The organism is Nocardia sp. NBC_01499 (assembly GCF_045040275.1).
Taxonomy (GTDB): Bacteria; Actinomycetota; Actinomycetes; order Mycobacteriales; family Mycobacteriaceae; genus Nocardia.
Genome location: NZ_CP109426.1, coordinates 5,398,553 through 5,455,906, shown reverse-complemented (window position 1 = coordinate 5,455,906; position 57,354 = coordinate 5,398,553). Strand labels below are relative to the sequence as shown.

General features: G+C 65.7%; 54 protein-coding genes (2 of these 54 only partly in view). 21 read left to right on the top strand and 33 right to left on the bottom strand.

The window, feature by feature from the left end; genetic code table 11:
• Positions 1-1,050 carry the 5' portion of an adenylate/guanylate cyclase domain-containing protein gene (locus OG203_RS24905; RefSeq protein WP_405159689.1) on the bottom strand. It extends 576 nt beyond the left edge of the window, so the window shows 1,050 of its 1,626 coding nt (coding positions 1-1,050); it begins with the start codon at positions 1,048-1,050; its stop codon lies beyond the left edge, outside the window.
• Positions 1,051-1,154: 104 nt separating this feature from the next.
• Entirely contained in the window at positions 1,155-2,873 is a 1,719-nt protein-coding gene (locus OG203_RS24900) for a DUF4407 domain-containing protein (RefSeq protein ID WP_405159688.1), read from the bottom strand.
• A gap of 309 nt (positions 2,874-3,182) precedes the next feature.
• Here OG203_RS24900 and OG203_RS24895 point away from each other — a divergent pair, with 309 nt between their 5' ends.
• The 4 genes from OG203_RS24895 (at position 3,183) to OG203_RS24880 (ending at position 12,408) form a co-directional block, all read left to right on the top strand.
• Complete coding sequence (locus OG203_RS24895) at positions 3,183-3,770, top strand: chorismate mutase (RefSeq protein ID WP_405159687.1); 588 nt, start codon at positions 3,183-3,185, stop codon at positions 3,768-3,770.
• Positions 3,771-4,659: 889 nt separating this feature from the next.
• The gene (gene gltB, locus OG203_RS24890; RefSeq protein WP_405159686.1) at positions 4,660-9,309 is read left to right on the top strand and encodes a glutamate synthase large subunit; all 4,650 of its coding nucleotides are present in this window, start codon (positions 4,660-4,662) and stop codon (positions 9,307-9,309) included.
• 59 nt (positions 9,310-9,368) lie between these two features.
• Positions 9,369-10,838 carry a glutamate synthase subunit beta gene (locus OG203_RS24885; protein ID WP_405159685.1) on the top strand — a complete coding sequence of 490 codons (1,470 nt, stop codon included), beginning with the start codon at positions 9,369-9,371 and terminating at the stop codon, positions 10,836-10,838.
• Positions 10,839-11,508: 670 nt separating this feature from the next.
• The gene (locus OG203_RS24880; protein WP_405159684.1) at positions 11,509-12,408 is read left to right on the top strand and encodes a cutinase family protein; all 900 of its coding nucleotides are present in this window, start codon (positions 11,509-11,511) and stop codon (positions 12,406-12,408) included.
• A 68-nt stretch (positions 12,409-12,476) separates the two neighbouring features.
• Here the strand turns inward: OG203_RS24880 and OG203_RS24875 are convergent, their stop codons facing one another.
• The 4 genes from OG203_RS24875 to lysX all read right to left on the bottom strand — a co-directional run bounded on the left by OG203_RS24875 (position 12,477) and on the right by lysX (position 17,255).
• Positions 12,477-12,779 (bottom strand): hypothetical protein, encoded by a 303-nt coding sequence (locus OG203_RS24875; RefSeq protein ID WP_405159683.1) that lies wholly within the window; start codon positions 12,777-12,779, stop codon positions 12,477-12,479.
• Positions 12,780-12,894: 115 nt separating this feature from the next.
• Positions 12,895-13,506 carry a histidine phosphatase family protein gene (locus OG203_RS24870; protein ID WP_405159682.1) on the bottom strand — a complete coding sequence of 204 codons (612 nt, stop codon included), beginning with the start codon at positions 13,504-13,506 and terminating at the stop codon, positions 12,895-12,897.
• 87 nt (positions 13,507-13,593) lie between these two features.
• Positions 13,594-13,806 (bottom strand): hypothetical protein, encoded by a 213-nt coding sequence (locus OG203_RS24865; protein ID WP_405159681.1) that lies wholly within the window; start codon positions 13,804-13,806, stop codon positions 13,594-13,596.
• Positions 13,807-13,931: 125 nt separating this feature from the next.
• Positions 13,932-17,255 (bottom strand): bifunctional lysylphosphatidylglycerol synthetase/lysine--tRNA ligase LysX, encoded by a 3,324-nt coding sequence (gene lysX, locus OG203_RS24860; RefSeq protein WP_405159680.1) that lies wholly within the window; start codon positions 17,253-17,255, stop codon positions 13,932-13,934.
• 143 nt (positions 17,256-17,398) lie between these two features.
• On the opposite strand from lysX, the gene OG203_RS24855 reads away from it, so the two are divergent.
• Complete coding sequence (locus OG203_RS24855) at positions 17,399-17,617, top strand: RNA-binding S4 domain-containing protein (RefSeq protein ID WP_405159679.1); 219 nt, start codon at positions 17,399-17,401, stop codon at positions 17,615-17,617.
• 10 nt (positions 17,618-17,627) lie between these two features.
• On the opposite strand, the gene rraA is transcribed toward OG203_RS24855, so the two are convergent.
• The 9 genes from rraA to OG203_RS24810 form a co-directional block, all read right to left on the bottom strand.
• Positions 17,628-18,113, bottom strand: coding sequence for a ribonuclease E activity regulator RraA (rraA, locus tag OG203_RS24850; protein ID WP_405159678.1), 486 nt, complete (start codon positions 18,111-18,113; stop codon positions 17,628-17,630).
• A 189-nt stretch (positions 18,114-18,302) separates the two neighbouring features.
• Complete coding sequence (locus tag OG203_RS24845; RefSeq protein ID WP_405159677.1) at positions 18,303-18,668, bottom strand: DUF5313 family protein; 366 nt, start codon at positions 18,666-18,668, stop codon at positions 18,303-18,305.
• A gap of 50 nt (positions 18,669-18,718) precedes the next feature.
• Positions 18,719-19,093 carry a DUF5313 family protein gene (locus OG203_RS24840; protein ID WP_405159676.1) on the bottom strand — a complete coding sequence of 125 codons (375 nt, stop codon included), beginning with the start codon at positions 19,091-19,093 and terminating at the stop codon, positions 18,719-18,721.
• Positions 19,090-19,569, bottom strand: coding sequence for an SRPBCC family protein (locus OG203_RS24835; protein WP_405159675.1), 480 nt, complete (start codon positions 19,567-19,569; stop codon positions 19,090-19,092). Before OG203_RS24835 ends, OG203_RS24840 begins: the two co-directional genes overlap by 4 nt.
• Positions 19,570-19,639: 70 nt before the next feature.
• Complete coding sequence (locus tag OG203_RS24830; protein ID WP_405159674.1) at positions 19,640-20,599, bottom strand: copper resistance D family protein; 960 nt, start codon at positions 20,597-20,599, stop codon at positions 19,640-19,642.
• Positions 20,596-21,141 carry a copper resistance protein CopC gene (locus tag OG203_RS24825; protein WP_405159673.1) on the bottom strand — a complete coding sequence of 182 codons (546 nt, stop codon included), beginning with the start codon at positions 21,139-21,141 and terminating at the stop codon, positions 20,596-20,598. The genes OG203_RS24830 and OG203_RS24825 overlap by 4 nt, the downstream gene beginning before the upstream one ends.
• On the bottom strand, positions 21,138-21,794 hold the full coding sequence (locus OG203_RS24820) for a YcnI family protein (RefSeq protein WP_405159672.1): 657 nt from the start codon (positions 21,792-21,794) through the stop codon (positions 21,138-21,140). Before OG203_RS24820 ends, OG203_RS24825 begins: the two co-directional genes overlap by 4 nt.
• 41 nt (positions 21,795-21,835) lie before the next feature.
• Positions 21,836-22,354 (bottom strand): hypothetical protein, encoded by a 519-nt coding sequence (locus OG203_RS24815; RefSeq protein ID WP_405159671.1) that lies wholly within the window; start codon positions 22,352-22,354, stop codon positions 21,836-21,838.
• A gap of 11 nt (positions 22,355-22,365) precedes the next feature.
• On the bottom strand, positions 22,366-23,004 hold the full coding sequence (locus OG203_RS24810; protein ID WP_405159670.1) for a DUF6474 family protein: 639 nt from the start codon (positions 23,002-23,004) through the stop codon (positions 22,366-22,368).
• A gap of 428 nt (positions 23,005-23,432) precedes the next feature.
• Between OG203_RS24810 and OG203_RS24805 the strand changes: the two genes are divergently transcribed.
• The 4 genes from OG203_RS24805 to OG203_RS24790 all read left to right on the top strand — a co-directional run bounded on the left by OG203_RS24805 (position 23,433) and on the right by OG203_RS24790 (position 28,484).
• Positions 23,433-25,031: a TM0106 family RecB-like putative nuclease gene (locus tag OG203_RS24805; protein ID WP_405167993.1), complete on the top strand. Its 1,599-nt coding sequence runs from the start codon at positions 23,433-23,435 to the stop codon at positions 25,029-25,031.
• Positions 25,028-26,998 carry a molecular chaperone HtpG gene (htpG, locus tag OG203_RS24800; protein WP_405159669.1) on the top strand — a complete coding sequence of 657 codons (1,971 nt, stop codon included), beginning with the start codon at positions 25,028-25,030 and terminating at the stop codon, positions 26,996-26,998. The genes OG203_RS24805 and htpG overlap by 4 nt, the downstream gene beginning before the upstream one ends.
• A 63-nt stretch (positions 26,999-27,061) precedes the next feature.
• Positions 27,062-27,520 carry a GNAT family N-acetyltransferase gene (locus OG203_RS24795; protein ID WP_405159668.1) on the top strand — a complete coding sequence of 153 codons (459 nt, stop codon included), beginning with the start codon at positions 27,062-27,064 and terminating at the stop codon, positions 27,518-27,520.
• 145 nt (positions 27,521-27,665) lie between these two features.
• A complete protein-coding gene (locus OG203_RS24790; protein ID WP_405159667.1) occupies positions 27,666-28,484 on the top strand; it encodes a class I SAM-dependent methyltransferase in 819 nt (272 codons plus the stop codon).
• A 138-nt stretch (positions 28,485-28,622) separates the two neighbouring features.
• Here OG203_RS24790 and OG203_RS24785 read toward each other — a convergent pair whose 3' ends face one another.
• The gene (locus OG203_RS24785; RefSeq protein WP_405159666.1) at positions 28,623-29,390 is read right to left on the bottom strand and encodes an SDR family NAD(P)-dependent oxidoreductase; all 768 of its coding nucleotides are present in this window, start codon (positions 29,388-29,390) and stop codon (positions 28,623-28,625) included.
• A 164-nt stretch (positions 29,391-29,554) separates the two neighbouring features.
• On the opposite strand from OG203_RS24785, the gene OG203_RS24780 reads away from it, so the two are divergent.
• Positions 29,555-30,433 (top strand): SDR family NAD(P)-dependent oxidoreductase, encoded by an 879-nt coding sequence (locus OG203_RS24780; protein ID WP_405159665.1) that lies wholly within the window; start codon positions 29,555-29,557, stop codon positions 30,431-30,433.
• A gap of 25 nt (positions 30,434-30,458) precedes the next feature.
• Positions 30,459-31,139, top strand: coding sequence for a TetR/AcrR family transcriptional regulator (locus OG203_RS24775; RefSeq protein WP_405159664.1), 681 nt, complete (start codon positions 30,459-30,461; stop codon positions 31,137-31,139).
• On the opposite strand, the gene OG203_RS24770 is transcribed toward OG203_RS24775, so the two are convergent.
• The 3 genes from OG203_RS24770 to OG203_RS24760 all read right to left on the bottom strand — a co-directional run bounded on the left by OG203_RS24770 (position 31,114) and on the right by OG203_RS24760 (position 33,583).
• Positions 31,114-31,845 (bottom strand): TMEM165/GDT1 family protein, encoded by a 732-nt coding sequence (locus tag OG203_RS24770; protein WP_405159663.1) that lies wholly within the window; start codon positions 31,843-31,845, stop codon positions 31,114-31,116. The genes OG203_RS24775 and OG203_RS24770 overlap by 26 nt on opposite strands.
• Positions 31,846-32,140: 295 nt before the next feature.
• Positions 32,141-32,668, bottom strand: coding sequence for a peptidase (locus tag OG203_RS24765; protein ID WP_364725872.1), 528 nt, complete (start codon positions 32,666-32,668; stop codon positions 32,141-32,143).
• A 291-nt stretch (positions 32,669-32,959) separates the two neighbouring features.
• Positions 32,960-33,583, bottom strand: a complete 624-nt coding sequence (locus tag OG203_RS24760) for a superoxide dismutase (RefSeq protein WP_405159662.1) — start codon at positions 33,581-33,583, stop codon at positions 32,960-32,962.
• Between the two features lie 175 nt (positions 33,584-33,758).
• Here OG203_RS24760 and msrA point away from each other — a divergent pair, with 175 nt between their 5' ends.
• Positions 33,759-34,439 carry a peptide-methionine (S)-S-oxide reductase MsrA gene (msrA, locus tag OG203_RS24755; RefSeq protein WP_405159661.1) on the top strand — a complete coding sequence of 227 codons (681 nt, stop codon included), beginning with the start codon at positions 33,759-33,761 and terminating at the stop codon, positions 34,437-34,439.
• Positions 34,440-34,496: 57 nt separating this feature from the next.
• On the opposite strand, the gene OG203_RS24750 is transcribed toward msrA, so the two are convergent.
• Positions 34,497-35,108: a hypothetical protein gene (locus OG203_RS24750; protein ID WP_405159660.1), complete on the bottom strand. Its 612-nt coding sequence runs from the start codon at positions 35,106-35,108 to the stop codon at positions 34,497-34,499.
• Positions 35,109-35,640: 532 nt separating this feature from the next.
• Here OG203_RS24750 and OG203_RS24745 point away from each other — a divergent pair.
• The 3 genes from OG203_RS24745 (at position 35,641) to OG203_RS24735 (ending at position 37,937) form a co-directional block, all read left to right on the top strand.
• Positions 35,641-36,012 carry a rhodanese-like domain-containing protein gene (locus tag OG203_RS24745; protein ID WP_405159659.1) on the top strand — a complete coding sequence of 124 codons (372 nt, stop codon included), beginning with the start codon at positions 35,641-35,643 and terminating at the stop codon, positions 36,010-36,012.
• A 93-nt stretch (positions 36,013-36,105) separates the two neighbouring features.
• A complete protein-coding gene (locus OG203_RS24740) occupies positions 36,106-37,173 on the top strand; it encodes a DUF4328 domain-containing protein (protein ID WP_405159658.1) in 1,068 nt (355 codons plus the stop codon).
• Complete coding sequence (locus OG203_RS24735) at positions 37,170-37,937, top strand: glycerophosphodiester phosphodiesterase (RefSeq protein ID WP_405159657.1); 768 nt, start codon at positions 37,170-37,172, stop codon at positions 37,935-37,937. The genes OG203_RS24740 and OG203_RS24735 overlap by 4 nt, the downstream gene beginning before the upstream one ends.
• A 298-nt stretch (positions 37,938-38,235) precedes the next feature.
• Here OG203_RS24735 and OG203_RS24730 read toward each other — a convergent pair whose 3' ends face one another.
• Complete coding sequence (locus OG203_RS24730) at positions 38,236-39,342, bottom strand: tyrosine-type recombinase/integrase (RefSeq protein ID WP_405159656.1); 1,107 nt, start codon at positions 39,340-39,342, stop codon at positions 38,236-38,238.
• A 9-nt stretch (positions 39,343-39,351) separates the two neighbouring features.
• Positions 39,352-39,543, bottom strand: a complete 192-nt coding sequence (locus OG203_RS24725) for a helix-turn-helix transcriptional regulator (RefSeq protein WP_405167992.1) — start codon at positions 39,541-39,543, stop codon at positions 39,352-39,354.
• Between the two features lie 140 nt (positions 39,544-39,683).
• On the opposite strand from OG203_RS24725, the gene OG203_RS24720 reads away from it, so the two are divergent.
• Together OG203_RS24720 and OG203_RS24715 are read left to right on the top strand one after the other, a co-directional pair.
• On the top strand, positions 39,684-40,229 hold the full coding sequence (locus OG203_RS24720) for a hypothetical protein (protein ID WP_405159655.1): 546 nt from the start codon (positions 39,684-39,686) through the stop codon (positions 40,227-40,229).
• Between the two features lie 176 nt (positions 40,230-40,405).
• Positions 40,406-42,007: a helix-turn-helix domain-containing protein gene (locus OG203_RS24715; protein ID WP_405159654.1), complete on the top strand. Its 1,602-nt coding sequence runs from the start codon at positions 40,406-40,408 to the stop codon at positions 42,005-42,007.
• 132 nt (positions 42,008-42,139) lie between these two features.
• Here the strand turns inward: OG203_RS24715 and OG203_RS24710 are convergent, their stop codons facing one another.
• The 7 genes from OG203_RS24710 to OG203_RS24680 form a co-directional block, all read right to left on the bottom strand.
• Positions 42,140-43,000, bottom strand: a complete 861-nt coding sequence (locus tag OG203_RS24710) for a hypothetical protein (protein ID WP_405159653.1) — start codon at positions 42,998-43,000, stop codon at positions 42,140-42,142.
• Between the two features lie 251 nt (positions 43,001-43,251).
• A complete protein-coding gene (locus OG203_RS24705; protein ID WP_405159652.1) occupies positions 43,252-43,440 on the bottom strand; it encodes a hypothetical protein in 189 nt (62 codons plus the stop codon).
• Positions 43,441-43,606: 166 nt separating this feature from the next.
• Positions 43,607-44,560 carry a hypothetical protein gene (locus OG203_RS24700; protein ID WP_405159651.1) on the bottom strand — a complete coding sequence of 318 codons (954 nt, stop codon included), beginning with the start codon at positions 44,558-44,560 and terminating at the stop codon, positions 43,607-43,609.
• On the bottom strand, positions 44,557-44,823 hold the full coding sequence (locus OG203_RS24695) for a hypothetical protein (RefSeq protein ID WP_405159650.1): 267 nt from the start codon (positions 44,821-44,823) through the stop codon (positions 44,557-44,559). The genes OG203_RS24700 and OG203_RS24695 overlap by 4 nt, the downstream gene beginning before the upstream one ends.
• A gap of 237 nt (positions 44,824-45,060) precedes the next feature.
• On the bottom strand, positions 45,061-45,327 hold the full coding sequence (locus OG203_RS24690; RefSeq protein WP_405159649.1) for a hypothetical protein: 267 nt from the start codon (positions 45,325-45,327) through the stop codon (positions 45,061-45,063).
• Between the two features lie 1,063 nt (positions 45,328-46,390).
• On the bottom strand, positions 46,391-47,608 hold the full coding sequence (locus OG203_RS24685) for a hypothetical protein (protein ID WP_405159648.1): 1,218 nt from the start codon (positions 47,606-47,608) through the stop codon (positions 46,391-46,393).
• A 41-nt stretch (positions 47,609-47,649) separates the two neighbouring features.
• The gene (locus OG203_RS24680) at positions 47,650-48,147 is read right to left on the bottom strand and encodes a hypothetical protein (RefSeq protein WP_405159647.1); all 498 of its coding nucleotides are present in this window, start codon (positions 48,145-48,147) and stop codon (positions 47,650-47,652) included.
• 1,549 nt (positions 48,148-49,696) lie between these two features.
• Here OG203_RS24680 and OG203_RS24675 point away from each other — a divergent pair.
• Complete coding sequence (locus tag OG203_RS24675; protein WP_405159646.1) at positions 49,697-51,088, top strand: hypothetical protein; 1,392 nt, start codon at positions 49,697-49,699, stop codon at positions 51,086-51,088.
• 209 nt (positions 51,089-51,297) lie between these two features.
• The gene (locus OG203_RS24670) at positions 51,298-52,218 is read left to right on the top strand and encodes a DUF5926 family protein (RefSeq protein WP_405159645.1); all 921 of its coding nucleotides are present in this window, start codon (positions 51,298-51,300) and stop codon (positions 52,216-52,218) included.
• Positions 52,219-52,478: 260 nt separating this feature from the next.
• On the opposite strand, the gene OG203_RS24665 is transcribed toward OG203_RS24670, so the two are convergent.
• From OG203_RS24665 to OG203_RS24655, 3 genes are all read right to left on the bottom strand, one after another.
• A complete protein-coding gene (locus OG203_RS24665) occupies positions 52,479-53,027 on the bottom strand; it encodes a ferritin (RefSeq protein WP_150400542.1) in 549 nt (182 codons plus the stop codon).
• Positions 53,028-53,099: 72 nt separating this feature from the next.
• A complete protein-coding gene (locus OG203_RS24660) occupies positions 53,100-53,648 on the bottom strand; it encodes a ferritin (RefSeq protein ID WP_405159644.1) in 549 nt (182 codons plus the stop codon).
• Between the two features lie 10 nt (positions 53,649-53,658).
• Positions 53,659-54,978 (bottom strand): LCP family protein, encoded by a 1,320-nt coding sequence (locus OG203_RS24655; protein WP_405159643.1) that lies wholly within the window; start codon positions 54,976-54,978, stop codon positions 53,659-53,661.
• Between the two features lie 398 nt (positions 54,979-55,376).
• Here OG203_RS24655 and OG203_RS24650 point away from each other — a divergent pair, with 398 nt between their 5' ends.
• A complete protein-coding gene (locus tag OG203_RS24650) occupies positions 55,377-56,171 on the top strand; it encodes a CPBP family intramembrane glutamic endopeptidase (protein ID WP_405159642.1) in 795 nt (264 codons plus the stop codon).
• Positions 56,172-56,228: 57 nt separating this feature from the next.
• On the opposite strand, the gene OG203_RS24645 is transcribed toward OG203_RS24650, so the two are convergent.
• Complete coding sequence (locus OG203_RS24645) at positions 56,229-56,996, bottom strand: DUF2470 domain-containing protein (RefSeq protein ID WP_405159641.1); 768 nt, start codon at positions 56,994-56,996, stop codon at positions 56,229-56,231.
• Between the two features lie 197 nt (positions 56,997-57,193).
• Between OG203_RS24645 and OG203_RS24640 the strand changes: the two genes are divergently transcribed.
• Positions 57,194-57,354: the 5' portion of a hypothetical protein gene (locus OG203_RS24640; RefSeq protein WP_405159640.1), read on the top strand. The gene runs 277 nt beyond the window's last position; 161 of the gene's 438 nt are visible here — the first part of the coding sequence; its start codon is at positions 57,194-57,196; the stop codon falls past the right edge of the window.

The following is a 57,354-nucleotide window of genomic DNA, read 5'->3' as shown; positions in this document are numbered from 1 at the left end:
GCCGACGATATCGACGAACAGCGCCGCCGCCTCGGTCTCCACGCCGCCGAGCGACGGATTGCCCGCCAGCGCCGCGTCGGCCACCTCGCGGCCGACGTGCCTGCCGAACAGATCCCTGATCTGCTCCCGCTCGCGCAACCCCTCCACCATGTGGTTGAAACCGCTTTGCAGCTCGCCCAATTCGGTGCCGTCGTACACGGTGATCGTCACCCGGAGATCGCCGTCCTCCACCTGACGCAGGGCGCGCCGCACGCCGCGGATCGGTGCGATGGTCGCCGACACCGTCTGCATCATCAGCACCAGGCCGAACACCAGCGTGGCGCCGCCGAGCGACAGCACACAGACCGCGAGCCGCGCCGTGCTCACCGACGAGTCGACCAGCGCCCACACCGCGACGATCATCGAAAGGGCCACCGGCACACCGGCACCGAGCATCCAGGCGATCAGCGAACGGATGAACACGCCCATCCCGCGCCGACGCCGCGCTGGTGCCGCGTCCAACACCCGCGCGGTGACCGCGCGCAACGCGAATTCGGCGATCAAATAGCTGTTGGCACACACCACGATGGCGCTGAAGCCGATGCCGAGCAGGATCTTCGGGATGAGCGCTGGCTCGACCACGCCGTAGAGCGGCGTCAGCACGGCGGCCCCGGCCAACCACAACACCGCCTGCCGAATCACCAGGCGCCTCGGCACCGCCGCCGCGGCGATCTGCTCGGCCTCGGTGGGCACCTGATCCGGATCGGTCGCCCAGCGCAACGCGCGCAGCCCGCTGACGGTGCCCCACCACATCCCGATCAGCAGCGCCAGCGCCGAGTACCCCGGCGTCGCGATGACGTCGAGCAGCAGCAGCTCCCTGGTGAAGATCGTCGGGCCGGGCAGCACGAACCCGATCAGCGCGAAGGTGACCGCCATTCCGGCCAGGTTCGCGGCAACCAGCGGCACGGTCAGCAGCAGCTGCACCCGGAGCCTGCGCATCCCGGATGACTCGTCCACCGGTCCGAGCAGCCGCGACCCGAACGCGGCTGCCGAACCGTCACTGTGGGCCATGGGAGGAAAGCCTAGGCCGTCAGTGCGGCGGCGCTGGTATGCGTCGCCGACGCCGTGCTGGCCCGCTTCGCTCGAACGCGTCGCATGGCCCGCACGGTAGGCAATCAGTGACCGCGCGGCAGTTCGCGCTGGCCACGGCCGGGAAGCTCGGGGTTTCGGCGGCCGCCGAGTTCGTCGTGCCGCGCGCCGGACAGTCCATACGGCTGGCTCGCCGAGCCCTCCGGCAGCGCCGAGTAGCGCGGATCCTGCTGCCCGTAGTCCGCGTCGACCACGGTGGCCGCGACGCGCTGGGCGTGCAGTGCCTCCGGTGACCCCGGCGCGAGCTGATAACCGCTCGGCGCGTGCGAGTCCTGGGTGTCGACGGTGACCTTGCGGGTGCGCTTGAGCGTGAAGGTGATCTCTTCGACCTCTTCGAACGCCTGTCGCGCGGTGCGCAGCGGGTGGGTGGCGTTGTCGATCGCGTTGGCCACGAACGACGGAACGAGCGGGCGGATCAATCTGGCCGCGGTGTCGGTGAACGGCACCGTGCCGATCAGCGGAAGTTCCAGGCCGCCACCGGTCTTGGGCGCCGGAACCAGCGCGCCCGTGCTCGGCGCGATGGCATGCGCGGTGACGGGGGCTGGCAGGTTCGGCGTCGCGAATCCTTCGGCAGGCACGGAGCTTTCCTTTCGATCGTCAGCCGGTGCGGCTGGTAGTTCGGGGCGGCGCGGCGGTTCGGTGATGCCGATCCGCAACCCGCCGATGGCCGCGACGATGCGGGTGCGCTGCCGCTCCCGGTCGATGGCGGTGTCCGCTTCGACGGCGAGGCGGGCGGCGGTGAGTTCTTGTTCGGCGCGCAGGGCTTCGGCCTTGACCCGCACCTCGGCCTGCTTGACGGCGATGGCGGCGTCGGCCTCGTGCTCGGCCTGATTCTGCACATCGAGGAAGGCGGCGCGGCGGTCGAACGAGGTCTGGCCGCGCCACCAGCGCAGCACCAGCGGCAGCAGTGCGAGCGCGACCAGGGCGATGATCGTCAGGATGCGCAGCGGGAGCGCGCCCGCGTTGTGCGTGGTGTAGTCGTTCATCGCCTGCCAGCGCGCGCCGAGGCCGCGGTCGGCGTCGGTGAAGGCGGTCGATTCGGCTGTGGCCACGGCCTTTTCGTCGTCGGCGATCCTGGTGTCGAGCGGGTCGACCCTGCCCTGGGTCGCGGCAAGCTGCTTGCGGGCGTCGTCGAGCATGTCGTTGGCGGTGTTGGCTTCCGGTCCGCGGCCTGGCACGCGGGTGATCTGCAGCTGCGGGCAGTCCGAGGTCGGGTTCAACTCGCAGCGGGCGATCACCAGCGAACGGTCGACATCGGCCTGCGCCTTGGCGATCGATTGATCCAGCGCGGTCCGGTCGGCCCGCGCCTTGTCGAGTTCGGTGCGCGCGGTGACGACCTGCGGCGCGGAAGCGATTGCGCGCTTGGCTCGTTCGTCGAGCGTCCGGTCGACGCTGCCACCGAAGACGACGACGGCGGCCAGTTCGGCGATCAACCCGCCCGCGAGCACGGCAACGGCGAGGCGGGCGAGCAGGCCGAGTCGATCAGGTCCGCCCTTGGGTCGCGCGGTCGCCAGCGCACGCGCGATCGCGCCCGCGAGCACCGCGACGAGCAGTGCCACCAGGAGGATCGGGAGCAGTGCCCAGGTGTCGGTCGAGGCCAGCGCGAGCGCGGTGATCAAGCCGGACACGAGCGCGAACAGCAGTACAGCCGCGCCGGTAACCGCATAGCCAGTGCGTTCGTGGCGGTAGGCGACTTCGCTGTGCTGGCCCCCGCCGAGCCAAGTGAACAAGCCGGTGAGGGTCATGGGAACTCACATCCTCTTGGTCCCAGTGGGTTCGACTTCGCGGGTACCGCTTGCGACTGCTTGCAGGTCGCTCGAAAAGGTCAGCCGAAACTGTCACGGTTTCGTTGTCATAGCGTGACAGCACCGCACCCGACACACCGAGTGGCGGCGGAGGTATGTGGCCAGGCTCACAAAACCGGCGATGTGGTGCGGGTTCGGGCCAGGCAACCGCCCGTTTTCCGAATCGCGCACGCCCGGAACGCGGGTGCGGTTTCGCATACTCTGACTCGATGATCCGTTTCCGCGCGAACCATCTCGGGAGGTCAGCTCATGCGGCTCGTCGTGCTGATGATCATGTCGGCGGCGCTGATCGTGTCGCCGGTTAGCGCGGGTGCGGATCCGGGCGGCGACCACGACGGGTCGCTGGATCGCCTGGTCGCGCTGGTGCTCGAGCGGCTCGACACCGGCGACGCGGTGGCCGCGGCGAAGTGGGTGAGTGCCGCGCAGACCGGCGCCGAACCCACCATCGACGATCCGGCGCGCGAGGCCGTCGTCTACGACACGATGGCCAGGCTCGGCGCGGGCCGCGAACTGCCGGAGAGCTGGGTCAGGCAGGTGTTCTCCGGTCAGATCGAATCCAACAAGGTCGTGCAGCGCGGCCTGATCACCCGCTGGCGTTTCGATCCGGCCTCGGCACCGGGCGCGGCGCCCGATCTGGCGTCGGTGCGCCCGGTGATCGACCGGGTGAACATCGATATCGTCGACCAACTCGCGGCCCGGCGCGTCGAACTGTCCGCGCCGGATTGTGCGGAAAGAGTGGCTTACAGCGTCTTCGGCGTATTCACCGCCGGTAATACCGACGCGCTGCATCAGGCCGCGCTTGTCCGTGCCGCCGCCGCGCTGTGTGCGCCGCGCTGAACGTGCTCCTCGCTGAACGCTGCGCGCTCCCCGGAGAACGTTCCACCGACCCCGCTTAACCCTTTCTTAAGCGCGGACTTCATGTCGTTGGCTCGATCCGTCGGCGAATGTTCGGTGAAAGCCGTTCCGGTCCGCAATAAGTCGCGTCTATTACCACCTGACGGCGTATAGGTTTCGGCTACCTAAATGTGTCGAATACCACTTCGTCTTGTTTGCTGCATGTGTGCTGATGGCCACAGCGGGCAAAAGAATCCGGACGGTCGGATCTCTGCACGGGCTCGTCAGGACCCTGTCGGAAATATCTCATACAGCCCGCTGCCGAGTTAGCCGCCGCCGAGGGGTTTGCCGGATGCTGAGCGAGGGAAATCATCTTCGATGCAGGTGAGAGCGGTCTTCTGACCTTTTTGTGAGGTTCGGGGCCGCTCTCGCGCGCCAGCGGGAAGCGGCTGGCCTCTGGCACCGCAGGATCGATCACGTGGTGCTTGCTGCTTTACACTGGACGACGCGCACACGTGGAGGACCGAATGAAGAAGCCCAGCTAGACCCGGTTATTAGTGCAACCTAAGTTGGTTGGGCCCCGGACCTGACTTATCGTTTGCTCTTACGCCGAACACAGAATGATCGGCACCCTCGCCCGCTCGGGCAGCTCCTAGCCGGTGCTCAGCGTAGCTGGCGAGAACCCGCACGGAGGTAAGGATCTCGTTAGGGATCTGTTACCGACGAGCACCCACTACGTCACTGAAGCGGGTGAACAACTGGAGACGTGACTGCACGCCGAAGACCATCAGCGCGGCTGGTTTCGGAACGTACGGGCGCAGTCTTGTACGGAGGCATTCAGACGAAATTGCCTATTTCTTTTTCGTCGAACGCCCTTCTTGAAGGCAGAGGCATGATGCAACTTCCTGGCCACAGGTCACCTGGACCCGTCGGGCTCTACGACCCGGCGAACGAACACGACGCCTGCGGTGTCGCGTTCGTCGTCGACATGCACGGCCGGCGCAGCCGCGACATCGTCGACAAGGCTATTACGGCTCTGTTGAACCTGGAGCACCGCGGTGCCGCGGGCGCCGAGCCGAACAGTGGTGATGGCGCAGGCATCCTGATCCAGATTCCGGACAAGTTCTTCCGGGCCATCGTCGACTTCGAGTTGCCGCCGGAGGGCTCCTACGCCTCCGGCATCGCCTTCCTGCCGCAGGCCCGTCGTGAGGCCGCCCGTGCCGCCTACGGCGTGGAGAAGATCGTGCAGGAAGAGGGCCTCGCCGTGCTCGGCTGGCGGGAGGTGCCGATCGACGAGTCGTCGCTCGGCGCGCTCGCTCGCGACGCGATGCCGACGTTCCGGCAGGTTTTCATCGGCTCTCCGAGGGGTGCGGCCGAGCAACTGTCCGGAATGGACCTGGAGCGTCGCGCGTACGTCATCCGCAAGCGGGTCGAGCACGAGCTCGGCAAGGCGGGCCCCGGCGAGGGCACGGTCGGCAAGGAGTCGGTGTACTTCCCGAGCCTGTCCGGCCAGACCTTCGTCTACAAGGGCATGTTCACCACGCCGCAGCTGCGCGCCTTCTACCTCGACCTGCAGGACAGCCGGGTGGAGTCCGCCCTCGGCATCGTGCACTCGCGCTTCTCCACCAACACCTTCCCGTCCTGGCCGCTCGCGCACCCGTTCCGCCGGGTCGCGCACAACGGCGAGATCAACACCGTCACCGGCAACGAGAACTGGATGCGGGCGCGCGAGGCGCTGCTGCGTTCGGACATCTTCGGCACCGACTCCGCAGGCAACAACCGGCTGGAGAAGATCTTCCCGGTCTGTACGCCGGGGGCCAGCGATACCGCGCGCTTCGACGAGGTGCTCGAACTGCTGCACCTCGGCGGCCGCAGCTTGCCCCACGCGGTGCTGATGATGATCCCCGAGGCGTGGGAACGCAATGCGACGATGGATCAGCGGCGTCGCGCGTTCTACGAGTACCACTCGATGCTGATGGAGCCGTGGGACGGCCCGGCGTCGGTGTGCTTCTCCGACGGCACCGTCGTCGGCGCCGTGCTCGACCGCAACGGCCTGCGCCCGAGCCGCATCTGGATCACCGACGACGGCCTCGTCGTGATGGCGTCGGAGGTCGGCGTGCTCGACATCGACCCGTCCAAGGTCGTTCGCAAGGTCCGACTACAACCCGGCCGCATGTTCCTGGTCGACACCTCGTTGGGCCGCATCGTCGGCGATGACGAACTCAAGACCGATCTTGCGGCCGAGCACCCGTACCAGGAATGGCTGGATTCGGGTGTGACCAAGCTCGAGGACCTGCCCGACCGCCCGCACGTGCACATGTCGCACGACCGGGTACTGATCCGGCAGCAGATCTTCGGATACACCAACGAAGAACTGAACCTGCTCATCTCGCCGATGGCCAAGACCGGCGGCGAGGCGCTCGGCTCGATGGGCACCGACACCCCGATCGCGGTGCTGTCGTCGCGGCCCCGGCTGCTGTTCGACTACTTCTCCCAGCTGTTCGCACAGGTCACCAACCCGCCGCTGGACGCGATCCGCGAAGAGGTCGTCACCAGCTTGCGCCGGGCGCTCGGCCCCGAGGCCGACCTGATGCACCCCGGCCCGGAATCCTGCAAGCAGATCGCGATCGAGCAGCCGATCCTCGACAACGATCAGCTGGCCAAGCTGGTGCACATCAACGACGACGGCTCCCAGCCCGAGCTGCGTTCGGTGATCGTGCGCGGTCTGTACCCGGTCGCCAAGGGCGGCAAGGGACTTCGCAAGGCGCTCAAGGCGATCAACACTCAGATCTCGGCCGCCATCGACGGCGGCGCGCGGATCATCGTGCTGTCCGACCGCGAGTCCAACGAGAAGCTTGCGCCGATCCCGTCGCTGCTGCTCACCTCGTCGGTACACCACCACCTGGTGCGCGAGCGGACCCGCACCATGGTCGGCCTGGTCATCGAGGCCGGTGACGCCCGCGAGGTGCACCACATGGCGATGCTGGTCGGCTTCGGCGCGGCCGCGATCAACCCGTACATGGCCTTCGAGACCATCGAGGACATGCTCGAGCGCGGCGCGCTCGACATGCCGGGCAGCACCGGCGATCACGCCGAGGACTTCCGCACGGCGGTCTACAACTACAACAAGGCCGCGAGCAAGGGTGTGCTGAAGGTGATGTCCAAGATGGGCATCTCCACGCTGGCCTCCTACACCGGCGCGCAGCTGTTCCAGGTGATCGGCCTGTCGCAGGAGCTGGCCGACGAGTACTTCACCGGCCTGCGCTCGCACCTGGACGGTATCGGCCTCGAGGACATCGCGGCCGACGTCGCCGAGCGGCACCGGATCGCGTTCCTGGAGAACCGCAACGAGCGCGCGCACCGCGAGCTCGAGGTCGGCGGCGAATACCAATGGCGGCGCGAGGGTGAGTACCACCTGTTCAACCCGGACACCGTGTTCAAGCTGCAGCACGCGACCCGCTCGGGCCAGTACTCGATCTTCAAGGAGTACACCAAGCTGGTCGACGACCAGACCGAGCGGCTCGCCTCGCTGCGCGGCCTGTTCAAGTTCAAGAAGGAGCGCGCGTCGATCTCGATCGATGAGGTCGAGCCCGCCTCGGAGATCGTGAAGCGGTTCTCCACCGGCGCGATGAGCTACGGCTCCATCTCGGCCGAAGCGCACGAGACGCTCGCCATCGCGATGAACCGCCTTGGCGGCCGGTCGAACTCGGGTGAGGGCGGCGAATCCCCGGCCCGCTTCGAGCCGGAGGAGAACGGCGACTGGCGGCGCAGCGCGATCAAGCAGGTCGCCTCCGGGCGCTTCGGCGTGACCGCGCACTACCTGACCAACTGCACCGACATCCAGATCAAGATGGCCCAGGGCGCGAAGCCCGGTGAGGGCGGCCAACTTCCGGCGCACAAGGTGTACCCGTGGGTCGCCGAGGTGCGGCACTCGACGCCGGGTGTCGGCCTGATCTCGCCGCCGCCGCACCACGACATCTACTCGATCGAGGATCTGGCGCAGCTGATCCACGACCTGAAGAACGCGAACCCGCAGGCGCGGATTCACGTGAAACTTGTTGCCGAGCCTGGCGTCGGCACCGTCGCGGCCGGTGTGTCCAAGGCACACGCGGACGTGGTGCTGATCTCCGGCCACGACGGCGGCACCGGTGCCTCGCCGCTGACCTCGCTCAAGCACGCGGGCGGCCCGTGGGAACTCGGCCTGGCCGAGACCCAGCAGACGTTGCTGCTCAACGGACTTCGCGATCGCATCGTCGTGCAGGTGGACGGTCAGATGAAGACCGGCCGCGACGTGATGGTCGCCGCGCTGCTCGGCGCCGAGGAATTCGGTTTCGCCACTGCGCCTTTGGTGGTCTCGGGCTGCATCATGATGCGGGTCTGCCACCTCGACACCTGCCCCGTCGGTGTCGCGACGCAGAACCCGGTGCTGCGCGAACGCTTCACCGGCAAGCCGGAATTCGTTGAGAACTTCATGCTGTTCATCGCCGAAGAGGTCCGGGAACACTTGGCGCTGTTGGGCTTCCGCACGCTGGACGAGGCCATCGGCCGGGTCGACCTGCTCGACACCGCCAAGGCCAAGCAGCACTGGAAGGCCAGCAAGCTCGACCTGTCGCCGATCCTGGACAACGTCGAGACCGCGTTCATGTACCAGGACCGCCGCTGCACCAAGACACAGGACCACGGCCTGGACAAGGCCCTTGACCAGCAGCTGATCACGCAGAGCAGGGACGCGCTGGAGCGCGGCCAGGCGGTGAAGTTCGAAACCAAGATCACGAATGTGAACCGCACCGTCGGCACCATGCTCGGCCACGAGGTGACCAAGCTCTATGGTGGCGCCGGCCTGCCCGACGACACCATCGACATCACCTTCACCGGCTCGGCGGGCAACAGCTTCGGCGCCTTCGTGCCGGCCGGCATCACGCTGCGCGTGCAGGGTGATGCGAACGACTATGTCGGCAAGGGACTTTCAGGTGGCCACCTGGTGGTGCGCCCGTCGCTGAACGCGCCGGCCGAGTTCGTAGCGGAAGAGAACATCATCGCGGGCAACGTGATCCTGTTCGGCGCAACCAACGGCAAGGCGTTCATCCGCGGTGTGGTAGGCGAGCGGTTCGCCGTGCGTAACTCGGGTGCCCTCGCGGTGGTCGAGGGCGTCGGCGACCACGGCCTCGAGTACATGACCGGCGGCCGGGTCGTCATCCTCGGCGAGACCGGACGCAACTTCGGTGCCGGTATGTCGGGCGGTGTCGCGTTCGTCTACAACCCGAACGGCACCTTCGAGGCCAGGCTCAACCCCGAGCAGGCCGACGCCGTCGAGCAGCTCTCCGGTGACGACTTCACCTGGCTGCGCGACATCATCACCCAGCACCGGGATCAGACGGGTTCCGCTGTCGCCGAACGCATTCTGGGCGACTGGTCGCAGCAGGTGAACCACTTCGTCAAGCTCATGCCGCGCGAATACAAGAAGGTGCTGCTTGCCATCTCGGAAGCGGAGAAGGCAGGCAAGGACGTCGACGAGGCGATCATGGAGGCGGCCCGTGGCTAGGACACCCCGCACCCACCAGCTGAGTCCGATGTCCACAGGCAAGATTACGGAGGCCGAACGTGGCTGACGCACAAGGTTTTTTGAAGCACACCTCGCGGGAACTACCCACCCGTCGCCCGGTCGAACTGCGGTTGATGGACTGGAAAGAGGTCTACGAGCAGGGGTATCCGAAGGAGACGCTGCAGCGTCAGGCCAGCCGCTGCATGGACTGCGGTATTCCGTTCTGCCACAACGGCTGCCCGCTTGGCAACCTGATCCCCGAGTGGAACGACCTGGTCTACAAGGGTCAGTGGCGCGAAGGCATCGACCGGCTGCACGCCACCAACAACTTCCCGGAGTTCACCGGGCGGCTGTGCCCCGCGCCGTGCGAGGCGTCCTGTGTCCTCGGCATCAACCAGGACCCGGTGACCATCAAGCAGGTCGAGATCGACCTGATCGAGAACGCCTTCGACGAGGGCTGGGTGACCCCGGTCTACCCGACCCGGTTGACCGGCAAGCGGGTCGCCGTCGTCGGCTCCGGTCCCGCCGGACTCGCCGCCGCACAGCAGCTCACCCGCGCCGGTCACACCGTCACCGTGTTCGAGCGGGCCGACCGCATCGGCGGGCTGCTGCGCTACGGCATTCCGGAATTCAAGATGGAGAAGCGCTTCATCGACCGCCGGATGGCGCAGATGGAGGCCGAGGGCACCATCTTCAAGACCGGCGTCAACGTCGGCGTCGACATCACCGCCGAGCAGCTGCGCGAGCAGTACGACTCGATCGTGCTGTCCGGCGGCGCGACCATCGCGCGCGACCTGCCCATCCCCGGCCGCGAACTCGACGGCATCCACCAGGCCATGGAGTTCCTGCCGTGGGCCAACAAGGTGCAGCTCGGCGACGACGTCACCGATGCCGACGGCCTGCCGCCCATCCACGCCAAGGGCAAGAAGGTGATCATCATCGGCGGCGGCGATACCGGCGCCGACTGCCTCGGCACCTCGCACCGGCAGGGTGCCGCGAGCATCCACCAGTTCGAGATCATGCCGCGCCCGCCCGAGGAGCGTGCCGCCTCCACCCCGTGGCCGACCTACCCGCTGATGTTCCGGGTGTCCTCGGCGCATGAGGAGGGTGGCGAGCGGGTGTTCTCGGTGAACACCGAGCGTTTCGTCGGCACCGACGGCAAGGTCACCGGCCTGCAGGCGCACGAGGTCAAGATGGCCAACGGCCGCTTCGAGAAGGTCGACGGCACCGACTTCACCCTCGAGGCCGACCTCGTCCTGCTCGCCATGGGCTTCACCGGACCCGAAAAGCCCGGCCTGCTCGAAGATCTCGGCGTCGGCTACGACCAGCGCGGCAACGTCCAGCGCGACAAGAACTGGGCGACCAACATCCCCGGCGTCTTCGTCGCGGGCGACATGGGCCGCGGCCAATCCCTCATCGTCTGGGCCATCGCCGAAGGCCGCGCCGCGGCCTCCGCGGTAGACCGCTACCTGGAAGGTGAAACGGCCCTCCCGGCCCCCATCACCCCCACCATGGTCGCCCAACGCTGACCCGAACCCCTCTCTTACCGGAGCGGAAAGGCGCCTGTGGACATTCATGTCCACGGGCGCCTTTGTTCTTCCACCTTCGATGTCTGATCTCAATTGGCAAGGTGCCGAAGGTAATCGAGGCGTCCTTGCCGAGTAGGACATAGCGGGCGAGGTTTCTTGGGGGAGGGGTTCGCGACACTCCCGGAGATGGTTTTGAGTGTCAACGGATTCCGGGCGGGTGAGTGGCACACCGCGGCGGGGCGGTCTCGGTGTTTGCCACAGTCAGGTGTTAGTCCGCGATTTGCCCGTTGTTCGGAGATAGTTCCAGCCTCTGTGGTGGGCGGGTTTCGTTATGAGGCTGAATTTGCTGTGCGATTGCGGGGTGTCGAGCCGTCGAACGGAGTGGTCCGGATGGGGTCGGGCGGTGGGTTGTGGTGGCGTCGTTGGGGTTTGGGCATTCGCCGGAAAACGGACGTGGGCCGGGGTTTTGGATGGCGTTCACGCCTTTGGACCTCTATTGTGATCCCGTCGTGCTGCTGATCTTGGGATGCGGGTTTGGGGTCGCAGCCGTCATGTCGGTGGGTGGCTGGAGTTAACCCAGCGTGCACTGGAAAGTCACTCATCGGGTTCAGAGTTGGTGCGCAACTTGTCGGGGATGCCCACGAGGGGCATTGGTTTGGACTGGAGCGGTATGCAGTTGAAGAAGGTTGTCGCGGCTCTTGGTGCATCCGCGACGGTGTTGTCCGGCATGGTGTTCGGGGCCGGTTCCGCGAGCGCGGATCCCGGCTGTCCGAACCTCTACGTCGTCGCGATCCCCGGTACCTGGGAGACGGGCAAAGACAAGACGCCCCAACCCGGCATGCTGGCGGGCGTTACGAACAATCTGCCTCGGGGCACCGAGGTCGACTATGTGACTTATGCCGCGACCGCGTTCCCCTGGGAAGGCGAGGTCTACGGCAATTCGAAGAAGGAAGCCACCGATCGCGCGCGCGGCCTGATCTCGGACATGGCGCACTCGTGCGGCGCGACGAAGATCGCGCTCGTCGGGTACAGCCAGGGCGCCGACGCCGCCGGTGACCTAGCGGCCGAGATCGGCACCGGGACCAGCGTTGTCGCGCCGGACCGGATCGCCGGTGTCGGCCTGATCTCCGATCCGCGTCGTTCGCCGACCGACGTTCAGGTCGGCGCACCGGCGCCCGGTGCCGGTGCCGGTGGCCCCCGCGTCGGCGGTTTCGGCTGGATCAGCGACCGCTCGCGCACCATCTGCGCGCTCGACGACCTGTACTGCGCGACCGAACCGGACGACTTCGTCACCCGGTTCGCCGGATTCATGGCGCAGGCCTCGGATGCGAACCCGGCCAACATGGGGCGCTACCAGATCGAGGCGAGCAGCATCATGAACGACCTGTTCGCCAATGGTGGCGTGCCAACGCTGCAGGCGCAGCTGACCGAGTCGGCGAACGAGCAGCGGGCCAAGGACCTGGAGCGGTTCTACAAATCGCAGGCGCACACCCTGTACGGCAGCTACCCGGTCGGTGGCGGCCAGACCGCCGTCTCCTGGATGCACAACTGGATCGCGGGCATGGCCTGATCCACCAGTCATAAGCGAAGGCCCACCTCCTGGCACGGGAGGTGGGCCTTCGCTTTGCCGAGCGGGGACTATCCCGAACCGGTCGGCGGCAGCAGCTGCTGGAACTGCTGGAACTGCTGGAACTGCTGGGGCACAGCACCGGGGTGGTGCTGGCGCCACTGTCCGTCGTGCCGGTGCCGGTGATGGGGCCGCGCGATATCGGTGCCCTGCTGGTCCACGTTCGCCGCCTGGACCTGAACCGTGGCATCGGCAGGGGCGGGTGCTTCCGCGGATGCGGTGGCCGCGAACGCGCCGAGCGGCAGGGCGACGAGCGCGCCCGCCGCGGCGATCCCGATGAGGCGACGCCGCATAGATGTTCTGGAGAGCAACACGGAATTCCTTTCTCTCGAACTGTGTGCCACTGGGAGGTGGCTCACCGGGTCCATAGAAGGTTCCGTCGCTGGGACGGCGGTGCGACGTCCCTGCCAATCGTCTGTGAATGGGCGCTCAGGAGTTGATATTGCGCGGCAACAGATCCCAGACGTGCCCGTTCTCGTTGACCGTCGCCGCGGTCCGCCGCCCGGTGCGGGAGAACAGGATTCGGGTGATCGAGCAGTAGTCGATCGGGAAGGTCAGCGGCCGTTCCAGCCCGAGTATTTCCTGCAGAAGCACGTTGACAACGCCGCCGTGCGTGAACGCGACCACCGTGTCCGCCGGATCGGTGCCAGCGGCGATCTCGGTGACGGCGTCGAGCACCCGGGATTTGAACGCCCCGCCGTCGATCTGGTGCGGGAAGTGCCCGGCCTTGATCCGCTCGTAGACCGCACGGAACTCGACCTTGGCATCCTCGATCGGAATGTAGGCGGGCAGGTCGCGATCGTATTCGGCGAGGTCGTCGATGATGTCGACGCCGAAACCGAGCTTGGCGGCGGTCGGTGCCGCGGTCTCCCGGGCCCGGCGCTGCGGGCTGCTCACCACGCGGGTGATCCGATGGTGGCTCAACGCGGCAGGCACCCGCTCGGCCTGCTCGAGACCGACGGGAGCGAGTTCGGGATCGGCGCGGCCGGTCGAGTTCACGATCCGGATCGGTTGGGCATGGCGAACGAGAATCAACTGCACAGGCCCCACTCTGCCGCATCGATGGCGAAGCCTCGATCCGGGCGAACCAGGTCGAGCCTCGGACGCACTCGCTCGGCCCGAACCCCGCTACTGCCTGCGGCGGCGCATCAGCAGATAGATGCCGCCGACGATGGCCACGACCACCAGCAGGCAGCAGAGGCCACCGATGAGCAGGCCGCTGCTGCCGCCACGGCGCCCCCGCCGCCTGGCCGCCAGTTCCATCGCCGAGTTCAAGGTGTCCGGGCTCGCCCAGGCACTGTGGTCGACCAGGGTCATATTGGTCAGCAGGTCAAGGTACATTTCGGCAACCCCATCTCAGGTATCGGGCTCCTCCCGGGACCGAACTTCTCGGCCACCCCGGCCCGAATCTTCCACGGTAGCTGTCCGATTCGGCCCCTGCGCACCCTTCGCCGGCAATGCCTCGTTCAGCGAGGTTTCACCAACGGGAACGGCAATGTCTCGCGAATGCTGCGCCCGGTGATCAACATGACCACCCGGTCCACACCCATGCCGAGCCCGCCGGTCGGCGGCATCGCGTGCTCCAGGGACTGCAGGAAGTCCTCGTCGAGCTCCATCGCCTCCGGGTCGCCGTTGGCCGCGAGCAGCGACTGTTCGGTGAGCCTGCGGCGCTGCTCGACCGGATCGGTGAGTTCGCTGTAGGCGGTGCCGAGTTCGACGCCCCAGGCGACCAGGTCCCAGCGCTCGGTGACGCCGGGAATGGTGCGGTGCGCGCGGGTCAGCGGGGATACCGAGGTGGGGAAGTTGATGTAGAAAGTCGGTTCCTCCGTGTGGGATTCGACCAGATGCTCGTACATCTCCAGCACCACCTGCCCGGCATCCCAGCCGTGCTGATAGGGCACGTCGGCCTTGTCGCACAGCTCGCGCAGCCGCTCCAGCTCGGTCGCCGGGGTGATCTCGCTGCCCAACGCCTCGGACACCGCGCCGTGCACCGTCTTCACCGCCCACTCGCCGGAGATGTCGACCTGCTTGTAGGAGCCGTCGCCCTGCGGCCGCAGAGCGACCATCGCGCCGTTGGCCGCGAGCGCGGCGTCCTGGATGAGCTGACGGCAGACGTGCATCATCCGCTCGTAGTCGCTGTGCGCCTCGTACGCCTCGAGAATGGTGAACTCGGGATTGTGGCTGAAGTCGACGCCCTCGTTGCGGAAGGTCCGGCCGATCTCGAACACCTTCTCCATGCCGCCGACACAGAGCCGCTTGAGGTACAGCTCGGGCGCGATCCGCAGATACAGATCCAGGTCGTAGGCGTTGATATGGGTGAGGAACGGGGTGGCGTTGGCGCCGCCGTGCACCTGCTGCAGGATCGGTGTCTCCACCTCCAGGTATCCCCAGGCGTTGAACGAGTCGCGCAGCGACCGGACCACCGCGCTGCGCTTGGCGAGCACCTCACGGGTCTCCTGATTGATCGCCATGTCGACGTAGCGCTGGCGCACCTTCGCCTCGGGATCGGACAGGCCTTTCCACTTGTCCGGCAACGGATGCAGGCACTTGCCGAGCATCCGCCAGTCCGCCGCGAGCAGCGAGAGCTCGCCGCGACGACTGCTGCCGATCTGACCGCTGACCTCGATCAGGTCGCCGAGGTCGAAGAACTCGGTGAACTCGGCGCTGCGATCGGCGCCGACCCGGTCGCGGTCGATCACCAGCTGGATGTCGTCGGTCCAATCGCGCACCACCGCGAAGATCACGCCGCCGTAGTCACGAATCCGCAGCAGCCTGCCGCAGACCCGGACCGTGGTGCCGCGCGGCGACTGCCGTGCCCCGGCGACGGTGTGCGTCGGCGGGTAGGCGACCGGGTAGGCCTCGACGCCGGACGCGGTGAGCCGGTCCAGCTTGTCCATCCGCACCCGCACCTGCTCGGGACGCCGCGGCCGGTGTTGGATGTCCTCGACGTGACCGTTGTCCGGCGGACTGCCGTCGGCGTGCAGCCCGGTCATGGTCGGCGGCACCGCGCTGTGCATACCGGTGTGCGTGATCGTGTCCGGCTCCTTGCCGAACCGGGGCAGGAAGCCCTCGGCCAGCGCGCTCGCCACCGCGACCCTCGGCAGCTGCCTGCGCTCCTCGAACAGGAAAAACCTTGGCACCCAATGTGGTTGGTACTTCACGTTGGAGCGATACAGCGCCTCCAGCTGCCACCAGCGCGAAAAGAACAGCAGCACACCGCGCCACAGCCGCAGCACCGGACCGGCGCCGATCCGGCCGCCCTCCTCGAACACCGAGCGGAACACCGCGAAGTTCAGCGAGACCTTGGTGACGCCCTGCTGCTCGGAGTTGAGCGCGAGCTGCGAAATCATCAGCTCCATCACGCCATTCGGGCCGTGCGGGTCCCGGCGCATCAGCTCGAGCGAGACGCCGGTGCGGCCCCACGGCACCAGCGACAGCATGCCGAGCACCCGGTCCTGTCCGTTGACCGCCTCCACCAGCAGGCAGTCCGCGTCGAGCGGATCGCCGAGCCTGCCGAGCGCCATCGAGAAGCCGCGCTCGGTCTCGGTGTCGCGCCAGGCGTCCGCGCGGGCGATCACCTGCGGGAATTCCTCGGCCGGGATATCGCGGTGGCGCCGGATCCGGACGGTGATGCCGTGCTTGCGCAACCGGTTCGCGGCCTGGCGGACCGGTTTCATCTCGGGACCGGCCAGCGAGAACGTCCTGGTGTCCAGGATGGCCTCGTCGCCGAGCCGGATCGCCGAAAGTCCCGCCCGGCGGTAGGACGTCGCGCCGAGTTCGCTTGCGCCCATCACCGCGGGCGGCCAGCCGAACTGGTCGGCCAACTGCAACCACGCGTCGATCGCCTGCGGCCACGCCTCACGGATGCCGATCGGGTCACCGCTGGCGAGACAGACGCCCAGTTCAACGCGATAGGTGATCGCCGCCTTGCCGCTCGGCGCGAACACCACCGCCTTGTCCCGCCTTGTCGCGAAGTAGCCGAGCGAATCCTCGATATCGGAACGTTCGAGCAGGCCACGGATGGCGGATTCGTCGGTGCCGGTCATCGCGTTCGCCGCCCGCTGCGAGCGCAGCAGGATGATCACCGCGGCGAGCAGCGCGATGGCGCCGAACAGGCCGAGTAGGAAGTTCACGAACGGGCGCGGGTGGCCGTCGAAGTGTTCGTTGTCCACCAGCACCGCCGCGGTGACCCGATAGATCGCCCAGCCGGGCCGCTGCAGGCCGCGCGGCAGCGAACCGGGGAACAACTCGACCAGGCCCCAGCCGAGCAGGAAACCGACCATCAGGCCGCCGGTGAGCACACCGAGCGCCTTCCAGCCCGCGCCGCGGCGCACCTTCGTGTAGAACTCGCGCCAGGCCGCGACGAGCACCACGACCACGCCGAGGTGCACGATCAACGCGACCAGCGCGGCCATCGAGCCCGTGTCCGCGAAATCAAGGCCGTCGGCAAGCAGCGCGTGGATCAGCACATAGCTGATCAGCAGCCACCAGGCGATGCGCTTGCGGCTGGCCACCGCGCCCGCGAGCAGGCCGACGATCAGCGCCCACATCAGGTTGGTGTCGGGTGCGTCGAAGTAGTACGTGTCGATGTAGCGCCGCGGCACCTGGGTCAGGAAGCGCAGACCCGGCGAAAGGCTCCACAGTAAACACATCACCGCGAAGACCCCGAGCACCAGACCCGCGATATGCGGGACCTCTGCCAGTCGTCCATGTCCCCGATGCGGGACGGGCGGGGTCGGTCTGTCCGCGGGCGGTTCGATCAGTTGTTGCCGGGCTTGCGTGGTGGTCACTGAACCAGTGTGTACGGTGCCGCCGTCGGGGTGCTCGAAGACCACCCGGGCATGTCGGTTATCGGCGCGTCGCACACGCGTGTCTGTGATGTGCGCGGGGGCTGGCGTTTACCGATTTCGGGTGCAAGGTAAGGATGTATCTCATGGCAGAACCAGTCGACGTACCGATCGATGACGACGTCATTCGACTCGGTCAGTTCCTGAAACTGGCCAACCTGATCGAATCCGGCTCGGAGGCGAAGACGGTGATCGCCTCCGGGTTGGTGCGGGTGAACGACGAGGTGGAACTGCGGCGCGGGCGGCAGTTGCAGATCGGCGACGTCGTCACCCTCGCCGGTCATCAGGCGAGGGTGTCGGTCTGACCTGCCTGTTTCAGTCCTCGGCGCGGACTACGACACCGTCGTGGTCGCTGTAGAGCATGTCGCCGGGCACGAAGGTGACGCCACCGAATTCGACGGGGACGTCGCGGTCGCCCGCACCGGTCTGGGTGCTCTTGCGCGGGTTGGTGCCGAGCGCCTTGACGCCGATGTCGAGCGTGCGCAGGATCGCCGAGTCGCGCACCGCGCCGTTGACGATCACCCCGGCCCAGCCGTTGTCGACGCCACGCCCGGCGATGATGTCGCCGACCAGCGCGGTGTGCACGCTCGCTGCGCCGTCGACGACGAGCACCTTGCCGTTGCCGGGTTCGCCGAGCGTCTGCTTGACCAGCAGGTTGTCCTGGAAGCAGCGGATGGTGGTGATGCGGCCGGAGAATGCCGCGCGGCCACCGAACTGGATGAACTGCGTGTCGCAGCTGCGGATCTCTGGGCCGATCTCGTCGGCAAGGTCGGCAGTAGCCACGTCCTGTGATTCGGTCACTGTGTCAATTTTGCCGTGCCTACGGCCCGGCGTGTTCGCGGCCCCCTTGGTCTCGCGTCCGAGCTGTCGAGACTCGCGCCTGCGGCGCATGCGCTTCGACAGCTCGGACGCGAGACGGGCCGCGAACGGCGCTCGCAAAACTCGCGCGTGGTGGTTGCTTTGGGTATGCGGGTCTCGTTCGAGCGCTACCTAACGGTGCCCGTAGTGCAGCTCGTACATCTCCCGATCGTGTTCGGAGAACTTGGCGCGGTCCACCAGATCGGGGTTCAGCCCGTGCTGGACCAGGCGGAAGCGGCGCCATACATAGCTGAGCGCCACGGTGAAGATGATCATCGGGACGATCATCATCACGATCAAGCCGATCTTCAGCGGCATCGGGCCGGGGAACAGCAGTACCAGGGCGAAGAACGGAATGACGGGTCCGAGGAACCGGATGAGATATCGCTCCATGGCCCCGTGTCCGACGAGGTCGCGGATGACCCACTCATGCAGCTCCTCGGGGAGCTCGCGGCCGAGATCGTAGGCGATCCGCTGCCGAATTGTGGGGGTATTCATACCTAAAGGCTATGCCTGTGGTGTTGGTCACCGCTAGGTTGCTGGGGCCCTCAACCTCGGCCGTGCCGACGTTCATAGGCGAGACGTTCCGGCTCGGCGCGCCGTCGGGCGTCCGCGTCGGCCAGCGCCGGATCGAGCCCGTGCTTGATCAGCCGATGCCGGCGATAGACATACATCAACGCCACCGTGAAATACGTCAGCGGCAGATACAGCAGCGCCATCATCGCCAGGCCCATCCACAGTGGGCCCGGCAGCAGCAGGAACAGCATGAGCACCGGAATCAACGGCAGCAGGATGCGCAGCAGATAACGCCGCGTTGCGCCGGGGCCGACCAGATCCTCGCGCACCCATTCGGTCATCGACGCGGGCAGGGTGCGGCCGGCGATGTACCCGATGCGCTGGACGAACGACGGTGTGGCACTCACTGAGTGGATTCGTCAGATTCGGTAGCGCGGCTGGCGTGGAAGGCCTTGATCTGGGTGACCAGGTTGTGCGTGGTGTGCTGCACCGTGATCTTCACGAACGGTTCGATGGTCTTGCCGAGCGCGCGTCCGGCCAGGCCGCCGCCGACCCGGAATTCGACGATCGCGTCGACGGTGCAGAGCTGGTCGCCCTTGGGGTGGAACAGGAAGGTCGACTCGATCTCGAAGCCCTTGATCGACTTCACCGCGATGAGCGCGTTCTCTTCCCAGCCGACGACCTGCATGCGGGACTTGAGCGAGGCGGGCCCGAGCTTGACGTGGCCGTCGAAGGTGGCGCCGACGCCGACCGTCTGCGCGCCGACCGGGGTGAAGGACTCGACACCGTAGAGGAACTTCGGCAGGTTCTGGTAGTCGTTCACGTAGGCGAACGCGGATTCCGCCGACGCGACGCAGTCCTCGACGATTTTCACTTCGGTCATGCGAAAACAGTAACTGGTTTCGATCCGGGTCGCCCCCGGTCGAGGCCGCGAGCGGGGCCGCAGGTGCGCGTCACGCGGTGACCGCGAGGGTGGCGGCGAGCCCGAACGCCAGCGCCATCACCACCACCTCGACCGTCGCCCGGCGCAGCGAGGCCTCGGCGGTCATCCGGTGGTCCGCGGCCCGGTGCACCCAGCTGCGCCGCCACCACCAGCCCAGTGCCAGTAAGCCAACCAGCACAACGGTTTTCGCGAGCAGGATGCGGCCGTAGCCGGTGCTGACGAACGGCGTGATACCGCCGACCCGCACCAGCCCGTTCAACAGCCCGGTCACCCCCACCGCCGCGACCAGCGGCAACGCCACCGCCGAATACCTCGGCAGCACCACGGCCCATTCGCCGCGGCTGCGCACCACCAGCGCCAGCGCGACGAGCAGCCCGAACCAGGCCGCCGCGGCCAGCGCGTGCACCGCGGCGAGCAGCGATCCGAACGACTGCTGCGACATGTGCCCGGTGATCGGGCGCAGCGCGAGCGCGACCGCCGCGAACACCAGGACCAGATCGGTGGACGCGATGTCTTCGCGCCGGAAGGCCACCGCCGAATAGCAGGCGACCGCGCCGACACCGACCAGGATGGCGATGCCGACCTGCCCGCCGCTGATGTCAACCAGATAGGTGCCGACCTGCCCGGCGCTCAACCGGCCCACCGGAACGCCGACCACTTGGGCCGCCTCGAACAGCAGCACCGCGAACTCGGTGCCGCACCAGAATCCGGCAAGCACCGCGAGCAACCGCCACGGCGGCACCAGCCGCGCGTGCACCCTTGGCAGCGCCGCGAGCCCGAGCACCGTCGCGCCGACACCGTCCGCGAGCACCCGGACGATCGCCTCGGCCGGGAAACCCGCGGGAAGCGCGAGCGCCCAGGCGAGGACGACACCGAGCAGCCCGGCCGGGACGATCAGCAGCACCGACCACGGTGCGCGCGCGGTACCCGGCCGCGCACCGCCCCGGCCGCCGATCGTCCTACCCGTCACTGCTGCTTCGGTTTCCGGCTTCTGCCGCCGAACAGGGCGAACGCCAGCCCGCCGCCGAAGAGCACGACGGCGCCGACGATGAAGACCCACAGCGGAATTCCGCCGGAGCCAGCGCTGTCGGAGCTGCCGTTCTTGGCATCGGCCTTCTGGCCGGGAACACCGTTGCCCGCCTTGCTGAGCGTGAAATGCCTAGTGCCGCTGACCGCGTGGCCGTCGGCGGAGGTCACCCGGTAGGCGAGGGTGTACTCGCCGACCGGACCGAGCTCGCCGACCTCGACGCTGACCACGTTGCCGTCGACCGTCGGTGCGCCCTTCGACCACAGATTGCCGTCCGGGCCGACCACGGTCAGCGCGGGGAAGCTGGTCTGCAGCGCCTCGTTGAAGGTGATGCTCGCCCGCGCCGGGCCCGCGTCGATCGTCGCGCCGTCGCCGGGAACGCTGGCGGTCGGGGTGGAATGCGCGGCCGCGATTCCCGTTGCGGCAATACCGAATCCGAGGAGCAACACCCCCGCGACGAGGGCGGTGCGTAGCCGCCGGATCACGACCGCCGCGCCCTGATCACATTGCCGAGGCCGAGCGCGACGCCGAGCAGGCCGAGGGCGAGGCCGATGCCGCCGAGCCAGCGGGCGGTGTTGTCGGTGTCGACCGTGGAGTCGACCGAAGCCTCGGTGTCGACCATGTGGGCGTCGGCGTCGGCCTTGCCCTTGGTCAGGGTGAGCGACGGGGCCGGATGTTCGGGCTCCGCACCGTCTTTGCCCATCGGCTGATCCCAGCTGACGACCTTGCCGTCGCTGTAGGTCTGCTTGGTCGGGAAGCTGACCGTGTCCTGCGCGGGCAGCGGACCGACCGCGATCGCGAAGCGCTGGAACTGGCCGGGCCCGACGCCGGGGTTGCCCGGGTCCGCGGTCCAGGTGATCGCGGTGATCTCCAGCTTCTCGTTCTTGTCGACCTTGGCCGACCAGCCCGGAATCGGTTCGGTCCGTGCGCTTTTCAGGTTCGGCAGGGTGACGGTGAGCGCGGTGGTGCTCGCGGTGTCGGATTCGGTGGGGACCCGGAAGGTGGCCACCCCGTACTTACCCTGCTGGGCGCCTGGCGCGTCGACGGTGACGTGCGCGGCGGCGGTGCCGCAGGCGAGGAAGGCGAGGGTGGCGGCGGCCGCGGCGGTGCCGGCGGCGCGCGAAATCGAGCGGTGCATGAGGGAATTGCTTTCTGTCCGAAGGGGAGTGGTGCGGCGGGTCAGGCCGGCACCGGCGGCGCGCGTGGGCCGATCGCGCCGTTCGGATGGAAGCGATAGTGCGGGAGACCGGGATTGGACCAGTGCGCCGGTCCGGCGATCCGGGGCGAACGCGGCTTGGCGAGCACCGCGCGGACCGCGCAGGAAGCCACCGCGTAGAGCCGTTCGGTGACCGCGATGACCGCGGCACAGCCGAGCGTGGCGACGGCGTGCGCGACGAGCATCCAGCCGGTGGGCAGCGGGCTCGTCGCGGCAGCGGGATGTTCGTGGCCGAGCAGACCCGCCAGCGCGAAGTGGCTGGCCACCTGGCCGACCAGGAGCAGGCCGAGCGCCGAACCACGCCCGCGGGCAAGCACATTCGCGGCGCAGCCGACCAGCGCGGCGATCAGCATGAGCAGCGTCAGCTCGGCCGAGCCGGGAAAACCGCCGCCCGCGACGCCGTGCGCCGCGACGGCGAGCGCCCCCACCAGCACGCCGACCAGGCCACCACGCAGGTGGGCGGTACTCGGTGATGGGGGCATCGCGGGGAAGGTCAGCGCACGCCGAGCTGGGCGAGCACGTCCGCCTCGACCCCGGACAGCTCCTGCGCGATCGAGGTGTGCACGGCGCGGCGGCGCGGCGCGGGCATCTGCTCGGCGGTCTGCACCGCGGCGGCGAGGCTGTCCAGGCGGGCCTGCGTGGTGGCGACGAACTTCTGCGTATCGCCCTTGCCGCTCTGCGCACCGACCTTGCCAAGGGCCGCTTCGGTATTCGCGATCCTGGCCTGCAGCTTGGCGCCGTGGCCGCTGAAATCGCCGAGCTGCTCGACGCCGATGCCGAGCTGCTGGGCCTTGCGGGTGTCCAGCTGCGCGCGCAGGAACGTCGCGGCGCGGTAGGCCAGCGGCGCGAGCACCGGGATGAGCACCCGGGCCACGCCGAGATACTTCCTCATCTGACTCGCGCTGAACAGTTCACGCTCGGCCTTGGCGGCCAGCTTGAGCGAGGCCTTCTCCTCCGCCTGCAGGGCCGAGATCTGCGCCTTGGCGACCTTGCGCTGGGTACGACCCTCCGCGCGGCGGGCCTTGCGGTCGTTCCTGGCGACCAGCTTGGCTTCCAAACCCGCCTTGTGCTTGAGAGCTTTCGCCTCGGCCCTGCGGCTCGGACGCCGCTTGCGCTTCGTGAACAACCCCATCGAAGGCCCTCCGTCATGCTGGTTTGCCATGGCAGTACGACGCCGGGGAAAGCCCGTCCGCCCATGTCACACGGTTTGTCCTTTACCCTAACGGAGCTGTCTTATTTGCCGCGCGGGCGCGGCGTGTTCGCGGCCCCCGGGTGTCTCGCGTCCGAGCGGTCGAGACTCGCGCCTGCGGCGCATGCGCTTCGACCACTCGGACGCGAGACGGGCCGCGAACGGCGCTCGCAGAACTCGCGCTGTGGTGGTCAGGAGTGTGGCCAGGTGCCGTCCCAACCGGGCCATTGCCCACGGGGTTCGTGGGTTTGTCGGGGGTAGGGACCATACTGCATAACGTGGAATCGGGCATCGGTGACCGAGAAGGTCGCAAGCACAACGGCACGGCCGTCGAACGGCCGAGCGGTGGTGTTGGCGCGCCGACCCCGTTCATCGATGCCAGGGCGCTGATCGGTTGTCGGCATCGGCTGCATCTCGACGCGGTACATCCGGGGGCGTTGCTCGGTGTCACCGAGGATCCAGGGGTGCGCCAGCGCAGGGAGGCGGCGACGGCGCATCGGCTGCGGGTGCGCGACGCGCTGATCGCGGCGGACCCGGACGGCTGGGTGGTGATCGATCCGACGTTGCGCGCGTCCGAGCGGGCCGAGGCGACCATGCTGGCGTGCGCGGCTGGCGTGCAACACATCTGGGGCGGGCTGCTGCCGCAGGAGCCGGAAACGGGCCGGCGCGGCGGCTCGGAGATCCTGCTGCGCGACCGCGATCGCGGCGGTTACATCCCGGTGATCGTGGTGAACCACAAGGTGACCGACCCGCGCCACCCCGAGCCCGCCGACTTCCACCCGACCACCTCGGACCCGTTCCACTGGAACCCGCGTCCGGATCGGCACCGCAAGCTGCGCCAGCAGCCGCGCGACCAGCAGCGCCTCGCGCACCTGTACCGCATGCTGCAGCGCCACGGCATGGCGAGCCCGGCCCTGGTCGGCGGCGTGATCGGCTACCACTTCGACTGCATCCTGGTGCACGACCTCGGCCCGGTGCTCGCCGACTACGACCAGCGCTACGCCGATCGGGTCGCGGTGGTGCGCGGCGAACTGCCCACGGTGCCGTCGAAGGTGCCCGAGTGCAGGCAGTGCCCGTGGTGGAGCCGCGGCATCGAGGGGCCGAGCTGCGAAGGCTGGCTCATCGAGCACCGCGACGTCAGCCTGGTCGCGCCGGGTTCACGCGCCGAGGTGCTGCGCAGGCACGGCGTGCAGACGATCGATGATCTGGCCGGGTGGGCGGGCGACGACCCGGACGACTGGCAGCACGGCCCGTTCGACGAGGCCGTTGTCACCGCGCGGGCCTGGATCGCGGGCGCGCCGCTGGTCCGCCGGGTGGAGCCGGTGCGGGTGCAGCGGGCCGACGTTGAGGTCGACGTCGACCTGGAGAGCTTCCAGGAATACGGCGCGTACCTGTGGGGCACGCTGCTCGATGACGTGTACCGCCCGTTCGTCACCTGGGATCCGCTGCCGACCGAGGACGAGGGCCGCTCCTTCGGCGAGTTCTGGACCTGGCTGATGACGATCCGCGCGGAGGCCGCCGCGAACGGGAAAACCTTTGCCGCCTACTGCTATTCGCGCACGGCCGAGGACAAGTGGCTGTATGAGTCGGCGCGCCGATTCGCCGGTCGGCCCGGGGTGCCGACGGTCGATCAGGTGCGCGCGTTCGTGGACGGTCCGGAGTGGGTCGACATGTTCCAGGCCGTCTCCGATCAGTTCATCTGTCCCAACGGCAAGGGCCTCAAGAAGATCGCCCCGGTCGCCGGTTTCGCCTGGCGCGATGCCGAGGCGGGCGGCGAGGCGTCGATGAGCTGGTATCGCCTGGCCGTCGGCTACGAGGGCGACCCCGATATGTCCCAGCGCACCCGTTTGCTGGAGTACAACGAGGACGATGTGCGGGCCACCCAGGTGCTGCGCGATTGGATGTCGAACCGGGCAGACCTCGAGGTTCCTGGCCTAGCCGATTTCGGGCGTCGTAGTATCGCGTCGTGACTGAGCACGTCGAACAACTCGAGTTCCAGGCAGAGACACATCAGCTGCTCGAGCTGATGATCCATTCGGTCTACTCCAACAAGGACACCTTCCTGCGGGAGTTGATCTCGAACTCCTCGGACGCGCTGGACAAGCTGCGCCTGGAGTCCTACCAGGACAAAGATCTGCAGGTCGACACCTCCGACCTGCACATCGAGCTGGCAGTCGACGAGGAGAACCGGACGCTGACCGTCCGGGACAACGGCGTCGGCATGTCCCGCGCCGAGGTGGTCGACCTGATCGGCACCCTCGCCAAGTCCGGCACCGCCGAGCTGCGCAAGAAGCTCAACGACGCCAAGAGCGCCGCCGCGGGCAATATCGACACCGCGGAGCTGATCGGCCAGTTCGGCATCGGCTTCTACTCGACCTTCATGGTCGCCGACAAGGTCACGCTGACCACTCGGCGCGCGGGCGAGTCCGAGGGCACCCGCTGGGAGTCGGCCGCGGGCAGCTCGACCTACACCATCGAAACCCTCGACGAGGCGCCGCAGGGCACCTCGGTCTCGTTGCAGCTCAAGCCCGCCGACGAGGACGACCACCTCTTCGATTACACCAAGGAGTGGAAGCTCCGCGAGATCGTCAAGAAGTACTCCGACTTCATCGCCTGGCCGATCCGCATGCAAGTCGAGCGGACCGTCACCGAGGGTGAGGGCGAGGACAAGACCGAGAAGACGGTCGTCGAGGACCAGACCCTCAACTCCATGAAGGCGCTGTGGACCCGCCCGAAGAGCGAGGTCAGCGACGAGGAGTACAAGGAGTTCTACAAGCACGTCAGCCACGCCTGGGACGATCCGCTGGAGATCATCCCGATGAAGGCCGAGGGCACCTTCGAATACCAGGCGCTGCTGTTCCTGCCCTCGCAGGCGCCGTTCGACCTGTTCACCCGCGAGCACAAGCGCGGCGTGCAGCTCTACGTCAAGCGGGTGTTCATCATGGACAACTGCGAAGAGCTGATGCCGGAGTACCTGCGCTTCGTCAAGGGTGTGGTGGACGCGCAGGACCTCTCGCTCAACGTCTCTCGGGAGATCCTGCAGCAGGACCGCCAGATCCAGATGATCCGCAAGCGGCTGGTCAAGAAGGTGCTGTCCACGGTCAAGGACCTGCAGGGCGCCGAGGATCAGACCAAGTACCAGACGTTCTGGAAGGAATTCGGGCGCGTCCTCAAGGAGGGCCTGCTCGGCGACACCGACAACCGCGAGACCATTCTGCAGGTCTCGTCGTTCGCCTCGACCAACTCCGAGTCCGAGGTGACCACGCTGGCTCAGTACGTCGAGCGGATGCCGGACGGCCAGGACGCCATCTACTACATGACCGGCGAGTCCCGCCAGCAGATCGAAAGCTCCCCGCACATGGAGGCTTTCCGGGCCAAGGGCCGCGAGGTGCTGATCCTCACCGACCCGGTGGACGAGATGTGGGTCGGCTCGGTGCCGGAGTTCGACGGCAAGGCGTTCACCTCCATCGCCAAGGGCGAGGTCGATCTGGAGTCCGAGGAGGAGAAGAAGGCCTCCGAGGCGCTGCGCGAACAGCAGGACAAGGACTTCGCCGAGGTGCTGACCTGGCTCGGCAAGGCCCTGGACGAGAGCGTCAAGGAGGTGCGCCTGACCAGTCGGCTCACCACCTCGCCCGCCTGCCTGGTCGGTGACGTCTTCGACTTCACCCCGATGCTGGAGCGGATGTATCGCGCGTCCGGTCAGCTCATGCCGGAAACCAAGCGGATCCTCGAGCTCAACCCGGCCCACCCGCTGGTCACCGGGCTGCGCGACGCCTACGACACACGCAAGGAAGACGCCGACGCAGGCAAGGTCCCCGAGCTCACCGAGACCGCCGAATTGCTCTACGGCACAGCGGTCCTGGCCGAGGGCGGCGAGCTGAAGGACCCGGCGCGTTTCGCGCACATCCTCACCGATCGCCTCACCCGCACCCTCTGATCCGGTCAGCGGCGAGGACAACCCCTCGGTGGTCCTCGCCGCTGTATCGGCACAATGAGTGCCGTGTCGAATTCGACTGAGCTGGTCATCCGGGCGGCGCGGGCCGCGGACTACGACGCGATCGCGGCGGTGGTCGATGAGTGGTGGGGCCGCGCGATCCTGCCGGTGTTGCCGCGACTGTTCCTCGACCACTTCCATCGAACGAGCCTGGTCGCGGAAACCGAGGGGCGGCTGTCGGGATTCCTGATCGGGTTTCCCTCGCCGTCCGAATCCGACGAGGCCTACATCCATTTCGTCGGGGTGCATCCGGATTCGCGGAAGAGCGGCCTGGCGCGGGCACTCTACGAGCGGTTCTTCGCGACCGCGCGGGCACACGACAGGCGGGTCGTCACCGCGATCACCGCGCCGACGAACGAGACCTCCATCGCCTTCCATCGCCGGATGGGCTTCACCGTCGAGGGGCCGGTGCCCGACTACAACGGCCCAGGACGTCATCTGATGACCTTCCGCCGCACGATCTGACGCCACTCATGTAGTGAAACGGCACGTTTCGCTACCTTCTGGCACGCGATCCGAATTCGTTCGCGCGCAGCGACATTCGCCTGAGTTGATGGTCTATCGGGGTCCGAAGCGGTTAAATTTGGGCGATCGAAAGGATCGTCAGCTTATGTCCGGAAACCCCCTTGCCCTGGCCGAGCCGTGGGATCTCGTCGCCGACGGCTACGCCGAATTCGCGCCCGCGATCATGCAGCCGTTCTCCGATCGCGCGCTCGAATTCGCCTCGCTGGCACCGTCTTCCCAGGTCGTCGACGTCGCGGCGGGGACAGGGATGCTGAGCCTGCTCGCCGCGCCGCACGTCGCGCGGGTGCAGGCTATCGACTTCTCCGGTCCGATGATCGAGCGACTCACCGCCGCGGCGCTGGTCGCGGGGCTGACCAATATCGAGGCGCGGGTGGGGGACGGGCAGGCGTTGCCGTTCGACAGCGACCGCTTCGACGCCGGGTTCTCCATGTTCGGGCTGATGTTCTTCCCGGAGCGCGGCAAGGGTTTCGCCGAACTGTTCCGGGTGCTTCGCCCCGGCGGCACGGCCGTGGTGTCCAGCTGGGCGCCGGTCGCCGAATCCCCGCTGATGCGGCTGATGTTCGGCGCCTTTCGTGCCGCCGACCCGAATGTCGGGGAGCCGCAACCCAACTACCTCAGCCTGGAAAATCCGGAGGTCTTCCAGACCGAGATGCGTCGGGCGGGCTTCGAAGCCGTGTCCATCCAACGGCATTCGACGGCACTGGCCTTCGACAGCGCGGAACAGATGTGGGAAACCATGGTGCGCAGCAGCGCACCGCTCGGCCTGATGCGCCGCAGCGTCGGCGAACAGGTGTGGGCCGAACGCGTCGAGCTGATGAAGTCCTACCTCGCCGAGCACTACCGCCCGCAGCAGCCGCTGTCCACCACCGCGTTCCTCGGCATCGGCCACAAGCCAGCCTCCTGACGGAAGTGCTCAGCCGAGGAATTCGAGGAGCGCCTCGTTCAACGCCGCAGCCTGCTCGACCTCGTCCTGGTCGATCGCCCTAGGAAAACGAAAAGCCGCCACCGACCTTGGTCGGCAGCGGCTTTCGGGGAGCTCGTTTTAGCGCGGCGCCATACGCAGCGCGCCGTCCATGCGGATGGTCTCGCCGTTGAGGTAGTCGTGCTCGACGATGTACTGCGACAGCTGCGCGTACTCGTCCGGGCGGCCGAGGCGCGACGGGAACGGCACACCGGCCTCGAGCCCCTTGCGGTACTCCTCGGTGACACCGGCCAGCATCGGGGTGTCGATGATGCCGGGGGCGATGGTGTTCACCCGGATGCCGAACTGGGCGAGGTCGCGCGCGGCAGGCACGGTCATGCCGTGCACGCCACCCTTGGAGGCCGAGTACGCGATCTGGCCGATCTGGCCCTCGAACGCGGCGACCGACGCGGTGTTGATGATGACGCCGCGCTGGCCGAACTCGTCGACGGTGTCGGTCTTCGAGATCGCGTCGGCGGCAAGGCGCATGACGTTGAAGGTGCCGAGCAGGTTGACGGTGATGACGGTGCGGAACAGCTCCAGATCGTGCGGGCCGTTCTTGGACAGGATGCGCCCGGCCCAGCCGACACCGGCGCAGTTGACCACGATGCGCAGCGGTGCGCCCGACTCGACGACCTGCGCGACCGCGGCGCTGACCTCGTCATTGCTCGTGACATCGGCCGGAATGAGGGTGACCCCGGCGGGCACGTTGTCACCGGCCCGCTCGATCGACTGCGGCACATCCAGCCCGAAGACAGTGGCCCCCAGCTCGGCGAAACGCTTGGCGGTGGCGGCGCCGAGGCCGGATGCGCCTCCGGTGACAATGGCGGCGGAACCCGAAATCTCCACGATGGTCCTCTCGTTCGTGACAGCCAGTTGGCCCTTTGTCAATTGCACCCTAACGGGTGCGACCACTAAGCCCCATGAGGCCTCCCTCTCACCCCGAAACCAGGTGGCGTAATGTGGAACATCCATTTGCGAACAAACATGTTCTTCGGTGGTACGGTCGCTGCATGAAGCTGTTCCAGGGGGCGTCTGTTGCTGGGCGCAAGGTATTGATCACGGGGGCGGCGCGGGGAATCGGGGCCGCGCTGGCTCGGCAGTTGCACGCCGATGGGGCCGCGGTCGCACTGCTCGGCTTGGAGGCGGAACTGCTGGGGGAGGTGGCGCGGGAGTGCGGGGACGCGCCGTGGCGCTACTGCGATGTCGGGGATCGCGCGCAGGTGGACAAGGCGGTGCAGGCGCTGGTCGGCGAGCTCGGCGGGCTCGATGTGGTGGTGGCCAACGCGGGGGTGGCGCGGCAGTTGCCGTTGATCGGGGGCGATCCGGCGGTGATGGAGGAGACGCTCGCGGTCAATGTGCTCGGCGTCTACTACACGCTGCGCGCGGCCGGACCGCATATCAGTCACGCGAACGGCTATGCGCTGGTTGTCTCCTCGCTCGCGGCCGCGGTGAACCTGCCGCTGGTCGGCGCCTACAGTGCGTCGAAGGCGGCGGTGGAGGCGCTCGGCCAGACATTGCGGATCGAGCTGAAACACACTGGTGCGAAGGTAGGCATCGCCTATTTCGCCGAACTCGACACCGACATGACCTCGCGCGGCTTCGGCACCGACGCGGCACGCGCCATCATCGGCCGGTCCACCGTTTCCGGCGTCGCACCGCTCGCCCCCGCCATCGACGCGGTGGCGAAGGCGATCGCGCGGCGGCGGCGTCAAGTGGTCTCGCCCTGGTGGGTCGCGTTCGTGCTGCCGTTCCGGCCGATCGCGCAGCGCGTGATCGCACTGACTTTGCGCCGTGGGGTGCGGCGCGCCTTGGAGATCGCGCGCAGTGAAGAGGCACCCTTTACGACGGACCAACCGAACCGACCCAGCAAAATGGAGCGGCAAGCCTAGTCAGACCCGAATACGGAGCCACCGAATGACCGAATCGGCAACCAGCGCACGCCAACTCCCGCGCGGCAGGCACGGCCTGCCGCGCGAGCAGGTGGTCGCCTCGCAACGCGAGCGCATCCTGATCGCGATGGCCGAGGCGATGGTGCAGAACGGTTATGTCGGCACATCGGTCGCGGCTATCCTGAAACGCGCCGGGGTGTCCAGGGAGACCTTCTACGAGCAATTCCGTTCCAAGGAGGCGTGTTTCGAGGCCGCCTACGAGCGGGCCGTGCAGAACCTGCTCGGCCGCATCGCCGATGCCGCCGGCGACGCCGACGATCCGGCACCCGAGCCGGACGGCATGGCGAGGATCGACCGGATCTTCGCGGCCTACCTGCAGCACCTCGTCGACGATCCGGCCAGCGCGCGGCTGTTCCTCGTCGAGGTCTACGCGGTCGGTTCGGCGGCGCTCACCCGCCGGGCGCAGCTGCAGGAGCTGTTCGTCGGGCTGATCGCCGACGTGCTCGGTGCCGGAACCGATGATCAGCGCTTCGCCTGTCAGACCCTGGCCGCCGCGATCAGTGCGATGGTCACCGGCCGGATCGCGGCCGACGATCCGGAAGGCCTGCTCGCGCTGCGGGTGCCGCTGCTGAATCTGGTGCGTCGCGGCGGGAAGTTGTACGGGGACGCCTTGCTGCCAGCTACCGACGCAGTTCGGGGTCGGTAACCGGCGCCGGCGACTGCTGGTCGGGTACCGAGGGGGCGGGGCGACGCGCGCGGAGGAGCAGCATGGCCGCGCCGCCGAGTGCCGGTGCGATCAGGGCGAGCGCGGCGACGATCGGCCCGCCAACGGTCGGCGCGGCGGTCGAGACCAGCGTTGCCGCGCCGAAGTACAGGAACAGCAGGCCGGAGCCGATGCCGATGGCGCGTTCCGGCACGTGCTTGCCGACCAGGATGCCGATGCCGATGGCGAGCGCGTCGGCGGTGACCATGCCGATCGTCGAGCCGATCCACACGCCGATCCAGTCGTAGTCGGTGGCAAGCGCGGCGGTGGCGAACATGGTCCGGTCGCCGAGTTCGGCGAGCAGGAAGGCCGATAGCACCACGAAGAACGGGGCGGTGCTCGCGCGCAACGACTTCGGTGCCGGGTCTTCGTCGCCGTCGGCGGTGAAGTGTTCGCGCAGCGTCCAGATACCGACCCCGAGGAAGACCAGCGCGGCTACTAGGGAGATGGCCGTGGTCGGCAGTGCCGAACCGAGGAAATAGCCGACGCCGACCGAGAGCAGATGGATGGCGGCCGAGGCGGTCGCGATGCCGCCGAGCACCACCCACCAGCGGTAGCGCAGCGCGAACGTCAGTGCCATCAGCTGGGACTTGTCGCCCAGTTCGGCGAGAAAGACGATGCCGATACTCAGCAAAACGGTGGCGATCATGATGTGTGCGGCTCCCGGGTCTCCGGCCTGCCGGTCGGAGACTGGGTATGCCTCCGGCCGACAACGAATAGTTGTCTCGGCCGAAGGTCTCGCCCACCGGATTGTTCCGGTTCACACAGCCGGACCCGAGCCCTCGTGGGGCTGCGGGTCAGTATGTCGACTATGCGATTGCGGGCTACTCCCCTTCGCTATCACCGACTCTACCCGCACGCGGTCGAGTGTGCCAACATGGTGTTGTCCAAATCGCAATGCGCGCAATAAGTTTGGCGATCCACGCGGAGAGTTTCGGGTTCCCTTACGCGGCGAGCAGCATGGCCAGAACCGCGGTGTCGGGATCGCTGATCGGGTCAAGCCCGACGCGGCTGACCAGTGAGGTGACCGTGCCATCGGATTCGGCCTCGGCCCATGCCGCCCGGTGTTCCAAGCCGAGATGCGGCACGCCGGGCAGCAGCACACAGCCGGATGCCGCGCCCGCGCACTCCGGCAGCGACGGCCGGGTTTCCGAGGGTGGGTGCAGCATGAGCAGGGCGGCTGGCACATGGTCGGCAAACCGGCCGGGCGCCAGCGCCTCCGCGCCGAGCACCGTGCCCTCGGCCAGCACCAGGCCGACCGTGCCTGGCGCCGGGTCGTCCGGCAGCTCCTCGCGTACCCCGAACACTGTCGAGGTGGTCAGCAGCCCTGGCAGCGTGGCCACCCGGACGGCGAGCACGAGTACCTGCGCCCATTCCTTGGTGGTGTCCGGCCAGCGGCCGGAGATGACGAAGCCGCGCAGCGAGCCGCGGGCATGGAAAGGCGTGATGCCGATCGGTCCATTCGTCCGCATGATGCCTCCCGTCGTATAACCGGGGGCGGCTTTGCCCGTCCTCTGTGGATTCCGAGGATGAACTACGAGACACCTGGCACACAAGTACCAAAGAGTGCCAGTTATCCAGCGGAAACAGGCTGAGCAGCGATTGTTCCTGCCCACAGGCCCGCGCCGGCGCGTCGGCCCGAGGTCCGATACCGGTTCGCGTCCCGGGCGTGTCCTGATCGCGTCGAGCGGACACGCCACGGGCCCGCGCCCCGACCGCTGAACTGCGGAAGGAGCGCGGGCCCGTTAGGTGCCTTGCGGCTATCAGCCGAAGATGAGGCCCTTGCCCTGGCCGACGGCGCGCGTGAAGCGATCCTGCACGTCTTCCCAGTTGACGACGTTCCAGAACGCGGTGACGTAGTCCGCCTTGACGTTCTTGTACTGCAGGTAGAAGGCGTGCTCCCACATGTCGACCTGCAGCAGCGGGATGATGCCGAGCGGGACGTTGGCCTGCTGGTCGTACAGCTGGAAGGTCAGCAGCTTCTGGCCGAGGGTGTCGTAGCCGAGCACCGCCCAGCCGGAGCCCTGCAGGCCGTTGGCCGCGGCGGTGAACTGACCGCGGAACTTGTCGAACGAGCCGAACTGGTCATCGATCGCCGCGGCGAGGTCGCCGGTCGGCTTGTCGCCACCGTTGGGGGACAGGTTCTTCCACCAGATGGAGTGGTTGACGTGCCCGCCGAGGTGGAAGGCCAGGTTCTTCTCGTACAGGAAAATGGCGCCGTGATCGCCGCTTTCGCGGGCCGCCGCCAACTTCTCCAGCGCGGTGTTCGCGCCTGCGACGTAAGCGGCGTGGTGCTTGGAATGATGCAGCTCGTTGATCTGCCCGGAGATGTGGGGCTCCAGGGCGCTGTAGTCGTAATCCAGATCTGGCAGCGTGTACTCAGCCACGATGTCCCTTCCTATGTCGGGCTGTGTGCGCCCGTCTCGAGCACACCCAACCATCATTCGTACACCCGCTCGGTTCCAACCGGGCCTGATGCCCCCGCATTCCGGTGTGCGCGTTGGGCTGTGCACCTCGAGTCACATCGGCCCCGGCGCGAAACCTCACGCGTAGCATCGAACCATGTCGTGGTACGACGAACTAGTGGGGCGGCTGCGCCTCCCCGCGTCCGTCATGGTTGCGCGGGATCAAGCACTGCCCGGCCGGGCAGCGCCGATCCTGGTGCCGGATACCCACTACGTCAACGGTCATTCCATTCGCCCGCCGTTTCCGGCGGGCATGCGGGTCGCGGTGCTGGCGATGGGCTGTTTCTGGGGTGCTGAGCAGGAATTCTGGCGGCTCGACGGCGTCTATTCGACCTCGGTCGGGTACGCGGGCGGCTATACGCCGAACCCGACCTACGAAGAGGTGTGCAGCGGGCGGACCGGTCATACCGAGTCCGTGCTGATCGTCTTCGACCCCGCGGTCATCGATTACGCGGGCGTGCTGCGGCGGTTCTGGGAGAACCACGATCCGACCCAGGGCATGCGTCAGGGCAACGATCGCGGCACCCAGTATCGTTCGGCCATCTTCACCTTCGACGCCGACCAGGCCGCGATCGCGCGCGGCACCGCGAGCGCCTTCGGCCAGCGGCTGGCCGAAGCCGGGTACGGCGAGATCAGCACAGAAATCGCCGCGCTGCCCGATCTTTCGGCCTTCTACTACGCCGAGGGTTATCACCAGCAGTATCTGGCCAAGAACCCCGGTGGCTACTGTCCGGTGCATGCGACCGGGGTTAGCTGCCCGGTGGGATCGGGCGCCTGACCCTGAACGAAAACCGCACACCCGGCGCCCGGGTGTGCGGTTTCGGTTTTCGTTCGGTCAGAGCGGCGGCGCGACGCCGGGGCGGGTGGCCCTCGGGTCGCCCGCGTCGTGTGCCTCCCACCAGCGCGCCGCGCCGGCGATGAACTCCGCGAGGGGGATCTCCCGGCCGGTCGTGTCGTGGACGAGCACGTTGTCGAACCAGACGCGGACGTCGAGTTCGCGCGGGTCGATGCCCTCTTCCTGGGAGAATTCCAGCACGTGTGCGGAGACGTGCTCGTCGATCGTGGTGTCGAAGCTGAGCAGTTCGCTCCACAGCGCCCAGCCGCTGTCGTCGAGGTCGATGAACTCCCAGCCGTGCAGCCTGCCGCCGCCGAAGCTGCGGATTGCCTCGTCGAGGCCGTTCAATTGCAAGGGCATGACCTGCGGTTCGAGGTCGTCCCAGTTCTGCATGCGCAGCGATGCCGCGACGCGGCTGACGCCGGTGAAGCTCACCTGAACGCGGTAATCCTCGGTGGGCGTTCCGTTTTCCGGAAGCGTCAGCACCTCTAAGTCGAGTCGTAGTTGCCCGGCTGCGGCATCGATCTCCAGGCCGAGGCATGTCGCCTCGGACAGAGCGACATTGAGCCCAGCCGTGTCTGTTCCGTCGAGTAGCCCCCTGCTCACGTTCATGGCCACAGGCTACCGACAGCTACCGGTGGAGCCCAGTATTTCAGTTTTTCGCTAGTGTTCTCGTTTTTTATGGAACCGAATCGGGACCGACGCCGTCCAAGTAGATATCGGAACCAGCTGCGCCCGGCGAGTTCCGAGGTCGGCGGCGAATGACCGCTCCGGGATTGGATCATGGAGGGGAGTTCCGGATCGGTCGTTCGCGCCGCACGTTCTTGCCGCGAATCTGCTGACGACCGCCGAAGGCCTCGGATCGGGATGTCTGGGCCCGGGGAGTCGGTTAGCCGGTGGGTAGCTTTGATAGCCAAACCCTGAAAGTGGTGCGCTGTCTGATAGCTGCAGCCTGTGGATGAAGTTGTGGATTATGTGGATAACTCTGTCGGAGGTATGCACATGCGGGCCCTGAGCGGGGCATCGATCAGGGTTCCGGGACGCAGAACATACCTGAAGTACCGACTTGATGTCGAGTCGCCGACGGCCGGGACCGCGAGCCGGAACTCCACGTCACCCCGCCACCCATGGCAGGATCGAAACCGTGACGAGTCCCCATGTTCCTTCGGTCCCGGTGGACGCGGTGCCGAGCGAATTCGACAGCAGCCAGCCGAGCACGGCCGACGGCGCGCGGGCGATCCTGCTCGATGTGCGCGAAGACGACGAGTGGCAGCTCGGACACGCGCCGGGCGCCGTGCACATCCCGATGGTCGACGTGCCGACCAGGGTGGACGAGCTTGACTACGACGTCGATCTCTACGTCATCTGCCGGCAAGGTGGCCGATCCCTGCAGGTGGTCGAATACCTCACGCACATCGGCTTCGACGCCATCCAGGTCAACGGTGGCATGGTCGCCTGGCAGCAGGCGGGCCGCCCGCTCGTCGCGGACGGCGACCAGCAGGCGAAGATCTACTAGCGAACGCCGCGAAGGAGGCGTGATGAGACACAATGGCGCAGCGCTCATCAGAGCCGACCGGGTGCGGGTGTCCCGCAAGACACAGGAGGCACGGTGAGCACGGTCGTCCAACCTTGTGCGCGTTGTGGCGCGCGCTGGGCCGTGCAGTCGGCCCCGATGCACTGGTGCCCGCGCTGCCGCGGCGTGCTGCTCTCGCCAGCGCCCATCGACGCGCCCGCCGATCGACGCAACTATCGCTGGGTGGCGCGGCGGCCGGACCATCGCGCGCGCCGGTCCTCGGTCGCCGGGCGGAGCGCCGCGAGCCGGGAAACCCCGCGCTACACCCGGATTCCGCGCTGGGGCCTGCTCGATCCGCCGCCGCGTCCCGCCGCCGCGGCGCCCCGTCCGCTCACCGGGCTCACCAAGTGGGCGTCCGCGCTGCTGATCACCACCGCCGCGTTGTTCGCGGTCGCGGTCGTCGCCGAGCTGCTTCGCTATCTGCTGCTGTTGCGCAATCGCACGCGGCTGATCCATCCCGCGGTGCTGTTCTGTTCCGACGCACTCGTTATCGGCGCCGCGCTGCTCGCCCTGTTGTTCGCGCTGGTGACCGCGGTGGCCGTGGTCGGCTGGTTGGTCGACGCGCGCAGGGCCGCCTTCCGGGAGGCCGGGCTGGCCGATCCGCGCTCGGTGCGGACACTGGTGCTCGGCTGTGTGATTCCGGTGGTCAATCTGCTGTGGCCCGGGGTCTTCCTGACCGAGATCGTCGCGCAACGGTCCGATCCGCGGGCGCTGCGGGCGATCCGGATCTGGTGGGCCGCCTGGGTATTCGGCGGAGTCGTCGCGGTGGCCGCGCTGGTGTGGCGGACCGCGGATTCGTTGCAGGTCAAGGCGGACGGGGTGATGTTCACCGCGTTCACCGATCTGGTCGCCGCCGCGGTCGCGCTGCTCACCCTCGCCATGATGCGCGCGGTCGAGGAACGAGACGTGCTCGGCCGCAGCAGGACCGCGCGGCGCTGGCTGATCGCCGTCGACCCGCCCGTGCCGGTGATCGAGCCGGTGCAGCCCGGTGGCCGCGCGCACAGCGAACCGCCGCTGGACACCGCGGACAGCGCACCGGCGCAGGACACAGATGATGACAACGGTGCAGTGGACCGTGAGCACGAGGAGGTTATGGCCAAGTGAGCCAGGTCAGTCGCGCACCGTTCGTCGTGGCGCACCGAGGTGCTTCGGCGGCACGCCCCGAACACACGCTCGCCGCATACGAATTGGCGCTGGAGGAGGGCGCGGACGGCGTCGAATGCGACGTCCGGCTCACCAGGGACGGGCATCTGGTGTGTGTGCACGACCGCACCGTCGACCGGACCTCCTCCGGCACCGGTCTGGTCAGCGAGATGACCCTCGATGAGCTGAAGGAGCTCGACTTCGGCGCGGACGGCGAAGCGGCGGAGGTGCTCACCCTCAGCGAGCTGATCACGCTGGTGCTCGACTGGCGTAGCAGGCCGACCAAGCTGTTCATCGAGACCAAGCACCCGGTCCGCTACGGCGCGCTGGTGGAGAACAAGCTGCTCGCCGAACTGCAGCGGTTCGGCATCGCCACCCCGGCCTCGGCCGACCATTCCCGCGCGGTGGTCATGTCTTTCGCGGCCACCGCGGTCTGGCGGATCCGCCGCGCCGCGCCACTGCTGCCGACCGTGTTGCTCGGTGAATCGTCGCGCTACCTCGGCGGCGGCGCGGCGACCACGGTCGGTGCCACCGCCGTCGGACCGTCGGTGAAGACCCTGCGCGACCATCCCGAACTGGTCGACAAGGCCGCCGCCGCGGGCCGCGCCACCTACTGCTGGACCGTTGATGATCCCGACGACGTGCGCCTGTGCGCCGACCTCGGCGTCAGCTGGGTCGCCACCAACCACCCCGGCCGCACCAAGACGCTGCTCGAGGCCGCCTGAGACCACCGGACTGTGGCGCGAGCGAACCAGGTTGTGCGCCTGCGCCGTTGGGCAGCCACCGGTCCACATTGCGGCCCGGCGCCGTCTCCGGCCGGGTTAGGTGCCGTGGCGCGCGGGGTGGCGGCGCACACACCATGTAGGTTGACCCCCCGTGGGTAAGAGCAAGCGGGATTGACCCATGGAATCGTTCGCGTGCAGGTCAGGGGCTTGTCAGTTGGGCTGAATGCCCGAATTCGGCTCTCTGTCCCGGAGATTTCCCGGAACTACTGTGCACTCCGAGCCGTCAGAGTGCATACCCCTACGCGGCGTCGAACCAGACGAGTTCGATTGCCTCGCGCGTCTTGTCGTCCTGGTCCGGCCAAACATGGGTGTAGATGTCCAACGTCACCTTTGCGCTGGAGTGCCCCATGCGCCGCTGAACGGTCTTCACGTTGATGCCGTGACGGATCAAGCTGGAGGCGTAGAAGTGCCGGAAGTCCCTCCACGTGTACACGCGGGACAGCTCCGTCCGTCGTGCGACCCGATGCAACCAGTCGCCTAGATCCTTACTGCTGTACGGCTTGTTGTTCAGAGTTTGGAACAGCAAGGAATCCAAGCCCTTGCCCTCTATGAACGGCTTGACCTCCGAGATGAGGGACAGGGGCATCGGTACTGAACGGCGGCTAGCCTTCGTCTTCAGGACGGAGGTAGCGACCCGCTTTCTGCTGATCTGCTGCATCACAGCAAGCGATGCGTTCGCGGTGTCGATATCCCGTACTCGTAGCCCGGCAATTTCGGCGGGCCGCAACCCACACTGCAAGGCGATCAGGATCATGACCCGTATCCGGTCGTCCTTGGCGGCGCTCATCATGGTTCGGCCCTCTTCGAGGGTCATCAGATTCTCCGGCAGGACTTCAGCGTCGATCGGTGGGAGCTTGACCGAGGCAGCCTGGTTCTTCACCAGGACGTCATCCGCTACAAGCTGATTGAGAACCGTCTTCAACATATCCAATCGGCGCTTGACGGTTCCTGGCTGTAGCGGCTTCTCGTCTCGCCATGGGCGGCCCTTGAGGAGCACGTCGACCCAATCGCGGACGTGCGGAGCTCGTAGGTCTGAGATGGGGACGCGCTCTAGGTCTCCAAGGTCGCTGTGCAGCGCCCATCGCTGCTGTTCAGTGCCTTCGTTGTTGGCACGCCCGGCCCACTTGTCCACTGCCTTGCCTAGCAGCTGTTTCGACAGTTTGGGATCTACGTACGTGCCCTTCGCGATCTGTTCTTCCAGCTCCCGCTTGCGATAGCGGGCAGTCCCAGGCTCCTTCGCACTGCCGAGCTTTGAAAACGACTCCGATTTCTCCTCGCTCGGGCTATCGACGTACCAGCGGACCAGGTACTTCCCGCTCTTGTTGCTGATCCAAACACTAGCCATTTTCCCTACTTACGCTGCGGTATTGAACTGGCTGTTCTGCCAATCGATTACGTCAAAGAGCCGGTAGCGACATAGGCCGCCGCCGACCCTCACGAAACGCGGTCCCTTGTTCTCTGCTGCCCAGTTGGCCAGGGTCTTCGGCGAGTAGCCGAGGATCGCGGACACTTCTTTCCGACTGAGCCATTTGGTCGATTCGTGCAGGTGGAGCCTCCTTGCTTCCAGGGCTGCCCGGTCTGTCCGGGGACCTCAGACTATGTATGCCCAACCGGTTTGGCAAGCAGGTTGACCAATGAGGTTCATCTCAACCTGTGTGGCGGAGGGGTTGGGTATGGTTGCGCCCTATGAGCGACGATCGAATCGTCATCCAAGACGTGGGTGAATGGGTGGTGCGGATGGAGTGGCCTGCCGGAGTGGAAAGCGGTGGCCCGGGTGTGCTGTTGATAGAACCCGCTGATCCGGAGTCCTATCCTGCCGGTGGAATCTCCTCAACCATCCTGCGGGAAATCGACTTTCGGGGCGCTCTCGAAACTCTGCGCCGTCAGCTGGACTCCTCCCAGCGGTGGGCGAAGTCCCGCACTAGTAGTGAAAATGAACGAGCCGAACGCTTGAAAGAAGCTCTCGGACAGGGTGTTACGGACGATTACCTGGCCTTGCTGGCCAGTGCCTACGTATCGGCAACCAACCGAGGGCAAACCAAACCCCTTGAATACCTGGCTGAAATGGTCGGCAAGACACCAAGCACTGTGAAGGGGCATATGTGGCAGGCCAGGAAGAGGGAACTTCTCAGTGGCAGTGCTGGCCGCGCTGGCGGGCAGCTCACGAGCAAGGCAAACATGATCCTTGCGCGGATCGTTCCGGGGGCACCTCAAGGACTGTTGCCGGAGTAGTACGGATGCGGCTGTTGCCGTCGGAGGATTACTCGGTGCGGCCCGCGTAGACCGCTCTGGTTAGCTCTGTAAGCGACGAAACGGTGTCGCGGGTATGTAGGCGGGGGTCACCTTTGTGTCATGTCGCGCCGGTACGGTGGCTCTCGCATGTTGATCGTTGGTGAGAGCGGGGGGTTGTGTCGGAATCTGATGTGCTGGCGCTTGCGTTGGCGGTGGTGAAGCCGGGTGGTAATGCTCGGTTGATAGATGAGTGGAACGGTGCCGATCCTGAGGGGTGGGTTTCGATTGAGGCTGCGGTGTCGTCGGGGCGTGCGTTCTTTGTGGATGTGAAACCGACGCTAGCGGCGTTCGACCTGGATACGCCAAAACTGGTAGGGGCCGGTGATTGGCTCAGAGAGTGGGCGGAGGGAGAAGGGTTGCCGACGCTGCTCGTTTCCTCCGGCCGAGAAGGGCACCGGCATTTGTATATCCGCACCGATGATCGAGATGCGGTGAATCGGCGAGCGGTTGCGGTCGGTGTGGTGAAGTCGGCTCACCGGCAAACGATTCGTCCGCCGTTGGCTCCGCATAGGCTAAGGCTGAAAACCGCCCTGATTGCCCCGGAGACGGTAGAAAAAGCGTTGGAGGTACTCGGACCTTCGGAACGTGACGTTTCGAAGTCTACGAATCTTCCCGTTTGGTTGGTGTCGTTGATCAACGACGGTGACACCGAAGCTAAGTACGCGGGGCGTGCGCCGATGGCGTTAGCGGTTGCTTCTGGGCTACGCCGTGCCGGTTATGACTTCACCACTTTTCGGGCTGTGATGACGAATCGAACCAACGGGTGTAGCGCGAAGTATTTCGCACTCTTGGAGGGTGAAGGAAGCGAAGACCCGGACAAGTTCCTGGTTCGTGTATGGGACAAGTCGGCAGAACAACTATCTCCGCAGCGGATCGTTGCCGATATCGAGAAGGTTCGAGCACTGGTCATGGCTGACCAGTGGCAGGGACGGACCGGGAACACCGATCGGTCGGTGATGCTCGCTTTGTGCGAACTGGGTACGACATCGGTAACGACCGTGTTTGCGTTCGGGTCACGGCGTATCGCTGAGGTTGCTCAGGTGCAGGAGAAGACAGCACAGAGGGCACTGCGGCGTCTTGTGGACGCCGGTTGGCTGGAACGAGTGAAAGCGGCCAAAATCGGTGATTCCGATACCTACCGGTTCGGCCCCGATGTGGACAAGATGACTGCACATAGTTCGCCCCCCATAGTTAATGAAAGAACTATGTGGAGTAGTTATGGCCAACTCGATGATGACCGGGTGTTGATGCACCCGGTGTTCAGGAACGGGTCCGGACTCGGTAGGGGCCCGGGTGCGACGTGGTTGACGTTGAGGAATCTTGGCCGTCCGGTGACGGCACAGGAGATTGCCGAAGCGATCGACGGCTCACGTCGGACTATCGACCGACACTTGAAGGCGTTGAGCCGTCACGGTTTGGCCGTGAAGACTGGTAGTCGGTGGGAGGCTGGAGGAGACTCCCGCCGGTTGGATGAGTTGGCGGTCGAACTGGGTTCGGTTGAACGAGCGATTCGACAAGTCGAACAGAACGAACGGAACCGTGAAGGTTTCCGTACTGCACTGCGATTGAAGGGCGCACGCCAACAGGGCGCAGCAGATGAGTTGACCGATGAGGACAAAGCCACGATAGAGGCTCAGGTTAGGGAGGAGATCGATCCGGAGCTTGCCGACGAGGAACGTCGACGCTGGGAGTCCGGGGAGTGGCCCGGCATCGTCTGAATCGTCCAGGGCAGGAAGCCCCTTGGTTCGTGGCTTAGGAGCGAAAATAGACCCCGGTTTGCGCCGGGGCCTTCGTCGTGCCGTAGGTCAGTTCACTGAAAAGTGTCGGAACACTCAGAAGTATCAGATCTATTAGTCGCTACCCCGTGTTAGTTCGCCGTTTGGACCACCGCTATCCAGTTCGCTCGGATTCGCACGCCTCAAGGATGTGGGTACATCTCGCAAAGTCGTTTCGGGTCTGTTCAATATTTCGCTAGACACCATTCGCTCAATATGTGACCGCCGAGTCTCGGCTTCGTCGGAGGAAATTTGCTCCATACGCACCGAATCCAGCGATTCTTCACTTAGCCCAAGAGCCATCGACAACAGATGAGCGGCGGCAACGCCTCGCGCTGACCCATCCAATTGATCGATTATCGTCACTACAGTTTCACATCGATCTCTGACTGCTAGCTCTTTTAGGCGGCTCACCCGAGCTTCGTTTTCAAAGCGCCAGTTTCGCACCCTGACGAAGAAGTCGAAGATTTCATTCGCATGGACCAACGCCTTCCATCCGGCTCGAGCCAATGCTGCCGTCCCTCCGGCGGCAGCGATGATCTCCAACCATGGATTTACCGCCGCTCCGGCCACATGAACAAGGATGGGCGGGTACAAACGCTCTACCAAATCGGGGCGGCGAGGATCAACTAAATCTGTGATGCCTTCGAGAGTCCAATCATCTTCCCCGATACTGTAGTAGTCGACGACGCCGTACCAATCATCGGGAACGATGCTGTCGCTCTCCATGAACTGTGAGCATTCGTAGTCTGAGCATCGAAGTAAGAGAGTTCGAATATCGTTCTGTACTTTATTGAACGATCTCAATTGGGGCTCTGGGCCGAAATTGCTAGTCACAAGCAATGCGCCAAATGAAGAGTCGCCGTCAGGGTTAGCAATTTCCTCCGAGCTACCTCTTTGGTGATCGGGCGTTGAAGCGGGGCCGGGCGTAGTCACCTCGCCGATCGTAGTCGCTGTTTCCCGGTTAGCCATGCGATCTGGCCATGTGCTTGCAACCCGAACACCATTGCCGGGTGGCGGGGAGCCCCTCCTCTGCCCCATGTGGCCCACCCTCAGGCATACCGGCCACGGTCCCCCCGAGCTGAAATATCGGCCCTCGGAGCCGGTTAAGGAGTTCAGACCTGGGGGTGGTCCTATCTGGGCAATTGAGTGGCCCAGAATCGCAATGAGAGTCCTTTACGGAGTTCTCAGCGTCGGTTGCCGAAGCGGCGTGCGGCTTCGGCTAAGCCGAGTTCACGTCCTGTCCTTGTCGACGCATCAACCGCCTGCTCGGCTTGGTCGGTGTCATCTGGTTTGAGCCAGCCACGGCGGATAGCTTCGAGCTGACCTTTTTGCCGCCCGGACAGGGCCGGATTTTGTTCTTGCTCGTCTCCCATAATTACAACACTCCTCGACTGCGGTAGCTAGATTTCCACATTTCGTATACGAGCCGAGCCGGGACCTTGCCCGGCTCCCTGATCACGTCATCCGCTTTAGACGGCTTACTGCTCAGTGGCACTACCACTTTGTACACCGGCTCTTCTTCACTGTCGCTACTCGCGGTCACAGCAGTCCACGGTTCCAGAGTTCTTTTTGCACGAGCGGCGGGACCTTGCCGTCAGAAATAGCTGCTTCCAGCTCTTTCCGGTTCTTGCGGTATTGTTCGGCGAGTTCGTCCGCCCACGCCAACGCGTCTTCGTGTCGAGCCTTCGATAGCGTTATTAATTCCCTGACGGTAGGAATCCACAAAAGCGCGCCCGCGCTTACGGCCCAAGCCAGGAATTCGGCGTTGTCGAACGGCCACGGTTCACCCTCGGTGGTTGCCGAGAAAACGCTACCTTCAAACCCTGCGGGTACCGGCTCCCGGGTATTCCACGTCGGCCACACGGTATCGAGATTGCCGATAATTCCGTCACTCGCCCGAACGTCCCGAGACCGAATTGAACGAGCACGAGACCACACATAACTATTGGCATCGATCATCACCTTTTCCTGTGATGCGCGGAGTTGGTTATATTCGCCGGTCACGTGGGAAATCTTCCGCCACGCTTCGGCCGTACCCAGTTCTACCGCGTCGGCGGCGGTAGCCGCCCCGTTCAGTTCCTCTACAGCTGGGCGAATACTGTCGATCAGGTCTTGAAGCTTCGTATCCAAATGAGACAGGATCGAATCGGTTCCCATAGACGCCAAACTCTCAAGCCTGGACTTCGCCCTATTTTGAAGCTCATCCACCGCGCCGATAGTCAGGTCGAGCGTTGCCCGCTCGACTTGTTTAGCTGCGATAGATTTTAGCCACGAATCGGGGATGTGTCCGGTCTCGATAATCGTGTCGGTAAGGTCGGTATTGTCGAGTTCTTGCCGCTGGGCGTACAACTGTCGAAGCTTCTCTTCAGCTTCGGCAAGCGCTGAGCCTGCCTCGGTGAACCCAGGGAGGCTTTTCAGGGCTTCCATTATAGTCTTGTCGTTCCGGTACTTGCTGTATGTCGGGTACGTCGAGTAAATAATATCGTTGCTCATTGTGCGTTACCGTTCTGTTGTATTTGCTGTTCGTCGTAGGATAGCGCCGCATTAAATGCGTCATGGAAATCATCGATTTCGGTTCGGTCGACGGCGGCGGGACTGATATCCGCGATACGTATAGTCAAATCAGCGATCTGTTTAGCCAACTGCGGAATAACACCGGGAGGCGCGTCGTCCAACGCGCCGATAAGCCGGGTCCGCAGGGTTTTCAGAATCGTCAGCGGATCGCCTTCTGCGTCCGCTCGGGCAAGGTTATTCATAACTGCCTCGATGCAACCGCCTCGAATCGGCGGAGCTTTCTTTGTGCTAAAGGGGGCGGGGGTGCCTGTGTGCGTGCGGCCCGTATGACCGAGGACTGTCCGTTACGTCGCTTAAAGGGTCCCTCCCCCCAGGGTAGGTGTTCATAAGCAGGGCGTCGTAATGCCCTCTGGCTGCCTCGCTGGCAGCCTTTCACGCCCTACCGGTAACCGAGTATCAGTTTCGGTTCACGGAGCCGCCTAGGCGGCGGGATTGAACGCGTGACGGTTTATGTCGGTGAGGGTCCGTTGCGCCAAACCGGCGGGCGATTGCGGACGTTGCCAACGTCGACAGAACAACGCGTAAGCGTCTGCCCTGTCCAATAGGGCACCGCCTCCAGCGGCACGAGCTTGGCGGTACGCCTGGTGCCGGTCGGAGTCGAACCAGGCATTGAACAGTTCTTGCTTTTCGGCGTCGGACGGTTCACTCCGGCGGCCGTTGGTCATGCTGAAATAAGTTGTGGTCATTGATCTATTCGTTTCCATTCTGGTCATGTGAACGCGTCGGCTTCTTTCAATACGCGGAGAGCGTTCCGGCATCGGATGCGATAATTTTCGTTGGCGTTGGCGATACAGCGACGGCATCGGCCGTTCGCGTAGCGATCTTGCGAACTACGAGTAGGGTGCCCTCTTCGGCATGTGTCCATGTCCATCATCTCCTTTCGGATATGGTTATTCGTGCTGGCCAAACAAAAATGCAGCCGAAGCCGCACTGGATGAGCGACGGGCATTACCCGTCTATATGTATATAGCTGAGGGTCGATTTCGCTTGACCTGGGCTTTTGCCGAAGCAGCCATTTTTCGTGACCGGATTGTTACTAAGAGTCCGTAGGAAAGGCCGACGGAATAGTGTTTGCCGGAGCGGTCGCTTCGCTACCCCTCTATATGTATATGGGTGTCCGGATTCCGGGGTTTTCCGACATTTCCCCAGGTCGCCCTATTTCATGTGATGAACATCACCGGAAATTGACTGATTCCCGCTAAGGTTCGGAATCACCCGGATTGAATCGGTAACCTACCCAAACTGGAAGCGCCTTGAGTGAATTCGAGGGCGGCTCCACTGGGCCGACCACGGCGGCTTGCGCTCCGATCCCTCTGAGTGCCGTCATTGCACGCGACAGGGATATCCACACAGGTAGCTGTGGTCGGCGCGGGTGCCTCTCCGGGGCAGCACGGTGCGGGCCTCTCGCTAACCCGCCGCCCGTACCGGCGGTGTCCCTGCGGTCGTCTGGTTGTCCCCCAGCCGTGGAGGATTCGGCGTGCTCGGGTCCCCAAGTTCTCCAGAGAACATGGGGGTGCTTATGGATTCGGCCGACCGCTTAGATGCCTACGTCCCACCCGGTACTCCCTGTCCCTGGGTCTCTGCATCGGCTCGTTATGCGGCTCCCCGATCGTGTACGGGTTTAGAGGTTTCGTTACCTAGTCCACGGGAGCTGCACCGTGCGGTAACGCATCGATAGCCCGACCGAGGCCGGCTGCGGCATCGCAGCAGCTCATACCATCACGCGGGAAGTAACTGGATGACACGGACTCAACGGGTGCGCTCGATGCCGCGTGCGTCTAGTCCTCGCGTCCCACCCCGTTCGACGCTGGGCGCTTGTCCGGGCGGAGTCCGTACAGCCGCCTGCGGTGCCTGTGCGTGCGACAGACCTAGTCGGATGTGCTCCGGCACCTGAGGTTGATTCAGCATTTCGCGGTACGCCGCGTCCCGTTTCTGGTCCAACTCGGTCTGCCGCCGCTCGGCTTCGCGTGCTTCGGCTTCGCGTTCAGCTGCCTTCGCCTTGTCTGCGGCTTCACGTGCCACGCTGGCAGCCTGATTCGGGTCCGGGGTAGATCGTTCCCCGATCTCGACTGTTTCTCGCTCCTGAGCCTGGCTAGGCACCGGAAATGGGAATTCTCTCAATACCTGTTCGCGGGCTTTGCGTTCGACTCTGGCCCGTGCGGCTTCGGGTGTCTCGCGTTCCGGCGTGGTCTTCTCCGGCGCTTTGCCTGTGGACGGCTCAGGGCCGGACTTAAGTCGGGCCTGGAATTCCCGTACGGCTTTCTCGCCAGCTTCCCGGGTGACCCGATCGCGCTCGGTCTGCGGTGTTTCGCGTTCTTTGGCTCGGTCGGTGGTCGGTGCTTCGATTCGTCGTAGATGCTCAGGGGCGGGAAACTCCAACGCAACCCGCCTGGCGGCATCACGCTCGGCGGCTTGGGCGCGCTCTTTTTCCTCCCGCGCTTTCACGATCACTCGGATCTTCGCAAGGCGTTCCCGTGCTCGGTCGGCCCTTTGCAGCTCGTACGGCTTAATTAATTCGAGTTGCTGACTGGCAAGGCTCTTGCCGATGACGATAGAGCGTGCCGCTGCCTCTCGGCTGATTTCGACGTGTTGGAACTTGCCTTTAGTTGCGTCGGCGGTAATCCGCATTAATTCCAAGGTCTTCTCTGGAACTTTTTCACCGACTACGGTTTCCCATGTGGAACGGACTATCTGACCCGTACTGATACTCGCGTGCTCTTTGGCTATCTGCTCGCATGCGTCTCGCTCGTTGACTCTGCCGGATTTACGCTCTTTGGCTTCAATGCCCCGGTCGACGGTACGCGCGTTGTCCAATATGCGCGGACCTTTAGGGGTCTGTATTCTGAACTGCTTAACCCACCCCCGATCGGGAGTTTCCCCCATCTCGTGCGCTCTGCCCAGTTCGAAGTACAGGCCCTTTTCATAGTTGGTCAGGTTCTTACGTGCAGCGTCGTATTCGTCGGGCATGATTATGCCCACCCCCGATTATCAAGTCGAGAAGTTAGATGCTATTTGTCATTTCGAGATTTCCGCATATCGCGGGCGGCTGAGGTAATCACGTAGTCCGCCATGTCCGGGCCGTCGTCTTCGAGGAACAGATAATCGGTCATCGCTAGAATATTCCGTGCCTCGTCGCCCTTGCCGTCGTGCACGGCAGGGCTGAAATCGGAGTAAAGCGGTTGACTGCTCCACTCCGGCCGGTTGGTCCAAGTCATTCCGGCGCGACGTACGAAGCACTCGCCATAGAAGCGAATGAAACTGTCTGCCGAATCCCGATTATCGAAGGCGAGAAATCCGTCCCGGCCTTCAAATAATTCCTTGGTTGCTGCCAGGACTTGCTTCGTCAATGGCGATCGCCACCACTCATCCGCGTAGTGCGCTATGCCGGGAACGGTCTCGGTAAGGAAAGCCTGTATTTGCGCTTCCATGCGTTCGGGTGCGACCCATTCAATAAATGCTTGGGTTTTGTCATCGAACTCGATGTCGAATCCCATCTGGTCGTCCATTGTGGCTTCTCCTCATAGTGGCTTGTTGCGACGTGCGTCGGTCGAAACGCTCACGGGTCAAGGTACAAGCAGGTTGTCTCTGTCATGGCGGGCCTTGGCTAGTGTCGCTCCACCGTGTCGGGTTCAACGCCCAACGGGCGTAAGTGTGTTCAGGCGACACGGTGACTACGTCGACAACTTGTGTGAGTTCCGCAGGGATGTCGTTGTCTTCGAAGTGCGTTGCGCTGGGCACGATTACGGCATCCGCCTTCGCCCGTCGTGCCACGGATATCAGTTCCGGTATGGGGTGCTCGGTGCTCGCGCCGAAGACTACGGTCTTGGCAAGGTTGTAGCCGAGCCGCTTTGCCAGGCTACGTATTTGAGTCTCATTCCAGACCTGCGCTATCCCAGCTATGTCTTTGCGGAGGTAGCCGACCGCTACGGGCCTACTCCCAGAACCAAGCATCATCATGGCCCCTCGTACAGTCGCTCGGTCGGCAGCCGTCGCAAACCTGTTGTCTCGCCAGGGATTACGGATACGGCGTCTACGTAGTGATGGTGCCGGTGATCAATTATGAAGTTCAGTGCGGCTGTTCGGCACACAGCGAAGTCGAGCCGGACACCGCCCAGAACCACGACGAGGTGGACGTCTGGCTCGTCAGGGTGCGGAGACAGGCGCGTGCTCATCTTCGCGGCTCCGGCTTGCTGACTGATTCGATGGCGAGTGAAGCCAGCTCCCGACGTGCGACCGGTGCCAGTCGCCACGACCGCGCGAACTGGGTGTAGCCCTCCTGCTTAAGCCAGGTCATCGTCCGCGCCACAACTCGGCTGGAAATGCCTAGGTCCGCTGCTAGATCGTCTACGTCGTGTGCCCGACCATCGTTCATCGCGCGCATGACCAACAGCTGAGTCTTGCTGAGTCTGTGCCGATCAGCCACGATGCACCGCCAGCGGTTGCGAATCCCTACTGACGCCGGTACACGCGAGTATCGCGTTCACTACAACACCGCCCGAGGGGCGGAACGTATTGCGCGGGAACTCAATCCACCGCCTCACTGCCCCGGTTTCCGCCGTCGGCGACGGCAACGCGATGCACCCGGCACGCACGATCATGACGTTGAGCCTGAACATGTCCTTGAACAGCCGAGTGTCGTCATCGGGTACGTCAGGCCGTGTCAGGAACGTCCACCGGTTCGATCCGGTGTGCGCCACGATCGGGCCGAGCTCTATGCCGTGTTGCTGCATATAGGTCCGTAGCACCATCCCCAGCCGCCCAGGCATGGTCAGCGCGGCGATACTCCCGGCGGGGAAGGTGAGACGACCGGAACCAGGCGGGTCAATGTTGGCGGCTAGTCCACAGACCAACCGGTAGTAGCTACATCGGGACTCCGGTGTGTCCCCAAACGGTGTGCGTTCCATCGCGCTTCAGAGCCCCCTGCTCGCATCGAACGGATTAGGTGCGCCCGGCCCCAGCGGAAGGGTGAAGTGCCGAATGACCAAGGACACCTACCGGGCACAAACTGAGTGTGGATGTCCTGAGCTGCCACGAGCAGGTGGCTAGGGGTGTTGAATGGTGGTGAATTCGCTACCACCACTAGACCAACGGGTGATCAGGATGAAGAGTCCGAACGTGCACCTTGAAGAGTGGCTGACCCGTTCCGGATGGAGTCGTGGCGAGCTGGCACGGCAAGTACGCGGTCTCGCCTTCGAGTGGGGCGAGCACCACGTCAGGCCGGACAGCTCGAGCGTGCGGCGCTGGGTTGACGAAGGTGAACACCCTCGGCCGCCGGTTCCGGCGATCCTGGCGGATCTGTTCTCCGCACGGTTCGGCTACCGCGTGACAACCTATGACCTGGGTCTAGGTGATGCGGTTGACCGATCGCTGACCTATAGCCCATCGTTGACTGAGACGGTGGAAGCCGTTGCCGACCTAGGAAGGGCAGACGTGGACCGCAGGAAGCTACTCACGGCCGCACCCTTTGCAGCAGTCGCGGCCATCGGTCCGTCCCGTGACTGGCTACTGAACACCCTCGACCAGTTGCCCGACGAACGGCAACGCGTCCGGCTCGAAGACGTCACAGCTGTGAAGAACATGTTCGGCACGTTCCAGGAGATGGACATCTTCCAGGGCGGCGGCTCGGGCCGTCTGGTCCTGGCTGCCTACATGAACGAACACGTCTACCCACTGCTTCGCCGGACCCACACCGAGGAAGTACGCCGGGCACTGTGCGGAGCAGCAGCCGAACAGACGTATCTGCTGGGTTGGATGGCCTTCGATAACGGCGAGCACGGCACCGCTCAGCGCTACTTGATCCAGGCTCTGCGTCTTGCTGAGGAATCCAAGGACGCGCCGCTCGGTGCTCACGTCCTCGCAGGGCTGGCCGATCAGGCAACGTTGCTCGGACATCCACACGAAGGCCGTCGTCTAGCTCAGGCGGGCCGTCAGGGTCTCGCCAAGGCCAACTCTGCGGCATGCTTAGCTGACTTGTGGACGCTCGAAGCACGAGCGCTTGCAGCGACCGGCGATAAGGTCGGCACCGCTCACGCGGTCAACGCTGCCGAGCATGCCTTCGAACAGGTCGAGTCCGATCAAGAACCGGAGTGGGCCAAGTTCATTGATGAGGCGTACATCTGCGGCGAGTGGGCGAACGCCTTCCGGGATCTAGGCCAGCCAGACGAGGCAGCTCCGCACGCGCGGCGATCAATCGCCTATGCACGCAGCCAGAACCGAGCGCGGCGCGGCGCGCTGTCCCATGCGGCATTGGCGGTCAGCCATATTCAGAACCGAGACCTTGATGCGGCCCATGCTGCTGGTGTGCGGACCGTGAACCTGTCGAGCAAGGTCAAGTCGTCTCGGTCCGTGGAAGCCGTTCGGGACATCCAGCAACGCATGGTGACGTTCGGTCCGCATCCGTTGGTGGCGGACTTCAATGAGCGTGCTCGAACGCTCCTGGTGGCGTGAACGGCGGAGTGTTCGACCAACCCGCCCGAGCCTCGCTGCCATCCTTGGTGCAGGTTGGTACCCCGGTACCGTATGCGGGCTATCCCGGAGATTTCCCGGAACACCTGGTGACAGGCCGGGATTCGGGGGGATCGGCAGGGAACCGCAGGGAAACCAACTTTGCAGGTCATCACCAGGAAACAAACCCCTGCCTGCTACGCTCCCGCACCGTGGGTAAGAGCAAGCGGAATAGTCCTAAGCCCGGAGGGAACCGGGCACTGCGTCTCGCCGAGCGGAAGGTGGCGCTCGAGCAGGCGGCCCAGACCGTCTCGCGTCCCTTCGAGGGGCTGGCCGCGGAGTGCGATCTGGTCGCGCTGTGCGAGTTCGTGCCGTCGGCGACCGCCGAACTGAAGCTGCTGCCCGGTGTCGCCGCCGAGCGCCCGGTCGTGCTCGCCACCGTGCTACCAGGTGCGGTGGCCGCGCTGGTGCGTGCTGGCGATGAGCCGAGCGGTTACGTCGGCGCGCAGGTGCAGTTCCAGGGTGCCGATCTCGGCGCCGACCTCGCCGCGTCCATCCTGTGGACGCAGTCCGCCGAGCCCGGCGACTCGCTGGCGTCGGTGGAGAGCGTGGCAGGTGGCCCGCGGCTGGCCGATGTGATCGATCCCGGCGCGGACCTGGAACTCACTGTGCACCAAGACTTCGACTGGTGGGTGCCGGAAGGCGTACAGCCCGACCCGCAGGTCGCCGCCACCATCGAACAGGCCAAGCAGGCGATCAAGCCGTCGGCACGGATCGCGCTCGGGCCGGACGCGGTCGGCGCGGCGTGGTGGGTGGACGCGGGCGACAAGGCGCACATCCGCTGGGTCCGTCCGGAGCACGAGGACGACCTGATGCTCGCGCTGGCCCGCCTGCATGCCGCCGGTGGTCTGCAGCTCGGCGAGGGTTCCCGGTTCGCCGGTTCGTTCCGCACGCACGGTGTGCTCGTCCCGGTCTTCGACCTCGATCCCGAACAGCATCCGGACGAATGGGCAAAGCCCGCACAGGAATTCGATGCTCGACTGGCCGAGGCGCTCGCCTCGGACGCACCGTTGACCGCCGGTGAGCGACGGTCGCGGGATGGCCTGCGATCGCGTCAGGTGACCCTGCGCTGAACCCCGGCAAATCGGTGACCAGAATTTTATGAAAAATCCTCCTTTCAAATATCGTCGCGGTTGAGTTCTCCGCTACTATCGGACGCTGGTGGACTCACCGACCTGATGATGAAAGAGGAAAAGACTCCATGGACGAACTGATCGCCGCGCTCCGGACCCTGCTCAGCACCATGAGTGCCAAGTAGGCTGTCTGCCGAAACGGCAAAAGGCCCAGCTCTTCACGAAGAGCTGGGCCTTTTCGCATTAAGCGGAAACGCTGATCAGATGGATCCGCCCGCCGCCGAAGGGGCACCGGAAGCATCGCTCGGTCCACCCATTTCCCTGGCGATGAACTCCTCCAGATCGAACAGGTTGGACCCGGCGCGCTCGGCGATGGTGAGCAGGGTCGTCATGTTGGCGACCTCCTCGACCTGCTCCTTAAGGAACCACTGCATGAACTGCTCGCCCAGGTAGTCGCCCTCTTCGCGGGCGGTGCTCGCCAGCTGGATGATCTGGTCGGTGACCGTCTTCTCCTGGGCGAGGGCAAGCGCGATCGGCTCGTGCACATTCTCGAACTTGGACTTGGCAGCGTCGATGCCGGACAGGTCGACACTGATATCCCGGTCGAGGAAGTACTGCACGATCATCATCGCGTGGTTGCGTTCTTCGACCGCCTGCGCATAGAAACGCTTGGCCAACTGCGGCAGGTCAGCATTGTCGAACCACACCGCGATTGCGATGTATTGATGCTCGGCATTGAATTCGTGCCTGATCTGATCGTGGAGCAGGCCGTGGAATTTGCTGCGTGGGGACTCCGGATGGCTGGACATGGTAAGTGACATTAGCGCTGGTCAAGGCGCCTGTCATCCAAGTGCAACCTTATTGAGGCTAGTATTGCCTAATTAATTCTTCGCTGCCCCAGCCATTCTCGGGGTCGCGTTGTCGGCGCGTTGCGGTGCGCGGAGTTCGCGCGCGATGAAGTCCTCGACGTCGAAAAGGGCGCCGGTCGAACGGTCGATCACGGTCAGCAGCGTGCTCATTTTGGCGACGTCTTCGACCTGCTCCTTGAGGAACCACTGGATGAAACGCTCGCCGAGATAGTCGCCGGATTCGCGGGCCGCCCGCGCGAGCCCGGTGATCTGCGCGCTCCTGGTCTGTTCGGACGCGAGCAGGAAAGCTATTGCGGCGCGGGGGGATTCGAAGGTTGACCGGATCTCGTCCAGCCCGCCGATGCGGACCTCCAGGTTGCGGTCGAGCAGATATTGGATCATCCGTAATGCGTGTGCGCGCTGCTCGCCGGACTTGCCGTAGCAGTGTCTCGCCAACTGCGGCAACCGATTCGAGTCCAGGTACACGGCGGCCGCGAGGTACTGCTGCGCGGCCGTGAACCTGTGCTGAATCTGTGTGCTGAGCAGAGCGGGGAACGGCTGATCGAGCTCGGTGTCCGTCATGTAATCGACGCTACCGCGTCAGCAGGTCGTCCGGAATCGGTCTGTCCGAGGCAATCGCGTCGAAGAACTGGCCAGCCTTGTTCTTGTCCCACAGCAGCACATTGCCGCTGCTGTCGGTGTCCTCGAAACCACCGACCGGCACCGTCGTCGGCACCGTGTCGCCGTGCAGCGCCCAGCCGAGCTGCGCCAGATTCCAGATGTGGTCGCCGTCATCGACCTTCAGCGATTTCACGGTGTCGCTGGCCACCGGCCACAGCTTGAACGGATTCGCCAGGGTCGCGGCACTTGTCATCTTTTTCACCAGCGCCGCCATGAAGATGCGCTGATTGTTGATCCGGTCCAGGTCGGCGAGCGCGGTCGCGCGGCTGCGCACGAAACCGAGCGCCTCCGGTCCCTGCAGCTTCTGGCAGCCGGCGGGCAGGTTGATTCCGGCCAGCGGATCATCGATGGCTTTCGGCAGGCAGACATCGATGCCGCCGAGGGAGTCGACGACACCTGCGAAACCGCCGAAGCCGATCTGCGCGTAGTGATCGATATGCACGCCGGTCGCGATCTCGACGGTTTGCACGAGCAAATTCGCACCGCCGATCGCGAAGGCGGCGTTGAGTTTGTCCTTGCCGTTGCCAGGAATGCTGACGTACGAATCGCGCGGCAGGCTGATCAGCTCGGTTTTCCCCGACTGCGGGATGTGCACGAGCATGATCGTGTCGGTGCGTTCCGGGCCGACCTCGCCGCCGGTGGCGAGCTGCTGCTCCTGCTCGGGGGTCAGGCCGGCGCGGCCGTCCGAACCGACGAGCAACCAGTTGGTGCCCGGCGTATCGCCGATGCGACCGGCATAGCTGGCCAGCGCAGGAATGCGGGTCAGCGAGCCGTCGAGTTTCACGACGGCGCCGACCACGGCCACGATCAGCACCAGCAGCAGGACGAGGAACCAGCGGAAATAGTGGCGCTTGCGGCGCGGCCGCGGCTCGCGCGGTGGACGTTCGCCGCGCGGGGGCCGGGACGGGGGTGGCGGCGGTGGCGGGCTCGCGCGCCGCGGCGGCGGTCCCTCGCGGTAGGGAACCGGCTGTTGGGTGGGCGCGTAGTTCGGCGGCCTGCGCGGTTTGTCGAGCGGCGGCATGCGCGACGCCACGTTTTCCGGCGGGACCTGCGAATACGCGAGCGGCTGCTGCGGGCCGCCGCGATGCAACACCTGGGTCGGCTCGATGTACGGCGACTGCGGGTCACCCGGTGGCCCAGCACGATGCGGCCCTGGGCGCTGCACCGGCGGTTGGCCGGGCGGCGGCACCCGACGCATCCGCGCGCGGTACTGGGGATCGTCGCCATTCATCACAGAGACTCTACTTATCAGTCGTCGTTCCGGTCGGTCGTGCGACGGATGATCTCGGTCCGATTTCCAGCCCTCGCCGGACCGAGCGACCCGCGTATGTCGCGCCGGTCGCAGTGCCCATCCATCCGCGCACTCTCTATGAATTCGCCTGCGCTCCCGCGCTGTTATCCAAATGCGGAGAACAGTTGGATCACGAGCTCGGTCCGTTGGTATTGATGCAGGTGAGGGGCTATGTCTGCGTATCGATGTGTTTGTCGACACCGCGATCGGTCCGCGGCCGTGTCTGTTCGGCGTCGCGGGGATACGGCGGTCTTCCGTCCGGCGATGTTGTTCGGGTGCGACTCGTCGAGCGCGAGGCGTGCGCGGTGCTGGTGGGGGTGGGGCAATAGATTCGAGCCATGCGTGGTGAGTCCGGGGCCGAATGGGGCGAGTCCGAGGTGACGGATCGGGAGCGGCTCGGGATCAGGCTCGAGATCGCGGTCGTGCTGGTTGTCACGTTCGGGTTGAGCGGGCTCAACGCGGCACTGTCGCTGGTGGAGAGCGCGCTCGCGCCGGGCGGGGTCGGTGGGCGCACCGTCGCGCTGAATCCGTCGCGGTCCGCTCAGTCGACCATCGATCTGCTGTTCCAGTTGCTGAGTGTGGCGCGGCTGGTGGGGTGGGCGGCGCTCGGTCTATACCTGTTGTGGCGCAGTGGAATCGGGCCGCGCCTGATCGGGCTGGCGGCGCGGCTGCGCTGGCGTGCTGACGTCGTTCCCGGACTGGTGCTCGCGGCCGTCATCGGGCTGCCCGGCCTCGGCCTGTATCTGATCGCGCATGCGATGGGCGTGAGCGTGACGATCGTGCCCGCGTCGCTCGGCGAGCACTGGTGGCGGCTGCCCGCCCTGATCCTGTCCGCCTGCGCGAACGCGCTGGCCGAGGAGATCATCGTGGTCGGTTACCTGATCACTCGCCTGCGCAAGCTCGGCTGGTCGGCGAACTCGTCACTGCTCGCCTCGGCCCTGTTGCGCGGCAGTTACCACCTGTATCAAGGCCTCGGCGGCGGCGTCGGAAACCTAGTGATGGGCTTGGTCTTCGGGCGGTACTGGCAGCGAACGAACAAGCTGTGGCCGCTGATCCTCGCCCACGCCACCATCGACACGGTCGCCTACCTCGGTTACACGGCCCTGCACGGCCACGTTTCCTGGCTGCCGTAGCGCGCACCCGCCGCGGGAAGTGGGCCGGGTCTGAGCAGTGTTCACATGCGGCAGTGGTCAGATGCGGCGGAGTCCGTTGAGGAACGGGCAGCCTGCCAACGTGCGCACCGCGCGGCTGAGGGATTCGATGTCGTCGGCGGGGGCGGTGAACGGTAGTCGGAAGTCGTGGTCGCCGTCGCGCCCTTCGACGCGAAGGGTGAGGCCGTAGCGGTCGATGGCGAGCGGGTGCACGATGCCGTGCTGCAGTCGCGGCGGCAGGTGCCTGGCCAGTTGCGCGACGACGTCGGCGTGGTCGGCGTCCATGTGCTGCAGCCAGGCGGATTCCAAGGTGCAGAACGGATCCGGCTTGGCAAGGCGCAGTTCGTCGATGCTCACCGATTCGGCACCGGTCGAGTCGGCGACCACCGCGGAGTTGATCACCAGCCGCAGCAGGGTCGCGGTGTGGCCGACGTCGAGCAGGCCGGGATCCGGGTTCTCCTTGGCGACCTCACCGGCCAGCGCGCGCTGCGCCTGCGACGGCACCGCGCGCACCCAACCGCGCAGCCACACCAGCGCGCGGACCGGCTCGCGCAACGGCAGCGGCGCGTGATCGGTGAGCTCGAGCACCGCCGGCGCGCCCGCGTCCGGTGAGTTCCCGGCCACGATCGCCGCCACCGAGGTGGTCGGCACCGCGATCACCGCATCGCCGCACTCGCGCACGTGATGCACGGAGACGGGCGTCGGGTCGATGCCCGGCATGGCCAGCACCGCCTGCTCCGCATGGGCGCACGCACTGCGCACCCGCTCTGCGGTGGACGGTGTGACAGTCGATGTCGGACGCGGCATACAAACCTCCGTGGTCGGGCGTTGTTCGCCTCGCTCGGGCGCTCATTTAGGTTACCCTAAGCTAAGTGACCAGCGGAACATTCGCAAGCGTTCGCCCCACCCTGATCCTGAGAATTCGCCGCCCGTTGTCGTTCGGCACCTTTCGCGGGCCTCGCTGCCGTCTCCGGGCCCGCGCACCCGGTTGTTACGGTGGCTCGGTGGCGCACGGAGCGGAAACAAGCGGAGAACCGGTACTCATCGCATTGACGGCACCCGCCCGGCGCAGTGTCGTCGACGGCTTGGTGCGCGCGCCGCGACCCGATAGCTCCGCGCCGCGACCCGATAGCTCCGCGCCGATCCTCGACGCGGACGCACCCGA

Excerpts from the sequence above, each read along its gene's own strand:
- OG203_RS24775 (WP_405159664.1), top strand. The coding sequence starts at position 30,459 with ATGACCGAATCGGCAACCAGCGCACGCCAACTCCCGCGCGGCAGGCAC.
- OG203_RS24835 (WP_405159675.1), bottom strand. The coding sequence starts at position 19,569 with ATGACCGAAGTGAAAATCGTCGAGGACTGCGTCGCGTCGGCGGAATCC.
- OG203_RS24645 (WP_405159641.1), bottom strand. The coding sequence starts at position 56,996 with ATGCCGCGTCCGACATCGACTGTCACACCGTCCACCGCAGAGCGGGTG.
- OG203_RS24705 (WP_405159652.1), bottom strand. The coding sequence starts at position 43,440 with ATGGGAGACGAGCAAGAACAAAATCCGGCCCTGTCCGGGCGGCAAAAA.
- OG203_RS24815 (WP_405159671.1), bottom strand. The coding sequence starts at position 22,354 with ATGCCCCCATCACCGAGTACCGCCCACCTGCGTGGTGGCCTGGTCGGC.
- OG203_RS24655 (WP_405159643.1), bottom strand. The coding sequence starts at position 54,978 with ATGAATGGCGACGATCCCCAGTACCGCGCGCGGATGCGTCGGGTGCCG.
- OG203_RS24700 (WP_405159651.1), bottom strand. The coding sequence starts at position 44,560 with ATGAGCAACGATATTATTTACTCGACGTACCCGACATACAGCAAGTAC.
- OG203_RS24810 (WP_405159670.1), bottom strand. The coding sequence starts at position 23,004 with ATGGGGTTGTTCACGAAGCGCAAGCGGCGTCCGAGCCGCAGGGCCGAG.
- OG203_RS24690 (WP_405159649.1), bottom strand. The coding sequence starts at position 45,327 with ATGACCACAACTTATTTCAGCATGACCAACGGCCGCCGGAGTGAACCG.
- OG203_RS24780 (WP_405159665.1), top strand. The coding sequence starts at position 29,555 with ATGAAGCTGTTCCAGGGGGCGTCTGTTGCTGGGCGCAAGGTATTGATC.
- OG203_RS24650 (WP_405159642.1), top strand. The coding sequence starts at position 55,377 with ATGCGTGGTGAGTCCGGGGCCGAATGGGGCGAGTCCGAGGTGACGGAT.
- OG203_RS24855 (WP_405159679.1), top strand. The coding sequence starts at position 17,399 with ATGGCAGAACCAGTCGACGTACCGATCGATGACGACGTCATTCGACTC.
- OG203_RS24750 (WP_405159660.1), bottom strand. The coding sequence starts at position 35,108 with ATGAACGTGAGCAGGGGGCTACTCGACGGAACAGACACGGCTGGGCTC.
- gltB (WP_405159686.1), top strand. The coding sequence starts at position 4,660 with ATGATGCAACTTCCTGGCCACAGGTCACCTGGACCCGTCGGGCTCTAC.
- OG203_RS24720 (WP_405159655.1), top strand. The coding sequence starts at position 39,684 with ATGAGCGACGATCGAATCGTCATCCAAGACGTGGGTGAATGGGTGGTG.
- OG203_RS24675 (WP_405159646.1), top strand. The coding sequence starts at position 49,697 with ATGGTGGTGAATTCGCTACCACCACTAGACCAACGGGTGATCAGGATG.
- OG203_RS24895 (WP_405159687.1), top strand. The coding sequence starts at position 3,183 with ATGCGGCTCGTCGTGCTGATGATCATGTCGGCGGCGCTGATCGTGTCG.
- OG203_RS24770 (WP_405159663.1), bottom strand. The coding sequence starts at position 31,845 with ATGATCGCCACCGTTTTGCTGAGTATCGGCATCGTCTTTCTCGCCGAA.
- OG203_RS24665 (WP_150400542.1), bottom strand. The coding sequence starts at position 53,027 with ATGTCCAGCCATCCGGAGTCCCCACGCAGCAAATTCCACGGCCTGCTC.
- msrA (WP_405159661.1), top strand. The coding sequence starts at position 33,759 with ATGTCGTGGTACGACGAACTAGTGGGGCGGCTGCGCCTCCCCGCGTCC.
- OG203_RS24845 (WP_405159677.1), bottom strand. The coding sequence starts at position 18,668 with ATGAATACCCCCACAATTCGGCAGCGGATCGCCTACGATCTCGGCCGC.
- OG203_RS24865 (WP_405159681.1), bottom strand. The coding sequence starts at position 13,806 with ATGTACCTTGACCTGCTGACCAATATGACCCTGGTCGACCACAGTGCC.
- OG203_RS24820 (WP_405159672.1), bottom strand. The coding sequence starts at position 21,794 with ATGCACCGCTCGATTTCGCGCGCCGCCGGCACCGCCGCGGCCGCCGCC.
- OG203_RS24880 (WP_405159684.1), top strand. The coding sequence starts at position 11,509 with ATGCAGTTGAAGAAGGTTGTCGCGGCTCTTGGTGCATCCGCGACGGTG.
- OG203_RS24685 (WP_405159648.1), bottom strand. The coding sequence starts at position 47,608 with ATGCCCGACGAATACGACGCTGCACGTAAGAACCTGACCAACTATGAA.
- OG203_RS24730 (WP_405159656.1), bottom strand. The coding sequence starts at position 39,342 with ATGGCTAGTGTTTGGATCAGCAACAAGAGCGGGAAGTACCTGGTCCGC.
- OG203_RS24660 (WP_405159644.1), bottom strand. The coding sequence starts at position 53,648 with ATGACGGACACCGAGCTCGATCAGCCGTTCCCCGCTCTGCTCAGCACA.
- OG203_RS24900 (WP_405159688.1), bottom strand. The coding sequence starts at position 2,873 with ATGACCCTCACCGGCTTGTTCACTTGGCTCGGCGGGGGCCAGCACAGC.
- OG203_RS24790 (WP_405159667.1), top strand. The coding sequence starts at position 27,666 with ATGTCCGGAAACCCCCTTGCCCTGGCCGAGCCGTGGGATCTCGTCGCC.
- OG203_RS24765 (WP_364725872.1), bottom strand. The coding sequence starts at position 32,668 with ATGCGGACGAATGGACCGATCGGCATCACGCCTTTCCATGCCCGCGGC.
- OG203_RS24680 (WP_405159647.1), bottom strand. The coding sequence starts at position 48,147 with ATGGACGACCAGATGGGATTCGACATCGAGTTCGATGACAAAACCCAA.
- OG203_RS24695 (WP_405159650.1), bottom strand. The coding sequence starts at position 44,823 with ATGAATAACCTTGCCCGAGCGGACGCAGAAGGCGATCCGCTGACGATT.